Consider the following 53,652-nt stretch of genomic DNA (forward strand, 5'->3'; position numbering starts at 1 on the left):
GATGGCACCGAGCAGCAGGACGATGCTGACCATCGACCAGATCGCGGCCGAGTCGGTCATCTTGTTGCCCACAAGCGGCTCATGCGGCCAGTTGCTGGTGTAAGACAGGTTTTTCTCGTCCGGTCGGTCGGTGGTTGCGGCCCAGGATGTCCAGAAGAAAAAAGCGGTGAGCGCATGCCGATCTGCCGCGTCCGGCAGCAGGTTGCCCGTCATCGCGTACTGGTCACGCAGCTTGTCCAGCAGCACATCGCTGCCGAACAGGGCGTTGTAGTGACTCGCCACTTCGCGGATTGCCTGTGCACGATCGCGTGACACGGTGACAGTTTCGCTGGTGGGGTCATAGGTGTTGCGCCGAATTTCCTCCTTCAGCGCAGCATCGACCGCGCCGCGGTCGGACGCTGTCATGGCCGACGGGTCCTTGCGCAACGCCTGCGTATGGATGGTCTGGAGCGCCAGTGCTTCCCTGTGAAGCCAGTCAGCCGACCAGTCCGGCGCCAGATAGGCGCCGTGGCCCCAGACGCTGCCTTGCTGCTGGCCGCCGCTGGCCAGCCAGACCTGCTGGCCTTTCTGGACCTCCTCGCCGGTGAAAAGTACCTCGCCCGACGTGGTGACGACGGCCTTGGGGATGGGAGGGGCTGTCAGGTAGATTTGCACGCCGAGGTAACCCAGGGCCCCAAACGACAGGACAAAGATGAAGCCGAGCCAGCGCCACAGCATGTTGTTGTTTTTCACCGCGTATTCCTTCTGGTTTCTTTAAAGGGGATCAGGCACCGCCGCAGGAGCCGCAGCATTGGCCGTCGCTGTGAACGGACGCCAGCCGGGTGATGGCCACGCGCCAGGTCTCCGGCCCCTGTTCCAGGTAAGCCCAGCTGAACTTGCCAGGCCATTCGGCCTGGAACTGGTGATGCAGCGGCTGCGGGTCATGGTCGTTGATCAATTCCAGGGCCTGGCCGGCGCGGAGTTGGCTGAAGGTCGAGAAGACCAGGGGATCTCGCTCGCGGGGCGCAAAGGTACGGATATCAAGCGCGGTGGGGGCAGAGGTATGGCTCATGGAGACTCCAGTAACAAGAACAAGCAGGGATGATTTATAAGGTGCATATATAATACATCTATAAGAATGATCCATGGTCATTCCCCTATTGATTCAGGTCAATTGCACCGTTGATGGCCGCTCACCTCGTTTCCCCGCCATGCCTTGTCCCGGGATTCGGCGCTGCTTCCCTCCGGATGGTCGGGCGTTTGAGAACCCCACTTGCGCGATCGGCCTTCACAGCCTTGAGCCGATTTCTTGACGGGGATCAGAAAGTATCTGGAAGGATCGGCGTATGGTCGTGCGTTGTGACGGCTCCGTTCGGGGCCCGACGTCCCATCGCCACCGCATGACCACTTCCACACCTCTTGCCGAACCTGTCCTGTCCCACCCAGCCCCGCCGGAACTGGTCTGCCCGGCCGGCAGCCTGCCGGCCCTGAAAGCCGCAGTGGACAACGGCGCCAGCTGTGTCTACCTGGGCCTGCGCGATGCAACCAACGCACGCAACTTTGCCGGCCTCAATTTCGACGAGGCCGCCATTGCCGCGGGCATCCGGTATGCCCACGAGCGCGGCTGTAAGGTTTTCATGGCGCTCAATACCTATCCGCAGGCCGCCAACCCCGGTCCCTGGCGCGCGGCGCTGGACCAGGCTGTGAACCTGGGGGTGGATGCAGTGATCCTGGCGGATCCCGGGCTTATGCAATACGCCGCATCGCGTTATCCGGCGCTGCGCCTGCACCTGTCGGTGCAGGGTTCGGCCACCAATTACGAGGCGATCAACTTCTACCGCGAGCAGTTCGGCATCGTTCGCGCGGTGTTGCCCCGTGTCTTGTCGCTGGAACAGGTGCGGCAGGTCATTGACAAGACACCGGTGGAAATCGAGGTGTTTGGTTTTGGCAGCCTGTGTGTGATGGTGGAAGGGCGCTGCGCGCTGTCGTCCTATGTGACGGGCGAGTCGCCCAATACACACGGCGTGTGTTCGCCGGCCAAGTCCGTGCGCTGGCAGGAAACACCGCAGGGCCTGGAATCGCGGCTGGGCGGCGTGCTGATCGACCGGTATGCCAGCGGGGAAAACGCCGGCTACCCCACGTTGTGCAAGGGGCGCTTCGACGTGGGTGATGACCAGAGTTATTACGCCATCGAGGAGCCCGCCAGCCTGAACACGCTCGAGCTCCTGCCCCAGCTCATGAAGATGGGTGTGCGCGCCATCAAGATCGAAGGCCGCCAGCGCAGCCTCGCCTATGTAGCGCAGGTGACGCGGGTCTGGCGTGAGGCCATCGACCATTGCGTCGCCAACCCGCATCGCTACGCACCGAAAACCAGCTGGATGGCCAGCCTCGACCAGGTGGCCGAAGGCCAGCAGCACACGCTGGGCGCTTACCACCGGCCCTGGAAATGATGGAAACCCGCCCTATGAAAATCGCCTTGGGCCCGCTGCTGTATTACTGGCAGCGGGAGACAGTCTTCAATTTCTACGACGCAGTCGCTGGGACACCGGTGGATGTGGTCTACCTCGGCGAGACCGTGTGTTCGCGGCGTCATGAGTTGCGCCTGGCCGACTGGCTGGACATCGCGGCACGCCTGTACGCTGCCGGCAAGGAAGTGGTGCTTTCTACCCAGGTGTTGCTCGAGTCGGGCAGCGACGTCGGCACCATGCACAGGATCACGGCCAATGGCAATTTCCGCGTCGAGGCCAACGACATGGGGGCCGTCCACCGCCTGGCCGGCAAGCTGCCGTTTGTGGCCGGCCCGCACCTCAACCTGTACAACCCGGCGTCGCTGCAATGGATGACCTCGCTGGGCGCCAGCCGCTGGGTGATGCCGCTGGAGATGAAGCAAAGTGATCTTGCGCTGTTGCAGCAGGACCGCCCGTCCGGTCTGGAGACCGAGGTGTTTGCCTACGGGCGCATGCCGCTGGCCTACTCGGCGCGCTGCTTTACCGCGCGGCAGCGCAACCTGCCCAAGGACGACTGCCGCTTCAGTTGCCTCGACCACCCGGACGGCCTGATGCTCAGGACCCGCGAGAGCGAGGAGTTCCTGGTGCTCAACGGCACGCAGACCCAGTCGGCCCGCGTCTACAACCTGGTCGATGCGCTGGAGGACATGCGTGCCGCGGGTGTGGATGTGGTCCGCCTGAGCCCGCAGGCGCAGCACATGGCAGAGGTGATCGCCCTGTTCGATGCGGCGCGCAAGCAGGTGCTGACGCCGCAGGAGGCGCTGGCACGCATGCAGCCCCTCATGCCGGAGAAGGGCTGCAATGGCTACTGGCACGGCCGCCCCGGCCTGGAGCAGGTGGAAGCCGCGGTCGCTGGCTGAGGGTTGACAACGATGTACCACGGTGAACGTTTCAACAGCATCAGCCACCTCGTCGGCGCCGGGCTGGCGGTGGCGGGTTCCGTCGCACTGATCGTGCCCGCCGGCTTCGTTGGTGACCCCTGGAAAATTGTGAGCTTCAGCATCTACGGTGCCATGCTGGTGGCGCTGTACGTCTTTTCCACGCTGTATCACAGCGTGCGCGGCCGCGCGAAAAACGTGCTGCGCAAGTTTGACCATTGTTCGATCTACCTGCTGATCGCCGGCAGCTACACGCCCTTCGCGCTGGTGTCGCTGCGCGGCGCCTGGGGCTGGTCCTTGATGGGCGTGGTGTGGAGCCTGGCGCTGCTGGGCATCGTGCAGGAAATCTGGCTGGCCAAGGGCGCGCGTGTGCTGTCACTGGTCATTTATGTGCTGATGGGCTGGCTGGCGCTGGTGGCGGTGTCGCCCTTGTGGACCGCCCTGACGCCCCCGGGCTTTGCCTGGCTGGCCGCGGGCGGTGCCTGCTACACCCTGGGCATTGGTTTTTACGCCACCGACCACAAGCTGCGCCACGGCCACGGCTGGTGGCACCTGTTTGTGCTGGGCGGCAGCATCTGCCACTTCATCACCGTGCTGCTTTATGTGGCCTGACTCTGCGGACCACCATGAAACCCCTTTCGTCCTTTCCTCCCTTTGCATTGCCGCCGGCCCTCGGGTCGCTGCTGGAGCGCCTCCCGGCTTATCCCGGCTCGGTGCTGCTGGTGAGCGCGCTTAACCTGGGCCTGGCGCACCAGTTGCCGGCCGACGTGGGCCACCTGTTGCTGCACAAGAAGCTGCGCATCCACGTGCGTGATGCGCGCCTGACCTTTGACTTTTCCTGGACGGGGCAGCGCTTCGCCGCCTGTCCCCGGCAGCAGGCCACCGACCTGGCCATCAGTGCCAGCGCCCACGATTTCATGCGCCTGGCGCAGCGCCAGGAAGATCCGGACACGCTTTTTTTCAGCCGCCGCCTCGCGATGGAGGGCGACACCGAACTGGGCCTGGTCGTCAAGAACGCGCTCGATGCCCTGGAGTTGCCGGTGCTGGACTTGCAGCAGTGGACGCCGCTCCAGATGCTGGCACGTCTGGGTCCACGGCAGCGGTCGGCCGGTGTCGGCCCGCGTCAGCATGCAGGTAAAAATCATGACTGAGGACCGCCGCAGTTTGCCGCTGGTTTATTCCTGTTCGGGATGCTCCAGCGCCGCACAGCTGGCCAATCAGGTGGCGCTGCAGCTGGACCGGCGCGGCGTCGCCGAAATGTCCTGCATTGCCGGGGTGGGCGGTGACGTGCCCCATCTGATGAAAATCGTGCGCTCCGGGCGGCCCGTCATCGCGCTCGATGGCTGTCCGCTGGCCTGCGTGAAAAGCGTGCTGGCGCGCCATGGCATCACGGCCGACCGGCACTACCCGCTCCAGCAATACGGTGTCAAAAAGCGCACGCATGAGGATTTCGATCCCGCGCAGGCGGCGCTGGTGCTCGAGCGTGTGGCGGCCGACCTGCTGGCGGTGCCGCTGCGTGTAGCCACTCCCGGTGGCGCGGCCGCCGCCAGAGGAGCGGACGCACATGCCCCCCGGTGACAACGGGCGCCCACCCCGACGCATCATTGTTGCGATCTCCGGGGCCAGCGGCGCGGTGTACGGCACACGCCTGTTGCAGGTGCTTCATGCCATGGCCGGGATCGAGACCCACCTGGTGGTGTCCGACGCGGGCTGGCGCAACCTCGACCAGGAGCAGGGCATGAGCCGCGCCGCCATCGAAGCCCTGGCCGACCAGGTGCACGACGCGCGCGATGTGGGCGCCTCCATTGCGAGCGGCTCCTTTTTATCCAGTGCCATGGTGGTGGCGCCCTGCTCGATGCGCACGCTGGCAGCCGTGGCGCACGGGCTGGCGGACAACCTCATCACGCGTGCCGCCGACGTGGTACTCAAGGAGCGCCGGCGACTGGTGCTGATGGTGCGCGAGTCGCCGCTGCACCTGGGTCACCTGCGCAACATGGTCAGCGTGACCGAAATGGGCGCCATCATCTGCCCGCCCATGCCGGCTTTCTACCAGCGCCCGCAGTCGGTGGCCGAGCTGGTGGACGGCAGCGTGGCGCGTGTGCTGGACCTGCTGGAACTGCCGCATGACCTGGCCCCGCGCTGGGACGGGCGGGTTCGGGCCACGGCCGGGTCCTGAGCCATGCGCTACCGCGACCTGCGCGATTTCATGGCCCAGCTCGAGCTGACCGGCGACCTGCGCCGCCTGGCCGAGCCCGTGTCGCCCCATCTGGAAATGACGGCACTGTGCGACCGCGTCCTGCGTGCCGGGGGCCCGGCCCTCTTGTTCGAACACCCCACCGGACACAACATGCCGGTGCTGGCCAACCTGTTCGGCACGCCGGCACGTGTGGCGCGCGCCATGGGTGTAACCGACTTGCGCGCGCTGCGTTCCTTTGGCGAGGTGCTCGCTGCCCTCAAGGAACCCGAAGCGCCCAAGGGCCTGAAAGACATGCTCGGTCTGGGTGGGCTGCTCAAAACCTTGTGGCACATGGCGCCGCGTGAATTGCGTTCGGCGCCCTGCCAGGAGGTGGTGTGGGAAGGTGCCGACGTCGATCTCACGCGCCTGCCGGTGCAGCACTGCTGGCCCGGCGACGTCGCGCCCCTGGTCACCTGGGGCCTGGTCATCACCCAGGGGCCGCACAAGCCGCGGCAAAACCTGGGCATTTACCGCCAGCAGGTGCTCTCACGCAACCAGCTCATCATGCGCTGGCTGGCGCACCGCGGCGGCGCGCTCGATTTTCGCGACCATGGTGCGGCGAATCCGGGCCAACCCTATCCCGTGGCGGTCGCGCTGGGGGCCGATCCGGCCACCATCCTCGGCGCGGTGACACCGGTGCCCGACAGCCTGTCCGAGTACCAGTTCGCCGGCCTGTTGCGCGGCGCACGTACCGATGTCGTGCGCGCGCTGGGCAGCGGTTTGCGCGTACCGGCCACCGCCGAGATCGTGCTCGAGGGCCACATCTATCCGGATGCCGGCCACCCCAGCGGCTACCAGCACGCGCTCGAAGGGCCGTTCGGCGACCACACGGGGTATTACAACGAGCAGGCCTCGTTTCCTGTGTTCACGGTGGACCGCATCACCATGCGGCGCGACCCGATTTACCACTCCACCTACACCGGCAAACCCCCGGACGAGCCTGCCGTGCTCGGCATGGCCCTGAACGAGCTGTTCATTCCCCTGCTGCAAAGGCAATTTCCCGAAATCACCGACTTTTACCTGCCGCCGGAAGGTTGCAGCTACCGCATGGCCCTGGTGCGCATCAAAAAGGCCTACCCCGGCCATGCAAGGCGCGTGATGATGGGTGTGTGGAGCCACCTGCGCCAGTTCATGTACACCAAGTTCGTGGTGGTGGTGGACGATGACGTGGACGTACGCGACTGGCGCGAGGTGATCTGGGCCCTGACCACCCGCATGGACCCGGCGCGCGACGTCATGTTGATTGAAAACACGCCTATCGATTACCTGGACTTCGCCTCGCCGGTGAGCGGCCTGGGCAGCAAGATGGGACTGGATGCGACGAACAAATGGCCCGGCGAAACGCAGCGCGAATGGGGCCGTCCCATCGTCATGGACCCGGCGGTGCAGGCACGTGTGGATGGCATTTTTCAGTCCCTGGGGCTGTGAAGGGCGGGGTGTCGCCTGCGTTCTGACAGCGCCTCGTTCGAATCGCACAATGCCTCATGGACTTCAATCACTCTCCCAGGGCACTGGCACTGCGCCGGCAACTCGAAGCCTTCATGCAGCAGTACCTGCTGCCCTACAACGCGGCCTGGCACCGTTCGGTGCAGGAGGGGATTTATCCGCCGCCTTTTCTCGAAGACCTCAAGGCACTGGCGCGTGAGGCGGGGCTGTGGAACCTGTTCCTGCCGGGCCTGCAGGAGGGCGAACCCGGTACCCGCCTGGGCCACCTTGATTACGCGCCTCTGGCCGAAACCATGGGCCGCCTGCCCTGGGCCGCGGAGGTGTTCAATTGCAGCGCCCCCGACACCGGCAACATGGAATTGCTGCACCGCTTTGCCACGCCCGAGCAGCGCGTGCAGTGGCTGATGCCCTTGCTGGAAGGCCGCATCCGGTCTGCCTTTGCGATGTCCGAGCCGGACGTGGCCTCGTCCGACCCGACCAACCTGCAGACCACCGTGCGGCGCGAGGGCGGGCAACTGGTGCTCAATGGCCGAAAGTGGTTCATCACGGGTGCGGCGCACCCGAACTGCCGGCTGCTGGTGGTGATGTGCCGCAACGACGAGGCGCAAGGCGAGGGTGACCCGGCCGGGGCGCACCACCGGCACAGCATGGTGCTGGTGCCCATGGACACGCCGGGGCTGCAGGTGTTGCGCAATATTGCCGTGGTGCATCACCATGCGCCCGAAGGGCATTGCGAAATCCTGCTGCGCGACGTGCGCGTGCCGGTGGACCACCTGCTGGGCGGTTGGGGCGAGGGTTTTGCCATGGCGCAGGCACGGCTCGGGCCGGGCCGGGTGCACCACTGCATGCGCACCATCGGCCAGTGCGAGCTGGCATTGGAGCTGGCCACGGAACGCACGCTGGAACGCCAGGCCTTCGGCAAATACCTTGCGGATTTTTCCAATGTGCAGGAATGGATCGCCGAGTCGCGCATCGAGATCGACCAGGCGCGTCTGCTGATTCTTCATGCAGCCTGGGCGCTTGACGAAGGCGCAGATGACGCGGCGCAACTGCGCGCGCGTGTGGCGGCCATCAAGGTGGTGGCTGCGCGGTTGCAGACGCGGGTGGTGGACCGCGCCATGCAGGCCTTTGGTGCCATGGGCCTGTCACCCGATACCCCGCTGGCTTACTTCTGGACCTGGGGCCGGGCCCTGCACCTGATGGATGGTCCCGACGAGGTGCATTTGCGCACCGTGGCGCGGCACGAACTGGCGCAGGCGAAGGCGCGTGCGGGCAGCACCGCCGTCTACTTCACCACGCCCGAGCAGCTGCAAGCGCCGCCGCGCATTCGGTAGCGTGTCGGCTTTGTCTTTACCTGCGGCAAGTTGCCTCAGTTGGCAAGTACGCGGTAGAGGTAGGTGGTGTCACACATCTCGCCGTTCGGGAAAAGCGCATAACCCGGAATCACACCGCAGCGTTGCCAGCCAAGCCGGGCATAAAGCCGCTCGGCATCGTCGCTGGCGGTGTCCAGCACCAGCAGCGTTTTGCCGCATTCGCGCGCGACCTGCTCGGCGGCCTGCATCAGCGCTTCACCCAGACCCTGGCGCCGCGCCCGGCGGTGCACCAGCATTTTGGCCACGTCGGCCCGGTGCGGCTGGTTGTCGGGCTGGTCCAGCACCACCTGCACGGTACCCACGATGCCTGCGGCATCTTCGGCCACCAGCAGCGCCCGTTCACCGCGGGCTGCGCTGTCCGCCACACCGCGCCAGAACGCCAGTGCCCTGGCGGGGGACAGGGGATGCATGAAACTCACGGAAGCGCCGCCTTCCACACAATCGATCAGCAGCCCGGCCAGCGACTGCAACCCGCCGTCGGTGACGGCCTCCAGGCGGCGAATGGAAGGGCTTGAGGATTCGGCGGGCATGGTTTCTCCCGAAAATGGATCTGGAACAAGTGATTACGCCACCAGCGGCGCTTCCTGCATGGCTTCCGTCTGTTCTTCCAGCATGTCGACCTGGCCTTTCCAGTAGTCGCTGGAGCCGAACCAGGGGAAGTTGATCGGAAAGATCGGATCATGCCAGCGCTGGGCCAGCCAGGCGCTGTAGTGCACCAGGCGCAGGGTGCGCAGCGGCTCGATCAGTGCCAACTCGCGGCGATCGAATTCGCGGAACTCTTCGTACCCATCCACCAGCGCGCCGAGCTGTTGCAGGCACTGTGCGCGTTCGCCGGACAGCAGCATCCAGAGGTCTTGCACAGCGGGGCCGCAGCGTGCGTCGTCGAGGTCGACAAAGTGCGGGCCGGCGCCTTCCAGCCCTTCGGGCGTCCACAGGATGTTGCCGGGGTGGCAATCACCGTGCAGGCGCAGTGTGCGGATGTCGCCCACACTTTCAAACACGGCTTGCGCCACAGTCATCGCTTCTTCGAAAGCCTTGAGCCAGCGCGACGCCATGTCCAGCGGCAGGTGGTTGCCGGCCAGCAGCAGGTCGCGGCTGGCAAAACCAAAGGTCTGCAGGGTCAGCGCGGGCCGGTGCTTGAAGGGCTTGGCGCTGCCGACCGTGTGGATGCGCGCGAGGAAGCGGCCAATCCATTCGAGCACGCTGAAATCCTCCAGCTCGGGCCGCCGGCCGCCGCGGCGCGGCGACACGCTGAAGCTGAAGCCCTCAAAATGGTGCAGGGTGCGGCCGTTGATGACCAACGCGCCGACCACCGGAATTTCCGCCGCCATCAGTTCGGTGGCAAATTCATGTTCTTCGAGAATCTGCACATCGCTCCAGCGGCCGGGCCGGTAGAACTTGACAACCACGATGTCACCCGCAGCAGAGCCCGCGCCCGCCGGCGCTTCCAGGTGGACCTGGTAGACGCGGTTTTCATAGCTGGACAGCGCCATCAGCCGGCCGTCGCCATACAAGCCCACGCTGGCCAGCGCGTCCAGCACCACGTCGGGCGTGAGTTTTTCGTAGGCATGCACGGCATCGGGCACGGGTGCCGCCAGGGGTTGTTCGGTCATGCCTCCATTGTCGTTGCAATCCGGATCTGCCCCGAATTTTCAAGCAAAAAGTGGCTCTAGCCCTTGATGGACAAGCGCAAGCAGCTATTAAAATGATAGCTATCCGTCGTCACCCCAGCCGCGTCACAACGTCAGGATATGCCCGATGTGCGGGTCGCCCTTGCCGGCCAGCACCTGCTGGTAGGCCGCGGCGACGGCGTCGGCACCCTGGTGGTGCTGCGTGAGCAGCCAGGGCGAGGGCGCATGTGTCGCGCGCTGGCTGAAGGTCTGCCAGGCCTGCACCAGGCGCTGGCCCAGGCCGGCCGCGCCCCAGTCGGCGCTGCGTTTCTTGATCTGCGCCGGTGCAAAAAACAGCGTGGCGCGCGGACCTGGCAGATCCCTGGCGCCGCCCAGCTCGGCCACATGGGTGCCGCCGATCGAGCAGCTGTACTTCAGGTTCGCAAAGCGGGTGTGGATGGCAAGGCGCAGCCCGGCGTTGCCGGCAAAGTCCACATAAATGCATGGCGTGTCGGCGTGAAGCTGGTCGAGCTGGTCATAGGTCAGCACCCGGCTGTAGCAACCCAGGCTTTCGCAAAAGGCCACATTCGCCGGCGAGGTCAGCCCGATGACTTCGATGCCGGGGCGCTGGGCCAGCTGGAAGGCCGTGCCATAGGCGGTCTTGCTGGATGCACTGGACAGCAGCAGGGTCCGGGCGCCGAAAAAATCGTTGTCCGCCAGGAAATCGTCGATCAGGAAGGAGGTGATGAACAGCGGCCGCAGCAGCGCCTGGATGTCCTCGGTGGCGGGTGCGTAAAACGGGTCGGCGCTGCAGCGCAGGTACTGGTTGTAGACCGCATGCAGTTCGCGCCGGTGGGGTGCGCCGTCGTGAAAGCCGGAGGTGTTCAGGCGCGCGGGCGTAAGCACGGTGGCCGAGGCCATGGGGTAGTAGCCGTACAGCCGCTCACCCACGGCCACACCCGGATGCAGCGACTGCACCACACTGCCAAAACCCCACACCGGGATGGTGCCCCAGCCTTCTTCGCCGGTGGGAAAGAACTGCCAGTAGGCCATGGCGTCGCCAAAGGCGGCGTAGGTGATGTTGTTGGAGGTCAGCGCAAAGGATTCGACAGACACGCGAACCTGGCCATCGGCCAGCGGGGCGTCTTCAGTCGTTTCCAGCCGCGTGCTGGCCAGATTGTTTTTGCGAACGAGAAGGGTGGTGGTGCTCATGCCGGCAAGTTAAGCGAAAAAGCCCGCCGGTTCAATACCGGCGGGCCGCTTTGGCGACAGCTTGGGGGTCTCGATTCAGACTAACCACTGCCATGGAACGATCGGAAGTGAAGGGAACTTCCGCGAGCCCTCTCCAACCAAGCAGGGGCCGCGGATCTGGCTTTGCCAGTCCGCAGGCGCAGCGGCCCCCCCGGGGGGCAGGGAGCTACACGCAGTGAGCGACCGTGGGGGCTCTACTTCAACGTGATGGTCACGTCGATGTTGCCGCGGGTGGCGTTCGAGTAAGGGCACACCTGGTGGGCGGTGTCGACCAGCGCCTGGGCAGCGGTACGGTCCATGCCGGGCAGGCTGATGTCCAGACGGACGGCGATGCCGTAACCGGCGGGGATCTTGCCCAGGTCCACGCTGGCGTCAATGCTGACGTCGTTCGGCAGCGCGATCTTTTTCATGCCGGCCACGGCCTTCAGCGCCCCTATGAAACAGGCGGAGTAACCGGCCGCGAACAGCTGCTCGGGGTTGGTGCCGGTGCCGGCGGTGCCCGGCGAGCTCAGCGTGATGTCCAGGCGGCCGTCGTCGGTTCTGGACTTGCCATCACGGCCGCCGGTGGTGTGGGCGTGGGCAGTGTAGAGGATTTTTTCGAGCTCGGTGGTCATGGTGATTTCCTCGGAAAATGCTTCGGGCGTGAAGCGGGTTGAAAACGGGAAGGGCGGGACGGGTCTACGCGACCAGCCGCTGGCGCAGGGCCTGCACCTGCTGGGTCAGCGCCACCAGTTCAGGAATCGAACATTGGGTGGCGCTCAGGATGCAGCCCGGAATGCGGGCCGCCCGGCTCTTGAGCTTGCGGCCCGCGGCGGTCAGGCTGATGTGGACGCGGCGCTCGTCCTGCACATCGCGCAGGCGCGTCAGGAATCCGGAGGCTTCAAGCCGCTTGAGCAGCGGCGTCAGCGTGCCTGAATCGAGGAACAGGCGCTCGCCGAGTTCGCTCACCGTGAGGCCGTCCTTTTCCCAGAGCACCAGCATGGCCAGGTACTGCGGGTAGGTCAGCCCCAGCTCGTCGAGCAGCGGCTTGTACAGCTTGGTCATGGCCAGCGAGGTGGAATACAGCGCAAAACAGAGCTGGTTGTCCAGCAGCAGCATGGCGTCGGTAGGGGTGGTTTTTCCTGACATGGTTTGAATTGTATCGTGCAATTAAATTGTGTGCAAGTTAATTTGAAGAGGACCGGCTCCAGGGACTTTGCAGCGGTTCTGCCCGTGCCGCGCGCCGGCTACTAAACTGGGGGCCATGCAACATTCCCATTCCCCCAGCGCCGACAAGCCCGTCCGCCACGCGCCGCCGGCCAAAGCCGTCCAGGTCATTGAAGAGCTCCGGCCCGGCCAGTCCATCGAGCTGCTCAAGGAGTTGCACATCCTCACGCGCGAAGGCAAGCTCAACCAGGACACGCGGCGCAAACTCAAGCAGGTTTACCACCTGTACCAGTTCATCGCCCCGCTGCTGGAGGAGGTCTCGGCCAAGGGCCGGAATTTCACCCTGGCCGACCACGGCGCCGGCAAGTCCTACCTCGGCTTCATTCTTTATGACCTGTTTTTCAATGTGGCCCACCCTGGCGAGAAGACCGGTGGCCACATCTACGGCATTGAAACGCGTGCCGAGCTGGTGGACAAATCGCGCACCCTGGCGCAGAAGCTGGGCTTTACGCGCATGACGTTCCTCAATCTCCTGGTTGCGCAAGCCACAGTGTCGGACCAGTTGCCGGCGCAGGTGGACATCGTCACCGCCCTGCATGCCTGCGACACAGCCACTGACGATGCGATTGCCTTTGGCCTGCAAAAACAGGCCCGCCACATGGTGCTGGTGCCCTGCTGCCAGGCCGAGGTGGCCGGCGTGCTGCGCAAAAACAAGGCACTCAGTTTGTCGAAGACGCCACTCGCCGAACTCTGGCGGCACCCGCTGCACACGCGCGAATTCGGCAGCCAGATCACCAATGTGCTGCGCTGCCTGCAGCTCGAAGCCCATGGTTACGACGTCACAGTGACCGAATTGGTGGGCTGGGAGCATTCGATGAAAAACGAACTCATCATTGCGAGCCGGCCGTCCTCGCCAAACGCTGCCAAAACCCGTCAGGCGCAGGCGCGGCTGCAGGAAGTGTTGGCCGAGCTGAACCTCGGTGAACTCACGGCGCGTTTCGCGCTGCCGGCCGGCGGCAAGGCGTCAGCAAGTGCAAGCTGAAAGACTGGCAGTGCAAGAATTGCTATCAATTAGATAGCTGCTTGCGCCCGTCTGATAAGGGATGGAGGCCAAAAAGGCTCACATTCTCTGGTGGAATGCGGTATCTCAGGCCCTGAACCGTTTGCGCGTCAGCGCCAGCGCCACCCAGAAACCCGCTACGGTGTAGCCCACCAGCACCAGTCCGTGCCGCCAGGGCGAAGCCGGCCACTGGTCCATGAACATGGGGCGGATGATCTCCACCGCGTTGGTCAGCGGCAGCCAGTCGGAGATGATGCGCACCAGCGGCGGCAACTGCTCGCGCGGAAAGAAAATGCCGCTCAGGAACATCATGGGCGTCAGCACCAGCGTGAAGTAGTAGGTGAAAAAATCGTAACCCTTGGCCAGCGCGTTGAAGATCAGCGCAATGCACGAAAACATCATGCCGACCAGCAGCAGGATTGGCCAGGCCAGCAGCAGCTTGGGGCTGTGGCTGATGCCGAGGGCCAGCATCACGCCGAGGATCGCGGTGACGGTGAACAGCGCCTTGAACGCCGCCCACAACATTTCGGCCAGCAGCACGCTGTCCAGGCTGATCGGGGCATTCATGATGCCGTCCCAGGTTTTCTGCACATGCATGCGCGAAAACGCGGAATACAGCGCCTCGAAGCTGGCGGCGTTCATGGCGCTCATGCAGATCGAGCCGCTGGCCAGGAACAGGATGTAGGGGACTTTGGCCGCGCCGTCGCCGCCCACGCTGATTTCGCCGACCAGCGCGCCCATGCCGTAACCAAAAGCCACCAGCCACATCAGCGGCTCGGCAATGTTGCCGACCAGGCTGGGAATGGCCAGCTTGCGCCAGACCAGCAAGTTGCGCATGAAGACCGGCCACCAGCGCGCTGACAGGTCCGGCGCGCGCCATATGGAAGGAGGAGAGGAGGGAGAAGAGGTTTTCATGGGTGTCTGTTCCAGGGCCATCGCGGAACCGGCTTTGCCGGGCCGCAGGTGGCGCTCCCTTGAGGGGGAAGCGGCCGCCGGCCGCTGCGGGGGTGGTTCATCCGTCCTCCCTGATCTGGCGGCCGGTCAGTTTGAGAAACAGGTCTTCCAGGTTGGCGGGCCGGTGCAGGGTGCGCAAACTGCCGTGGGCCGCCAGGCGGTCCAGCAAGGGGCGGGCGTCCTGGGTGTAGAAAAACACCGTCTCGCCGCTGACCTCCACCCGCGCGGCCAGCGCCCGCAGCCCGGCGTGTTCGGGGGCGCGGGCCAGCTCCAGCGCGCCGACGCCATACACCTCCACCACGTCGGGCTCCAGATGTTGCGCGATCAGCTCGCGTGGTTTGCCTTCGGCGATTTTTTTGCCGTGGTCCAGCACCAGCAGGCGCGAGCACAGGCGCTCGGCTTCGTCCATGAAGTGGGTCGTCAGCAGAATCGACTTGCCCTGTTGCAGCAGCAGTTGCAGGCGTTCCCACATCAGATGCCGCGCCTGCGGGTCCAGCCCGGTCGTGGGTTCGTCGAGCAGCAGCAGGCGCGGGTCGTTGACGAGTGCGCGCGCCAGGCTCAGGCGCCGCTTCATGCCGCCCGACAGCTCGCCGGGTTTGCTGCCGGCCTTGTGCGACAGCGAGGCAAATTCCAGCAGCGCCGGCACGCGGGCACGCACCTGCGCCGCCTTCATGCCGAAATAGCGGCCATACACCTGCAGGTTTTCGGCGCAGCTGAAGTCCGGGTCCAAGGTGTCGAACTGGCTGACCACGCCCAGCCTGGCCTTGATGGCCAGCGCGTCGTCGGGCATGCGCAGACCGCGGTCTTCGCCGCCCGCAAAATAGGTGATGTCGCCGGTGTCGGGCGCCGTCAGGCCCAGGCACATGCGGATGGTGGTGGTTTTACCGGCGCCGTTGGGGCCGATCACGCCCAGGCATTCGCCAGGCGCAATCTCGAAGGACAGGTCGTCCACAACCACAGCGCTGCCGTAGTGTTTGGTCAGGCCCCGGATCTGGAGAAGGGGAGGGTTCATGCGGCTATTGTTGCCCAGCTGCGAGGGGTTGTTGCCGCGCAACGCGACAGCGGCTGACCAGACACCGGGTTTCAGGCCTCGTCGCCGTAGTCGTGGTCGGGGTGGTTGACCACGTCCAGTTTCCAGTAACCCCGGCCCACGATCTGGCTGCGGCTCACGCCCAGCCCGGTGATCAGCCAGTGACGGATGCGCCGCATCGCCGCTGCTTCGCAGGCCAGGTAAACACGGGTTTCGGGGCCAATCGGCGCAACAGCATGCAGCGCTTTTTCCAGGGCTTGTCCGGCCGCCCGGTGGTCGGTGCCGCGCGCCAGCCAGGCCACGTCAAGCTGCGCTGCGCTGTGCAGCGGCCGCTGCTCGGCATCGCTGATGACTTCCAGCAGCACCTGCGCGCGGGCGCCGGCGGGCAGGGCGGTCAGGATGGTTTCCACTGCCGGCAGCGCGCTGTCATCCGCGATCAGCAGGTGCTGCGTAGTGGCGGTGTCCAGGGCATACCCGGGGCCGGGCCCCATCAGGAACAGCACCTGGCCGATGGTGGCCTGCGCCGCCCAGGTCGAGGCCGGGCCTTCGCCATGCAGCACAAAATCGACATCCACTTCCAGCGCCTCGGGCCGCACCGCCAGCGGGGTGTAGGTGCGCATGGACACCGCGCGCGGGCCGTCCGGCAAAGGGCGGGTCGGCTCGGTTTGGCCAGGCTCCGGGAAGATCAGCTTGATATAGCTGGCCGGCCCGGCCGGGGCGAAGCCCTCAAGTTCGGCACCCTTGAGCGTGATGCGGCGCATGGCCGGGCTCAGGACGTCGATGCGGCTGACTTCCACGCGGCGCGGCGGACGGCGTTTGCGTGCGGGCGCCGGGCTGGACCCTTCCTGCGGGCGTGCGAGAGGCGCAATGGAGTTTGTCAAGAAAGGCTTTCTGAAGAAGGGGGACGTCAATAAGAACCATTTTCATCCAGAACCTGCGCGTCCGTGATTCGTAGGGCCATCTGCCGAAGGGGTCGTACCACGGGGACGGGCATTTTCCCGGGTGAAGTAAAGTGTTGGTCACGGCGCTTCGCTCCCCGGCTGGTTTGCATCGCGACCTGTCCTCCGACCCATCCACCTCCTGCACATCCCATGACCACCTTCGGCACTCCCCTGTCTCCTCACGCAACCAAAGTCATGCTGCTCGGCTCCGGCGAACTTGGCAAGGAGGTGCTGATCGCGCTGCAGCGCCTGGGCGTGGAAACCATCGCCACCGATCGCTACGACAACGCACCCGGCCAGCAGGTCGCCCACCATGCACGCACCATCATCATGAGCGACCCGGCCCAGCTCAAGGCGTTGATTGAAAAGGAAAGGCCGCACCTGGTAGTTCCCGAGATCGAGGCAATAGCCACTCCGATGCTGGAAGAACTCGAAGCCGCGGGCGTGGTGCGTGTGGTGCCGACGGCGCGCGCCGCCCGGTTGACCATGGACCGCGAAGGCATTCGCCGCCTGGCCGCCGAAACCCTGGGCCTGCCGACCAGCCCTTATGTATTTTGCGATTCGCTGGCAGAACTTCAGGCGGCGATCGACGCCAACATCGGCTACCCCTGCGTCGTGAAACCGGTGATGAGCTCTTCCGGCAAGGGCCAGAGCAAAATTTCCGGTCCCGCTGACGTCAAGACCGCCTGGGACCACGCCATGGCCGGCGGCCGTGTCAGCCACGGCCGCATCATCGTCGAAGGCTTCATCGACTTTGACTACGAGATCACCCAGCTCACGGTGCGCGCCATGGGCGCGAATGGGCAGATTGAAACCCATTTCTGCGAGCCCATCGGCCATGTGCAGGTCAGCGGGGACTATGTCGAGAGCTGGCAGCCGCAGCCCATGGCATCCAGAGCGCTGCAGAAAAGCCGCGACATCTGCAAGGCCGTGACCGACAACCTCGGTATCGGCCATGACGGCAAGCCGGGCGGCCTGGGCCTGTTTGGCGTGGAGCTGTTCGTCAAGGGCGACGAGGTCTGGTTCAGCGAGGTCAGCCCGCGGCCCCATGACACCGGCATGGTGACGATGTGTACGCAGTGGCAAAACGAGTTCGAGCTGCATGCGCGCGCCATTCTTGGCCTGCCGGTCAACACGGCGCTCAAAACCCCGGGTGCCAGCGCCGTGATCTACGGCGGCGTGGATGCGCAGGGCATTGTGTTTGACGGTGTGGCCGACGCACTGGGCGTACCCAACACCGACATCCGGCTGTTCGGCAAGCCGGAGAGTTTTGTCAAGCGCCGCATGGGCGTTGCGCTGGCCTTCGATGACGATGTGGAGACTGCGCGGGTTCATGCCAAGTTGGCAGCCTCGCGGGTCAAGCCCCAGGTGGCTTGACGGGACCGTCCATGAAATACCCGGAACTGATGGAAATGCTGGCATGGGCGGAAGATTCGTCCCTGCGGCTTCTGTTGGTTGCGGGTATTGCTGTGGTGTTGGCCCTGCTGGTGCATCGTGTGGGCTTGGCCCTGGCACTGCGGCTGACACGTTCCATGCCGGTCGCCGCGACGGTGGTCCGGCACTGCAGGGCGCCGGCCCAGCTGCTGCTGCCGCTGATTGCCCTGCAGGCCGTCTGGCAGGGCGCACCCAATGACCTTGCGCTGATAGGTGGCGTGCGCCACGCCAATGCCCTGCTGCTGTTCACGGCATTGACCTGGCTGGGGCTGCGCGCCGTTCGCGGTGTGGCGCACGGTGTCACCGACCTGCACCCGGTTGATGTCGAAGACAACCTGCACGCGCGCCGCATTCACACCCAGACCCGCCTGCTGGCCCGAACCGCGATGTTCACCATCGTGCTGACCGGGCTGGCCCTGATGCTGATGACCTTCCCGGGGGCGCGGCAGTTCGGTACCAGCCTGCTGGCGTCGGCCGGCGTGGTGGGCCTGGTGGTGGGGATTGCCGCACGGCCGATTTTCAGCAACCTGATCGCCGGGCTGCAGATTGCGCTGGCGCAACCCATCCGGCTTGACGACGTCCTGATCGTGGAGGGCGAGTGGGGCCGGGTGGAGGAAATCACCGGGACCTATGTGGTGCTCAAGATCTGGGACGAGCGCCGGCTCATCATTCCCCTGCAGTGGTTTATTGAGCACCCTTTCCAGAACTGGACCCGCAAAAGCGCCGGCATCATCGGCACGGTTTTCCTGTGGGTGGACTACCGCATGCCGATGGCGCCCCTGCGCGCCGAGGCGCAGCGTCTGTGCGAAGCGTCACCCGACTGGGACCGGCGCCTGTGCAAGCTGCAGGTCACGGAAGCGGGCGAAGGCGCCATGCAGCTGCGCCTGCTCGTGACCTCGGCCAGCTCCGGCCACAACTGGGACCTGCGCTGCCATGTTCGCGAGGGGCTGGTCGATTTCATGCAGCGCGAATATCCGCAGCACCTGCCGTTGATGCGCGCCGAATTGGCGGATACCCGGCAGGGGAACACGGCGGCCAGCGCCAAAGGCCTGCAACCGGGTTGAAGCATGCTCCGCCAGACCCGGCGGGTTCACGCCTGCCAGGTCGGCACTCTCCGCCAGCCTTCGGCAGGTTCACTTCAGGTAGCCACGCGCCTTCATGTTGTCGCAGCCGAACCCGCCCGCCCGCATGGCCGGGAGGGTTGTGCCTTTTTCCCTGGCGCGTGCTTCCATCTGCTTGTGGTTTTCTTCCTGGTAGGCCTTGCACTCTTCGTAGCTCTTGAAGCTGCGCATCCTGGCTTGGTGCTCGGTCCGCTCTTGCGGGGTCATGAGCTGGTAACCCCAGGTGTTCCCCGGGCTGGCGGCCCATGGACCTTTGGCCAGCACGGTTCCTGCAAGCGAAGCGGTAAGCAGCAGTACCGCCATTGAGCATGAAAGTGGTTTCATGGAGATCTCCATATGGTAAAAAAATGCCGCAACCCCTGCGGCAGGGATGCCGTGGATGCACTCGGCCGATAGCTTTTTTTCTTCCTTGCACCTGCGGCGCCGGGTTCTGCCAAGGCTGGTGGTGGAACCCAACAGACCGGCTGAAGCCTGGCTCTCATTCAGCACCTTTCCGGGCGAACTGCACTTGACCCTTGTCAAGACCAATACGTCATTGCCTGGGATTTCAGGCTTCCGGGTCCCCGCAGAAAGCTGTCCGGAAGGCAGGACGGTTCCTGTTACGGCAAGGAACAGGTCTGGCCGTTACACGTCCGTTTCAACTCAGGCTCCATGGTGTGATGCCACCATGGCCCGGCTGGGTTCTTTTGGGTTCTTATTCGTGCCGCAACGCGTCGATCGGGTCCATGCGTGCCGCACGCCGGGCCGGAAAATAGCCGAACAGCACCCCGATGCCGGCCGAGAACAGGAAGGACAGAAGGTTCACGGCCGGGTTGAAGAGGTAGGGCACATCCATCACGGCCGCCAGCGCCACCGAGGCGCCGGTGGCCAGCACGATGCCGATCAGGCCGCCCAGCGCCGCCAGCACCACCGCCTCTATCAAAAACTGCAGCAACACTTCGCGCTCCAGCGCGCCTATCGCCAGCCTCAGGCCAATCTCGCGCGTCCGTTCGGTCACGCTCACCAGCATGATGTTCATGATGCCTATGCCGCCCACCAGCAGGCTCACTGCTGCCACCGCGCCCAGCAGCATGGTCATGACCTTGGTCGTGCCCGACAGTGTGTCGGCCAGCTGCTTGGTGTCGAGCACGTTGAAGTTGTCTTCATCGCTGCTGGCCAGCTTGCGGCGCTCGCGCAGCAACTGGGTCAGGCTGGCCTTGACACGGTCGGGATCGCTGCCCTCCAGCATGGACACCAGCAGGGTGTTGACGCGGGTATTGCCGGTGATGCGGCGCTGCAGCGTCTTGATCGGCACCAGCACCAGGTCGTCCTGGTCGTTGCCGAAAGCGCCCTGGCCCTTGGAGGCGAGCACGCCCACCACCTCGCACGAAATCTGCTTGACGCGCAGCTGCTCGCCGACGGCGCTGCGCGCGCCGTAGAGCTCGCGCCGCACGGTTTCGCCGATCAGGCAGACCGCCGCGCCGGCACGCAGCTCGTCGTCGGAAAACATGCGCCCGTCACCGAGCTTCCAGTTGCCGGTCTCCAGCCAGACATTGGTGCTGCCGATGATGCTACTGGTCCAGTTGCGGCCGCTCGCCACCACCGTGCTGCTGGTGCGTGCCTCGGGCGCCACGGCCACAATGCCGCCTATCTGCGACGCAATCGCCTCGGCATCGACCTCCTTGAAAGCGGGCGCGGTGGCGCCGCCGCTGCCCGGGCCCATGCGCTGGCCGGGGCGCACCTGCAGCAGGTTGGTGCCCAGGCTGGAGATCTGGTTCTGCACCGCCAGGGTGGCGCCGTTGCCCAGCGTCACCATGGTGATCACGGCGCTCACGCCGATCACGATGCCCAGGATGGTCAGAAAGGAGCGCAGCAGGTTGCGCCGTATCGAGCGCAGTGAAAGCAGCAGGGTGTTGAGCCACATCAGTGCGTCTCCGAGGCGACGGCCTGCGCGTGCAGTCCGGCCGGATGCGGGTTGAGCGTGTCGCTGGCCACCACGCCATCGACAAAACGCACGATGCGCCTGGCGTAGGCGGCCATGTCGGCTTCGTGCGTGACCATCAGCACCGTAATGCCCCGGTCCGCATTGAGATGCCACAGCAGCTCCATGATCTCGCGGCTTCGCTGGGTGTCCAGGTTGCCGGTGGGCTCGTCGGCCAGCAGCACGGCCGGCTCGGTCACGATGGCGCGCGCAATCGCCACGCGCTGCTGCTGCCCGCCCGAGAGCTCGGCCGGCGTGTGGTGTTCCCAGCCCGCCAGCCCGACCGATGCCAGCGCTTTGGCCGCCGCGGCATGGCGCGCTGCCGCAGGCTCGCCGCGGTACAGCAGCGGCAGCTCCACGTTTTCCTGCGCCGAGGTGCGCGCCAGCAGGTTGAAGCCCTGGAACACAAAGCCGAAATAGCGCCGGCGCAGGCGTGCGCGCTGATCACGCGTGAGCGACTCCACATGCACACCCTGGAACAGGTAGGCTCCGGCGGTCGGTGTGTCCAGGCAGCCCATGGTGTTCATGGCGGTGGACTTGCCCGAGCCGCTGGGGCCCATGATGGCGACGAAATCGCCGGCCGTTATGTCGAGGTTCACGCCCTTGAGCGCGGCCAGGGCCGTGGCGCCTTCGCCATAAACCTTGGTCACGCCGTGTAGGCGGATCAGCGGCGCGTCGCCGCCAGTGAGCGTCGCGCCTGGCTTGCTCATGGGGCTGCTGCGCTGGCGCGCTGGTCGGTGATCACTGCCATGCCTTCCTGCAAGCCGTCGCCGCTGACCTCGGTCATGCGGCCATCGCTGACGCCGGTCTTGAGTGTCACCGCCACGGCCTGGCCGTCCCTGAGTACCCAGACCTGCCGTATCCCGGCCGTGGCGCCATCGGCGCCCCGGCGCGCGGCCGTGCGCGGCATGCGCGGCATGAGTTTGGAGACGAAACTGCTGCTGGACGCAGCCGCCGCGGGGCTGTCGGCGGTGGGCGCGGGCGTGAAGCGCAGCGCGGTGTTGGGCACCAGCAGCACGTTCTTGCGTTCGGTTGCCACGATGGTCGCCGCCGCCGTCATGCCCGGACGCAGGCTCAGGTCGCTGTTGTCCACATTGAGCCAGGTCGTGTAGGTGATCACGTTGTCGGTCTTGGTCGAGCCATAGGCCACGCGCGTGATCGTCGCCGGGTAGCGGCGCGCGGGATAGGCGCTGACGGTGAAGCTGGCCTTCTGGCCGACCTGCACGGAACCCACATCGGCTTCGTCCACGCTCACTTCGAGCCGCAGCTTTTGCAGGTCCTCGGCCACGGAAAACAGCGTCACCGCCTGCAGCGATGCTGCCACTGCATTGCCGGGCTCGACCGTGCGCGTCAGCACCACGCCGTCGATCGAGGAGCGGATCGCGGCCTTGGACAGGTTGGTTTCATCGGTGGACAGCGCGGCCCGGGCTTCGGCTACATTGGCGTGCGCGCTGGCCTCGGCTGCCACGGCGCGGTCCACACCGGCACGCGCGCTGTCGAGCTCGGCGGCCGAGGGCACCTTGCCGCCCGACAGGCGCGCCACCTCCTCGAAGCGGGCCAGGCTGGCCCGCGACTCCTTGAGCGTGGCCGTGCCCTGCGCGAGCTGGGCCTGTGCGGCCGCCAGCGCGGCGCGCGAGCGCAGCACCTGGTCGGACAGCTTGGCGTTGTCCAGCTCCACCAGCACCTGGCCTTTCTTCACGCGGTCGTTCACGTCCACCAGCACGCGCTTGACCGTTCCCGACAGTTCGCTGCCGATGTTCACCGAGCGCGTGGGCTGCAGGGTGCCGTTGGCCAGGACGTTGAGTGTGAGGTCGCCGCGGCGCACCACCTCGGTCACGTAGCTCGGGGCGGTACTGCTCTTTTTCTGCGCCAGCCAGTAAGCCAGGCCTGCCGCCAGCAGGAGGACGATGACGGCGACGACCCACAGGGCAGGCCGCTGCCACCAGGCGCGCTGGTGCGCAGCGCCCAGCAGGGTTTGCAGGTCAGCGGCCGAGGGACTGGGACTGGTGGCGGCGCCGGAGGGTGCAGTGGCGTTCGGAGTGTTCATGGACATCTCTGGAAAATTGTGGGGTGCCGGTCTGCGGTTCAGGGAGTGGCGGCTTCAGGCCCGGGGGTCCAGCCGCCGCCCAGCGCCTTGTACAGGCGCACATGGTCGGCGCTCAGGATGGCGCGCGTGCTTTCCACGCTGTCCTGGGTGGACAGCAGGGTGCGCTGCGTCTCCAGAACCGTGCGAAAGTCGATCAGGCCACTGGCATAACGCTGGCGCGCCAGCAGCTCGGCATTGCCTGCTGCGTCGGCTGCGATTTGCAGCCTGGCCAGCCGCTCGCGGTCGCCCTGCAGGGCAACCAGTGCATCTTCCACATCCTTCAGGGCGGTCAGCACGGTGGCCTCATAGGCCACGCGGGACTGCTCCAGCGCCGCTTCCTGCGCCCGCACCTGCGCCCTGGCCGCGCCACCGTCCAGCAGGGGAACCGAGATGCTGGCCAGCAAGGCGCTCGCCACCGTGCCGCCGGACGCGAGCGAACCCAGACTCAGGGCGTTCAGGCCGAGTGAGCCGCTGATCTGGAAGCCCGGATAACGTGCGGCCTCCGCCTGCGAGACACGCGCCAAAGCGGCGCTGATACGTTGCTCGGCGGCGCGCAGATCCGGGCGCTGGCGCAGGGTGTCGGCAGGAAGTCTGAGCGTCAGCGCGCCGGGCGCCTGCGGCACGGGGCCGGCGGCAGTCAACAGAGCCTGCAGCGCGCCAGGCGCCTGGCCGGTCAGCACGGCCAGGCTGTGCTGCGCCTGCGCGGCACTGGCTTCCAGCGTCGGAGTTTGCGCACTGGTCTGCGCGCTGGCGGCGCGGGCCTGCTCCAGGTCGAGCGAGGACGCCAGGCCCGCCTGGACCCGCCAGTCAGTGATCTGCTGCGTCTCGCTCTGGCTGGCCAGGTTGTTGCGGGCGATCGCCAGGCGTGCCTGCAATCCCCGCAGTTCGATGTAGGTGACGGCCACCTCGGCGGCCATCGAGACCTGCGTCTCGGCCAGGCTGGCCTGCGCGGCCTGGGCATCGGCCTCGGTGGCGTTCAGGGCGCTGCGCCTGGCGCCAAACACATCGGGCTCCCAGCTGGCATCAAAACCCGCCTTGAACAGATTGCCGGCTTCGTTGCCGCCCGACTTGCTGCGCTGGGCCGACCCTGCGGCGTTCACGATGGGCGCCAGCCTGGCCGAGCTGACATCGCGCAGTGCTCTGGCCTGCTGCAGCGCGGCTTGCGCCGAGCGCACCGTGGTGTTGGCCTGCAGGGCCTGGGTGACCAGCCGGGCGAGCAGGGGGTCGTTGAAGCGTTGCCACCACTGCGCCAGCGAGGTCGCGGCGGCTGGCGTGGTGGTGTTGCCGGACCAGGCCGCAGGAACCGGCGTCTGCGGCAGCGCACCGCCCTGTGGCGCCAGCGAGGCACAGCCGGACAGCAGCACGGCCAGCGCCAGGGCCGGAACCCGGGTGGGGTGCATCGGGGCAAGCCCGGGTGGGAAGGAATTCATGGGACGACCACACCAGACTTCTGCATAAAGTGCATTATTGGTACCTCGCAGCGGATCGGCCTTGCCCCTTGTCAACTCAGGCCATGTAAAGCTGGCTGCCTGAGGGGCCGTGGGGGCGTCGGAGCATGGGCACCCCCACGGCACTGAAGTGGTGCGTTTGGGCTACTGGAAGGCCACTTCAGAAAAACTGCGCAGCTTGCGGCTGTGCAGCTGGCTGCTGCCCTGTTCGCGCAGCAGTTCGATGGCCCGCATGCCGATGCGCAAGTGCTGGTCGACCCGCTCGCGGTAGAAATGGTTCGCCATGCCGGGCAGTTTGATCTCGCCGTGCAGCGGCTTGTCGCTGACACACAGCAGCGTGCCGTAGGGCACGCGGAAGCGAAAGCCGTTGGCGGCGATGGTGGCGCTTTCCATGTCCAGTGCAACGGCCCGGCTCTGGCTGAATCGGCGCTGCGGCTGGTTGCCGGGCAGCAGTTCCCAGTTGCGGTTGTCTGTGGAAGCCACGGTGCCGGTGCGCATGATGCGCTTGAGATCCGGGCCCTCCAGATGGGTCACGTCTTTTACAGCGCGTTCCAGTGCCACCTGGATTTCCGCCAGCGCAGGAATCGGAACCCACAGCGGCAGCTCTTCGTCCAGCACGTGGTCTTCGCGCACATACCCGTGCGCCAGCACATAGTCGCCGAGCTGCTGGCTGTTGCGCAGCCCTGCGCAGTGGCCCAGCATGATCCAGGCGTGCGGGCGCAGCACGGCGATGTGGTCGGTGATGTTTTTGGCGTTGGCCGGCCCGACGCCGATGTTGACCATGGTGATGCCGCTGCGGTCGGCGCGCATCAGGTGGTAGGCCGGCATCTGCGGCAGGCGCGGCGGCGCCATGCCCAGTTCGTCGCCGGTGATGGCCGGCAGGCCCGCGCGGCGCGTGACCACGTTGCCGGGCTCCACAAAGGCGATGTAGTCGCTGTCCGGGCGCGCCATTTCTTCATGGCCCAGCCGCACAAATTCGTCGATGTAGAACTGATAGTTGGTGAACAGCACAAAGTTCTGGAACCAGTCGGGCGAGGTCCCGGTGTAGTGGCGCAGGCGCTGCAGGGAGTAGTCCACCCGGGCGGCGGTGAACAGCGACAGCGGCTGCGGCTCGCCCGGCCGGGCCTCATAGGTGCCGTTGGCGATGCCGTCGTCCATGGCCGCCAGGTCGGGCAGGTCGAACACGTCACGCATCAGCATGCGCCGGTCTGCGCTCAGGTTGCCTTCGATGTGGTCGTGCTCGGCAAACGAGAAGTGCACCGGAATGGGCTGGGTGCTGGTGCCTACTTCCAGCTCGACCGAATGGTTTTGCATCAGCAGGCGGAATTGCTCCAGGTAGTAGTTGCCATAGAGGTCGGGCCGCGTCAACGTGGTTTCAAAACGGCCCGGCCCGGCCACAAACCCGTAACTGAGCTGGGAAATGTCGGGCGTTTCCAGGATCGCGCGTGCCACAGTTTCGGTGTGAACACGCACAAAAGGGTAACAGGCGCGCACATGGCCGGGCAGGGTTTCGCCGGCCACGTAGCGGTGCATGGCATCGCGCAGGTGGGCAATCTGCTGGTCATAAATCAGGCGGACCTGGGCCAGCGCGGCGGCCGGGTCGGCGTAGCGGGTGGGGGCGATAAAGGCGGGCAGGTAAGGCATGGGCTTATTGTGCTCCGCTCCCCGAAACGCGGCTTTTTTGGCCGCAACTGACATCAAAACGACACATTGCGACCCTAGATTCAACGGCAACACCACCTGGAGAGACCATGGACGCTGCCATTCGAATCAATACGCTGAGCAAAACCTTTGGCAACGGCCGCAAGGCCCTGCAACAGATCGACCTGAGCATTGCGCCCGGCGAAATGGTCGCGCTGATCGGGGCTTCCGGCTCCGGCAAGTCCACCTTGCTGCGGCACATGGCGGGGCTGATGGCCGGCGATGCGTCGGAGCAGGGGTCCATCGTGATCCACGGCAGGACCGTGCAGCGCAACGGGAAAATCGCGTCCAACATCCGTTCGGTGCGTTCGGGCATCGGCTTTGTTTTCCAGCAGTTCAATCTGGTGGGCCGGCTGCCGGTGATCGTCAATGTGCTGGCCGGCACCCTGCACAAGGTACCGATGTGGCGCAGCCTGATCCGCTGGTTCACGCCCGAGGAAAAGGCCAGAGGCATCGAGGCGCTGCGCCGGGTGGGCATCGCCGAATGTTGTGCACAGCGGGCATCGACGCTGTCGGGCGGCCAGCAGCAGCGCGCCGCGATTGCACGGGCCATGGTGCAGGGCGCCAGGGTGGTGCTGGCCGACGAGCCGATTGCCTCGCTGGACCCGGAGTCCTCGCGCAAGGTCATGGACATCCTGGCCCGCGTGAACCGCGAAGATCAATGCACGGTCGTGGTGTCGCTGCACCAGGTCAACGTCGCCATGAAGTATTGCGCCCGCACCATCGCCCTGCACCAGGGCAAGGTGGTGTACGACGGCCCTTCGGTCGGACTGACGCCCGCCGTGCTGCGCGATCTGTATGGCGCCGAGGCCGACGACATCCTGTCCCTGGGCGATGCCATTTCCAGCCTCGAAGACAAGGCCAAACCCGTTCCTCACCTCGCCTGGCCGACGCCGATGGCGCAGGCCGCTTGAGTCACCACTGTTTCTTTCAACACTTCAAGGAAATCACCATGATCAGAAAACTATTGACCGGACTGGCTGCTGCGGCGCTGGTCACCCTGGCGCCAGTGCATGCGCAGGATCTGAAGGAAATCAATTTCGGCATCATTTCGACCGAGTCCTCGCAGAACCTGAAGTCGGACTGGCAGCCGCTGCTGGAAGACATGGCGAAAAAGACCGGCTACAAGGTCAACGCCTTCTTCGCGCCTGACTATGCCGGCATCATCGAAGGCATGCGTTTCGGCAAGGTGCATCTCGCCTGGTACGGCAACAAGTCGGCCATGGAGGCGGTGGATCGCGCCGGCGGCGAAGTGTTCGCCCAGATGGTCAACGCCGACGGCACCCAGGGTTATTACTCGCATTTTGTGGTGCACAAGGACAGCCCGCTCAAGACACTGGACGATGTGCTCAAGAACGCCAAAACCCTGTCCTTCGGCAACGGCGATCCCAACTCGACCTCCGGCTTCCTGGTGCCCAGCTACTACGTTTTTGCGCAGAACAAGCTCGACGCGCGGACTGCCTTCAAGGTGTCACGCAGTGCCAACCACGAAACCAATGCCCTGGCCGTGGTCAACAAGCAGGTCGACGTGGCCGTGACCAATAGCGAAACGCTGGACAAGATCAAGGATCGCATGCCCGGGAAGTTCAAGGACATCCGCGTGGTCTGGACCTCACCGCTGATCCCGCTGGATCCGCTGGTCATGCGCAAGGACCTGCCTGATGCGACCAAGCAGAAACTCAAGGACTTTTTCTTTGCTTATGGAAAAGGGGGCCAGCAGGAAAAGGAGGTTCTGATGAAAATCTCCAAGCTGTCGGCCTTCAAGCCCTCGACCAATGCCCAACTGATCCCCATCCGCCAGCTGGAGCTGTTCAAGGAGCGCAACAAGTTCGAGGCCGACGCAACCCTGCCCGCTGCCGACAAGCAGGCGAAGGTCGCCGAGATTGACCGCAAGCTCGCCGAGCTGAGCCGCAACTGAGGCTGCCCGTGAACACCCCTGTCCATCTTTCAGTGCAGGCGCCTCCTGCGCCGCTGCAAGTGCCGCGCGCCAGCCTGCTGGGCCTGATGGCTTGGGGCGTACTGCTGGCCTTGCTGGCCCTGTCCTGGAAGGGCGCCGACATGCGCCCGCTGGACCTGCTGCGCGACTCCGGCAACATGGCGGAGTACGCGGCCAGCTTCTTCCCGCCCGACTTCAAGGAATGGCGCAACTACCTGCATGAAATGGTGATCACGGTGCAGATCGCCTTGTGGGGAACGGCCCTGGCCGTGGTCTGCGCTGTGCCGCTGGCCCTGCTGTCCTCGGCCAATATTGCGCCGGTCTGGGTTCGTCAGCCGATTCGCCGCCTGATGGATGCGGCACGCGCCATCAACGAGATGGTGTTTGCCATGCTGTTCATCGTGGCCGTGGGTCTGGGCCCGTTTGCCGGCGTGCTGGCGCTGTGGATTCACACCACCGGCATCCTGGCCAAGCTGTTTTCCGAAGCGGTGGAGTCAATCGACCCGCAACCCGTGGAGGGCATACGTGCCACCGGTGCCCACGCGCTGGAGGAAATTTTCTACGGCGTGATTCCGCAGGTGCTGCCGCTCTGGATTTCCTACACGCTGTACCGCTTTGAGTCCAACGTGCGTTCCGCTTCGGTGGTGGGCATGGTGGGCGCCGGCGGCATTGGCGTCGTGTTGTGGGAGATCATCCGCGGCTTTCAATATGCCGAGACCTGCGCCGTGATGATTATCATCGTGGTCACCGTCAGTGTGATCGACCTGATTTCGGCCCGTATTCGCCAAGCGCTGGTCTAGGAACTGCCATGGCATTGGAAATTGAAGAGATCACCGCACTGTTCCAAACGCGCGGGGCCGCGCAGTACGGCGGTGAGGCCATCAACCAGCTGCAGCACGCACTGCAGTGCGCCCACCTGGCCGAGCGTTCGTGCGCGTCTGCTGAACTGGTTGCGGCTGCGCTGCTGCACGACCTCGGCCATTTGCTCGTCCAGCGGGAACCGGCGAAGGAAGCAGGCGTTGACGACCTGCACCAGTTCCTGGCGCTGCCATTTTTACGCGGCGCATTTCCGGACGCCGTGCTCGAACCCATCCGCATGCATGTGGATGCCAAGCGCTATCTCTGCCAGGTGGACAGCCATTACCAGGCCAGTCTGTCACCGGCGTCGCAGCGCAGCCTGGCGTTGCAGGGTGGCCCGTTTTCCGGGGAGGAAGCCGCCGCTTTCATGGCGCAGGCTTTTGCCGCCGATGCGGTGGCGCTGCGGCGCTGGGACGACCATGCCAAGGACCCTGCGGCGACACCGCCCGATTGGGCCCACTACATCGGTGTTCTGAAGCAGGCCGCCTCTGCCGGCCTGGCTGAACCGGTCAGGTAGACCACCAGGCGCTGGCCGGCGACGGCCAGTGCTTCATTGTTGACGATCACGCAATCGGCTGGCATGCCGGAAAAAGTGGCGTTGCGGGCCAGCCTCTCGGCAACGGCCGTGTCGCTATCGCGTCCCCGCTGCGCCAGGCGGATGGCCAGGCGTTCCGGATCGGTGCTGATCTGCACCACCCGCAGACCGGATGAAGGCGGCAGGCTGTTGACATGCGCGCGTGAGCCGTTGACGACCACGAGGCATCCGGCCTTGACGGCGTCGGCGTAATGGCTGGCGATGCCGTAACTAAATCCGTGCGCCTGCCAGTGCCAGCTAAGGCCGCCCGACAGCAGCAGCCCGGCAAAGACCGGCAACGTGACCGGATCGTGGTCGGAGCCCGGTTGCACGGGGCGTGTCACCATGCGGCGTGCAAACACGATGTCGGAGCGCCCGACCAGCGCCTGTCGCGCAGCGTCGATCACGCTGTCCTTGCCGGAACCGGACGGTCCGCAGACAAACACCCAGAGGCCGCTCATGCCCCCAGCCTGACATCCATGACGCGCTGAAACGGCGCGCCCGGGCTGCGTTCGACGAACAGGCAGAGCCGGTCCAGGACCAGGGGGGCCTGGGTGTTGAGGCGGTCCACGTCCGCGGCGACCGCCTGGCTGACCTGCCGGGCAAGGGTCGCATCGACGGGGCCGGTCAGTGTCAGATGCAGGCGAAACTTTTCCATCACGTAGGGGTAGCCATACAGGTCCAGCAGCTCGGTTTCGCGGGCGTCCAGAGGGGCCGCGCGGCGGCGGGCAAGTTCTGCTGCCTCCGCAGGAGCGCGCAAGTCGTCGAGCCCGGCCACACAGGCCGCCGCCAGTGCCTGCAGGCTTTCGGGGGCGGTCTCGGGAACCAGTGCCACGAAGTTGCCCAGCGCGGCGGCACGCAGCGGTCCCAGCGCCACCGGTGCCAGCGTCTGAGCCAGCCTGCCCAGGCGTGCCACCAGATCGGATTCGTCGTGCGCGGCTGACAGCCTGAAGGGCGCTTTCAAGGTGGCGTGGAAGCCGTAACGCCGCGGCTCTGCGGTGATGCCGGCAAACTCTGCCGGTGGCAAACCTTCCAGCAAGGGCTGGGGCAGCGCCGTGTTGTCGTGTTCATTGCGGCCCAGCCAGTGCGCGCCAAACGCCCACCACGGCGAGTGCCGGTCCGGCGCAAAATAAATGGCGTAACGCGCGCTCATGCGACCGCTCCCGTTTCATTTCCTGCATTGATCACCAGCTGGACCCGGTCGCCGGAAAACACGGTTTCCCCGTACTTGATCGGCAGGCCGGCCATGTCGACGTCCAGGCACTCGACACACAGCACCGGCCGCGTCAGCGGCTGCTTCAGCAGCCGTGCGGTTTCAGCGGACGGCATCTGGGTGGTGACGCGGCTTTCGGCGCGCACGTAGTCCTCGACACCAAAGTGCCGCAGGATGTCGGTGGTGCAGGTGCCGCGGCCAAGCATGTCGAGCAGGCCGGCGAATCGCCCGGCGGGGTAGTAGGCCGTGGCCAGTGCGATCGGCTGCTCGTTGGCCTCGTCGAGCATTTCCACCATCAGCACCTTGTCCCCCTTGCCCAGCCGGAGTTCATGCGCCGCACGTTCGGGTGCCGGCATCTCCCGGGCGGTGAGCAGCTGTTTGCTGGGCAACAGCCCCTGGCGCTGGAGGTTTTCGCTGAAGCGCGTACGGCGCGACAACACGTAGTCGAGCAGTTCGTGCTGGACGAAGGTACCGCGGCCCGGTTCGATCCGCACCAGACCATCACCCTGCAGGGCAGCGACCGCCTGGCGCAGCGTGTGGCGGTTCACGCCAAAACGTGTGGAGAGCTCGTTTTCACTGGGCAGACGCCCGGTGGCCGTGAAGGCGCGGTCACGGATTTCGGTGCCCAGCGTGTCGGCAATCTGCTTCCACACTGCCACACCGCTGCGCCGGCCGGGCGCGCTGGAAAGAGGGCGTTCGCTTGTCATCATTTGGTCATGTTGTCCGGTTGAACTAGGGTGTTCCTGCAGCCATTGTGGCTGTCGGTTGTTTGCAGTGACCAACCCAACTCTAGTGACTGATTTAGACATCTGTATGACAAACCAGACCATGACCGAAAACAACGAGGCCCGCAGGCGCTGGCTGGCCGTGCTGGCACGCGCCACCCGGCCCGAACTTGAAAAGGCGTGGGCTCTCCTGGGTGCCCTGCCGCCGCTGGAGCATGTCCGGCCTGCCGAATCGGGCATGGTCATGCTGCGCGGCCGGGTCGGGGGGACCGGCGACGCCTTCAACCTCGGGGAGGCCAGTGTGACGCGTTGTGCCCTGCGCGTCGGCACGGGTGCGCTGGGCGTGGGTTACGCCCTGGGACGTGATCGCCGCAAGGCCGAACTGATTGCCGTGCTTGATGCGCTGCTGCAGGACCCCACGCGCCACGCAGACCTCATGCATGCGGTGGTCGAGCCGCTGGCCAGGCAACAGGCCGCGCAGCGGGATGCGACCAGCCGCGCGGCGGCCGCTTCGAAAGTTGAATTTTTCACGTTTGTGCGGGGCCAGGCATGAATCAGAACCAGCCACTGAGTGCCGGCTTCGCCGATCCGGTGCATGACGCACAGACTGCCTTTCGCCGTGTGCTCGATGCGCTGTCACGGCCGGGCCGGCGCTTTGTTCTAGGCGCTGCGGTCCCGGGTCTGACCCTGGGCCCGGCGATGGCGCATCTGCTGCTCGCATTGACCGACGACGATACCCCGGTATGGTGGCAGCGCGATGAGGGCGCCGCCCCGGACTGGCTGCGTTTTCACACCGGTGCGGGCCGGGCGGCCGCGCCGCAAGAGGCGGCGTTTGCCGTGCTCGTTGATGCAGGGGCCATGCCGCCGCTGGACAGTTTTGCGCCAGGCTCGGCGCAGGCGCCCGAACGTTCGGCCACCCTGCTGGTGGAAGTCCCCTCGCTGGATGACGGCCCGGCCGTCGAGTGGCGTGGTCCCGGCATCCAGGACATGCAGACGGTGCGTATTGCCGGCCTGCCCGACCATTTCTGGACGCAGTGGCAAGCCAACCACGCCGCGTTTCCGCAAGGGGTGGACATTGTTTTTACCTGCGCAGACCTGGCGCTGGGGCTGCCGCGCACGACCCGCGTGCGGCGTCTGGAAGAAGTCCTATGAGCCCCCACGCTCTCATTCGTTCGCTGCCCCCCGAGGGGGCGCAGGCCGCCTTTGAGGCGGCTCGGCAGGAGGCCTGAAATGTATGTAGCCGTCAAGGGCGGCACCGCCGCCATCGAAAACTCATGGCACCTGCTCGCCGCGCAGCGCCGCGGTGATACCGCGCTGCCGGAACTGTCGGTGGACCAGATCCGCACGCAGCTGTCGCTGGCGGTGGATCGCGTCATGTCCGAGGGCTCCCTGTACGACCCCGAACTGGCCGCCCTGGCGATCAAGCAGGCCAGTGGCGACCTGATCGAGGCGATTTTCCTGCTGCGTGCCTACCGCACCACCTTGCCGCGTTTTGGCTACAGCCTGCCGCTGGACACCGCACAGATGAACCTGACACGCCGCGTCTCGGCCACGTTCAAGGATGTGCCCGGCGGCCAGGTGCTAGGCGCCACCTATGACTACACCCAGCGCCTGCTCGACTTCGCCTTGCTGGCCGAAGGTGGCGGTGACCAGGAGGCGCCAGCGCCCCAGGCTGCGGCGCCGGCCTTGCCGGCCAGCATGCCGCGTGTCAACGAATTGATGGCGCGTGAAGGCCTGATGGAGACACCGCGCCCCGTCGCAGACGGCGAGCCGGGCGACCTGACGCGTGAGCCCCTGATGTTTCCGGCCGACCGGCCGCTGCGCCTGCAGGCCCTGGCGCGCGGCGATGAAGGCTGGTTGTTGGGCCTGGGGTATTCCACCCAGCGCGGTTATGCCAATGCCCATCCGTTTGCCGGTGAAATCCGGCGCGGCACCGTGTCGGTGGAAATTCTGGCCGACGAGCTTGGCTTTGCGATTGATATCGGCGAGGTGGAAGTCACCGAGTGCCAGATGATCAACCAGTTTGCCGGCAACCGCGAGGTGCCGCCGCAGTTCACCCAGGGCTACGGCCTGGCGTTTGGCGGGGCCGAACGCAAGAGCATGGCGATGGCGCTGGTCGATCGCGCACTGCGTGCGCGCGAACTGGGCGAGCTGGCCGTGGCGCCGGCGCAGGACGAGGAGTTCGTGCTGTCCCATGCCGACAGCCTGGAGGCCTCCGGCTTTGTGCAGCACCTGAAGCTGCCGCATTACGTGGATTTCCAGTCCGAGCTGGAACTGGTGCGTCGGCTGCGTGCCGCCCATGCGCAGGAAGGGCAGGATGACAAACACGCAGACCAGGGCGGTGTGGCGCCTACCCCCCACGCCGAACCGGCGATACAGAAAGCAGCATGATGGACGAGCATTACAACTTCGGATTTCTGGACGAACGGACCAAAAAAATGATTCGCCGCGCCATGCTCAAGGCGGTCGCCATTCCGGGCTACCAAGTGCCTTTCGGCTCGCGGGAAATGCCGTTCGCCTACGGCTGGGGCACCGGCGGTGTGCAGGTCACGGCCAGCATCATTGGCCGCGATGATGTGCTCAAGGTGATTGACCAGGGTGCCGACGACACGACCAATGCGGTCAACATCCGCCGCTTTTTTGCGCGCACCACCGGTGTGCCAACGACGGAGAAAACCGCTGAGGCCACCATCATCCAGACGCGGCACCGCATTCCGGAAGCTGCCTTGAGCGAAGCGCAAACCATTGTTTACCAGGTGCCCATGCCGGAACCGCTGTTCCGGCTGGAGCCGCGCCGCCTCGAAACCATCACCATGCATGCGCTGGGGGAATACGGCCTGATGAACGTCAAGCTCTATGAGGACATCGCCCAGCTCGGCGCCATCTCCAAGACCTACGATTACCCGGTGCTGGTCAATGAGCGCTACCTGACCTCGCCTTCGCCGATACCGAAGTTCGACAACCCCAAGATGCACATGAACCCGGCCTTGCAGCTGTTCGGGGCAGGCCGGGAAAAACGCATTTACGCCATCCCGCCCTACACCGCTGTGCGCAGCCTGGATTTTGAGGACCACCCGTTTGAAGTGCAGCGCTGGGAGCATGCCTGCGCCCTGTGTGGCGCGGCGGAAAGTTTTCTCGACGAAATGATTGTGGATGACGAAGGCAGCCGCCTGTTTGTCTGTTCGGACAGTGACTTCTGCAGTGGGCGCCGCGAGGCCGGCCATGTGGGCACGCAGCAGGCCGTGCAGATGCCGGACGCGCTGGTGCGCCCGGCGGTGGAGGGCGCGCGATGAGCAGCGATCTTCTCCTGTCCGTACGCGACGCCGGCAAGCAGTTCATGCAGGGCCAACGCCTGCGCTGGGCCTGCCGCGGCGTGAGTTTTGACCTTTACCCCGGCGAGGTGCTGGCCGTTGTCGGTGAATCCGGCTCCGGCAAGTCCACGCTGCTGCGCCTGCTGGCGTCGCGTCTGGCGTGCGACGAAGGCTCGGTGCATTACGACCTGCGGGAGGAGGCCGGCAGCGGCGTCGCCGCAGCACGCGGCGCGTCCGGGCTGGTGGATCTGGCCGGGTTGTCCGAAGCGCGGCTGCGCTGGCTGGCCCGCACCGACTGGGGCTTTGTCGAACAGCATGCGCGCGACGGCCTGCGCATGAATGTGTCGGGCGGCGCCAATATCGGCGAACGCATGATGGCCCTGGGCGCGCGCCACTACGGCAAGCTGCGCGGCGAGGCCCTGAGCTGGATGGAACGTGTCGAACTCGACGTGGACCGCATCGACGACCTGCCCGGCACCTACTCGGGCGGCATGCAGCAGCGCCTGCAGATAGCCCGCAACCTGGTGACCCATCCGCGCCTGGTCTTCATGGACGAACCGACCACCGGGCTGGATGTCTCGGTACAGGCGCGGCTGCTCGATCTGCTGCGCGAGCTGGTCGACCAGCTGCATCTGGCGGCCGTGATTGTCACGCACGATCTCGCGGTGGCGCGCCTGCTGGCGCACCGCATGCTGGTCATGAAAGACGGCTGCGTGGTCGAGCAGGGCCTGACCGACCGCGTGCTCGACGACCCGCAGCATCCCTACACCCAGCTGCTGGTGTCTTCCGTTCTCACCCCCTGATTCGCCAAACTTGCATCACCATGACTTCTGTCCTTGAAACCAGCGACCTTTCCAAGACTTTCACCCTGCACGCGCGTGGTGGCCTGGCGCTGCCTGTTTTTTCCGGCATCAGCCTGAGCGTCAGCCCGGGCGAGTGCCTGGCCTTGACCGGTCATTCCGGCAGCGGAAAAAGTTCGCTGCTGCGCTGCCTGTACGGCAATTACAGCGCCAGCAGCGGAGAGGTGCGCATCCGCCACCAGGACCAGTGGATCAGCCTGTCCGCGGCAGCGCCACGCGAGGTGCTGGATGTACGGCGCCGCACGCTCGGTTATGTCTCGCAGTTCCTGCGCGTGATTCCCCGGGTCTCGACGCTGGACATCGTGGCCGAGCCACTGCGCCGTCTTGGGGTGGCCGCCGACGAGGCGCGCGATCAGGCCGCGCAATGGCTGGCGCGCCTGAACCTGCACGAGCGCCTCTGGCATTTGCCGCCCGCGACTTTTTCAGGTGGTGAGCAGCAGCGCGTGAACATCGCGCATGGCCTGATCGCCAACCATCCCGTGCTGTTGCTCGACGAACCAACCGCCTCGCTGGATGCCGACAACCGCCGCGTTGTGGTGGAGCTGATTCATGCAGCACGTGCGCGTGGGGCCGCTGTGGTCGGCATTTTTCACGACGACGAAGTTCGCGAAGCGGTGGCCAGCCGCTGCCTGGATGTCGAGCACTATCGAAAATCAAACTGAACCGGAAGATCCCCATGAAGCAGAAAATCATCAGGAACGCAAGAATTGTCACGGCCAGCGAAGAGTTCACCGGCTGTCTGGTGGTCGAGGGTGGCCTCATCCGCACCATTGAGCGCGGCGACACCTCGGTCACCGGTGCGCAAGACTGGGCCGGCGACTGGCTGCTGCCCGGCCTCGTCGAGCTGCACACCGACAACCTCGAAAAACACCTGGTGCCGCGGCCCGGCGTGTTGTGGAACGCCCATTCCGCCACGGTCATGCACGACGCGCTCTGCGCGGCTGCCGGCATCATCACGGTGCTCGATTCGGTTGTGATCGGGGACATGGACCAGGGCGGCACACGCAGCCAGACCCAGCATGTGTCGATCGAGGCCCTGCACGAGTGCCGCGCCGAAGGCCTGCTGCGGGTCGAGCACCTGCTGCACCTGCGTTGCGAGGTCTCGGCCCCCGACATCGTGGAGGTGTTCGAGCACTATGCCGACGACTCCCTGCTCGAACTGGTCAGCGTGATGGACCACACGCCGGGCCAGCGCCAGTGGCGCGATCTCGGCAAGTACCGGCGCTATGCCGAGCGTTACGGCAGCTTCAACGACGCGGAATATGACACCCTGGTCCAGGAGCGTCGGGTGCACCAGGAGCGTTTTGCCATTCCCAACCGCGCGGCCGTTATTGCCGGCAGCCGCGCCCGTGGCCTGCCGGTGGCGAGCCACGATGACACGGAAGTGGCGCATGTCGAGCAGGCGAGCCAGGAGGGCATTGCCATCTCGGAGTTTCCGACCACCGTGGCCGCCGCCCGGGCGGCCCGGGATGCCGGGATGGGCATCGTCATGGGCGGACCCAACCTGGTCAAGGGTGGCTCGCATTCGGGCAATGTGTCGGCGGCTGAACTGGCGCAGCTTGATCTGCTCGACATTTTTTCGTCGGACTACGTGCCCGCCAGCTTGCTGCAGTCGGCCTTTCTGCTGCGCGATACGGCCGGCTGGAGCCTGCCCAAGGCAGTCAATACCGTCACGCGCAACCCGGCCCGCGCCATTGGCCTGACGGACCGCGGTGAGCTGGCCCCCGGCCTGCGCGCCGACCTGATCCGGGTCCGGATGAGCGGCGGCATGCCCATCGTGCGGGCCGCCTGGCACCAGGGTGTGCGCGCATTCTGAGCGTGCCGGCCCCCCCCGGGGGGCGTGTCAGCCGGTCACCTACAAGCGATCGGGCTGTCGGCTGACTTTCCGGAATTTTTCTCGTCTTCTAAAGTGCAGCCATCCGTTTTATCGTTCATATGCCACCCATGTGTACAAGGAGCTGCTGCCATGCAAGTCGACGCCCCCAGCGCCAATCCTTTCATGTTGATGATGACGCCCCAAAAGGTGCTGGAGGCGATGAAGAAGTCTGATGGCCTGCGGCGCCTGCAACACCAGGTGTTTCACCCGCTGGACAGCCGCCCCGCTTTTCAGGAGGATGCGGAGCTTGCCGCTTTTGATGAGGCGATTGAACGCGCCAGCCTGGTCCTCCCCGAAGGGGAGAGCGCGCCACCGGCGTGACGACCAGACTGCTCAGGGCGCACGCGCCGGCTCTTTCATCGGCTCGCGCATCGTGACAAACTCCTCCGCCGCCGTCGGGTGGATGCCGATGGTGCTGTCGAAAATCGCCTTGGTCGCACCGGCCTTCATGGCTACCGCGAAACCCTGAACCACCTCGCCCGCGTCGGCCCCCACCATGTGCAGGCCGACCACGCGGTCCGAAGCGTCGTCCACCACCAGCTTCATCAGCGTGCGCTCGGTGCTGCCGCTCAGGGTGTGCTTGAGTGCCTTGAACTCGCTGCGGTAAATGCTGACCTTGCCGAATTCCTTGCGCGCATCGGCTTCCGAATAACCCACGGTGCCAATGTTCGGGTGGGTGAACACCGCGGTCGGGATGAAGTCGTAACTCATGCGGCGCGGCTTCTTGCCGGCCGCGGCGCCAAACAGGTGGTCGACCACCACCATGGCCTCGCCCAGCGCCACCGGCGTCAGCTGGATGCGTGCGGTCACGTCGCCCAGCGCGTAGATCGACGGCACCGAGGTCTGGTAGTGGGCATTGACCTCGATGGCCCCCTGGTGGTTGAGCGGGACACCCGCGTTTTCCAGGCCCAGGCCGGCCACGTTGGGCAGGCGGCCGGTCGCGTACAGCACGGCATCGACCGTGGTGCTGCTGCCGTCCTGCAGTTGCACGTGCAGCCCGTCCGCCGCCTGGCTGATGGCCGCCACATCGGCGTGCAGCCGCAAGTCCACGCCGGTCTTGAGCATTTCCGCGGCCACGAAGGTCCGCACTTCCGCGTCGAAGCCGCGCAACACCTGGGCGCCGCGGTAAAGCTGGGTGACCTTGGCACCCAGGCCGTTGAAGATGGAGGCAAATTCGCAGGCGATGTAGCCGCCGCCCACCACCAGAAGGCGCGCGGGGAAAGGCGTTATGTCGAAAATCTGGTCCGAGGTGATCACCAGCTCACGGCCCTTCACCTCGGGCAGGCTGGGCCGGCCGCCGGTGGCGACCAGGATGTGTTTGGCGGTGTAGCGGCTGCCTTCCACCTCGACCGTGTGGGCGTCGGCCAGGGTGGCCCAGCCCTCGATGATCTGCACGCCCGAGCCCTGGAGCAGCTGGATGTACACGCCGTTGAGGCGCGAAATTTCAAGCGCCCGGTTGGTCTTGAGTCGCTCCCAGTGGAACACCGGCGCCTCGCCGGTCCAGCCGAAGCCGCGCGACTCTTCAAAGGCTTCGGCATAGTGTGCCGCGTAGCTGTACAGTTTTTTGGGGATGCAGCCGACGTTGACGCAGGTGCCGCCCATGGCGGCCACCTCGGCCAGCGCCACGCGCGCGCCGCGCTGCGCGGCCATGCGCGCGGCGCGCACGCCGCCGCTGCCGCCGCCGATGACAAACAGGTCAAAGTCAAAATTTTTCATGGGTTGTGTTCTGTGTTCTTGCCGGAAAGGACTCAAGCATGCCTGCAGCGCCTTGAGCCTGCAAGGGACGGGGCTTTTGATATAAAAATGATAGCTGCCTTCGTACTACCCGCCTGGGCTTCGGGCTGATTGAATGCTTGAGCCCAGGAACCGTCACCGGCGCTCAGGTTTGAAACTCCCGGAGTTCGTGCCTGATCCTGGCCCGCATCGAGGCCTTGCCTGGTTTTGTGCCCATGGTCAAAACCCCCGTCGGACTGGCAGCATGAGCCGCCGGGCCGTTCCCAAGGCGAATACCGCAGCGCGTGGCGCGGAGGTCTACCAGTGAGCCGCCGGGCCGTTCCCAAGGCGGCTACCGCAGCGCGTGGCGCGGAGGTGAGTGCATGATCATTCCCACGTTTCACGAGGGTGAACGTGCGGTGCAGGCGCGTATGGGCGTGCAGGAGCGGCGCAATCGCATGAACGGCGTGCTGCGCCATGCGGGCGCTTCTGGGTTTTCGGTGGAACTCAGCCAGAGTTTCGACAACTGCCCCAAGTACATCCAGGCACGTGAACCGGTGTATCTCGAAGACCGCCCCGATGCCGCCCCCGGTGCCGCGCCGGTGGTGCACGAGTTGTTGCAACTCGACGACGCGGCGCGCCGCATCGTCACCAGTGCCGACGCGTTTTTTATCGCCACGGTCTACGCCGGTGACACCATGCAGGCGGGCCGCGCCGCGGGCGTGGACGTGTCGCACCGCGGCGGCAAGCCCGGATTTGTGCGCCGGCAACTACTTTTTCAACACGCTGGGCAATATCTCGGTGAATCCGCGCGCCGGCCTGCTGTTCATTGATTTCGACAAGGGCGACCTGCTTTACCTGGCCGTCATGGCCGGAATCCTCTGGGACGGCCCCGAGCTGCAATCCTTTGCCGGTGCGCAACGCCTGATGCGTTTCAGGGTGCAATCGATGCGCCTGGTGGAGTCCTCATGGCCCCTGCGCTGGGGCGGGGCGGAGCTGTCTCCCGCGCTGGAGGGTACCGGCGCCTGGACCCAAGCCCCATGCTGAATCGCCTCAGCCGATGGCTTCCAGCGCGAGTTCGCGCTCCAGCCAGGCGCGGAATTTTTGCACCGCCGGCCGTTCCGCGCTGTGGACCGACGTGACGATGTGGTAGCCCAGGCCCGCGACCGTCTGGCCGGGCAGGACCACGTTCAATTGACCGCTGCCCAGCAGCGGCAGCACCAGCGGCGTGCGCCCTATGGCGACCCCGGCGCCTTGCACTGCGGCCGTCAACACATGTTCGTACTGCGAAAAATACAGGCAAGGCTGCCGGGCCGAGGGCTTCAGACCCAGCCGTTCGTACCAGGCCGTCCAGGACATCCACGCAAAGCGCGTGGCCGGGTCGTGGTACACCAGCAGCGGCGTTTGCAGGATGTCGGTGGCCGAGTGGATGCGCGCCGCGACGGCCGGCGCCGCGACCAGCAGGGCTTGTTCCTGCAACAGGGGCGGCGGGCCTTCGCCGGCGGGCAACACAGGCCTCAGCCGCACGGCCAGGTCCATGCCTTCGCGTTCCAGGTTCACCCGGGCTTCCGAAGCGTCGACACGCACGTCAATGGCGGGCTCCTGCAGCTGGAATTTTGCGAGTTTGGGCGCCAGCCACAGCGCAGCGAAGGAGGGCGTGGTGGTGACAGCCACCGACGCCCGGTCGACCGCCAGCAGGCGGTCCACGGCCGAGGCCAGTTGCGCCAGCGCCGCGCGGGCCGCCTCATAAAGCTCGCGGCCCTGCGGCGTGAGGCTCAGCCCCTTGCCGCCGCGCAGGAACAGCGCTTTTCCCAGCGCGTCTTCCAGGATTTTGATCTGCTTGCTGACCGCCGACTGCGTGATGCACAGCTCCTCGGCCGCTGCCGTGAAGCTCAGGTGCCGCGCCGCCGATTCAAAGCCGCGTATCGCGTCCAGCGACATGGCGCGCAGCGCATGGGAAGAAGAAGGGCTCAGCATGGCATGAATGGCAGGAATGCCCCGGATGACAAACCATCCGGCCGCGCGGGCCGGGACGAGGGAAGAATCAAACCACACTTTCCAGGGAGACCACCATGTTTATTCTGCAAACCCCGCTGACGCTCGGGCCCATCCCCAAACCCCTGCGCCTGCGGCGCGGCCAGGTCCTGACCTGCACCGGGGGTTGCCTCTGGATCACCAGCGATGCGCTGGCCGGGCGCCGGGACAGCGACGTCGTGCTCGAGAGCGGCGAGTCCTTTGTCACGCCGCAAGCCGCGACCTACTTTGTGGGCGCCCCGCGCGGTTGGGGCGTCCTGTCATTTGTATCCCCGCCCACCCCTGCCCGAAACCCGCTGGAGACAACATGCTGATAGAAACCGGACGCCATGGCCAACAGGTGGTACTCACCCTCAGCCGCCCCGACAAACTCAATGCGCTGAGTTATGAACTGATAGACGAACTCATGGACAGACTCAACGCCCTGGAGCGCGACGACAGCGTGCGCTGCCTCGTGCTGACCGGGCAGGGCGGCAAGGCATTCAGTTCAGGCGCCGACATCGCGGGTTTCGCGCCCGATGTCGCCGCATCGCCCGAGGCGGCTTACCGCAACTTCGTTTTGCGCGGCCAGGCCCTGACGCGGCGCATCGAGAACTACCCCAAGCCCATCATCGCGGGCATCAACGGCATCGCCTTCGGCGGCGGCTGCGAAATCATGGAGGCCTGCAGCCTGGCGATCGCGGCGGAACATGCGCGCTTTGCCAAACCCGAAATCCGGCTTGGTTTTCCGCCACCCTTCGGCGGCACGCAGCGCCTGCCACGCCACATAGGCCGCAAGCACGCCAACGAGATGATCCTGACAGGCGACGCCATCAGCGCCGGGGAAGCCCTGTTGCTCGGCCTCGTCAACCACGTGGTGCCGGCCCATGAACTGCTGCCGGCCTGCCTGCAGATGGCAGACCGCATCGCCGAAAACTCCGCCGTGGCCGTGACGGCCTCGCTGCGCGCGGTGACGCGCGGGCTCAATGCGTCCATCGACGAGGGTCTGGCCATCGAGGCGGCGCAGGTCATGGTTGCGGTGGCTTCGCAGGATGCGCGGGAGGGCACGGCCGCCTTCGTTGAAAAGCGCCGGCCGGTGTTCTGCCACCACTGAAGCGCTGTTTCAGTCGCCAAGCCGGTGACCGGCGACGACTTCTCCCGGGCTTGCGCCTTACCTCGAGGCGGTGGCGCGGGTGCGGCCGTAGTGGCGCGTCAGTTCGATGCTGGCCACACACACGGCCAGCCAGGCCGTGCCGGAGGCAAACCCGGCGAGCACGTCGGTGGCGAAGTGCACTTGCAGAAAAACCCGGCTGCAGCCGACCGAAAACGCCAGGGTGGCAGCCAGCAGCACCAGCGGCAGACTGGCGCGGCGCGCCATGGCCGGCGGCAGGCTGTGGATCAGCACATAGGCCAGCATGCCGTAGACGACCACCGATCCGCTGCTGTGCCCGCTCGGGAAACTCCAGCCGTCCGCATGCACCAGGGCGCTGTCGTGCACGGGCCGGGTTCTTTCAAACAGCGCCTTGAGGGTGGTGTTGAGCAAGGCGTTGCCGCTGACGGCCAGCACCCAGCCCAGGGCCAGCCAGCGCCGGCCGCGCAGCAGCAACACCGTCGCCACTCCCACACCCCATGCCGCCAGGGTAGCGGTGTCGCCAAGCCGGGTGACCCACGCGAAAACCTGCAGGGCCCACCCGGCGGTGCTGGCGCGAAGCGCGTCTGAAAACAGCTGGTCGAGCTGGCCGGCGCGTGGGCCATCACCGAGGGCTTCGGCAATTTCCGCAAAAACGGCCGCTGCGCCCACCAGCACGGCAAACCCCGATGCCAGCCGGATCAGCAGGAAGGCACCGGCCGGCAGCGTGCTGGTCTTGCTTGGCACGGCGTAGCGCTGCGCCAGCCACCACAGCAGGGTGGCGGCGGGCAGCAGCAAGGCCAGCAGCGCAAAAAAGAGCGTCAGGCCCAAGTTGCCCAGGGCCTGGACCACGGCGGCGGAAGTATCAGCAAAAGGCATGGCGGGTGGGCGGGTGACAGCAGGTAAGGGGAAAAGGGCGTTCCGGCTAGCTTACGCTGTGCGGGCGTCTGCGGCCCCTGTTGGTGTCACCGGCGCTGGCCGACCCTGAAACGCTATTAATATAGTAGCTGAAGGCGCACGTCCCATAAGGGCTGGAACCTTTTTTATTCATATTTTGACCGCCTCGGGCGGCGGCGGCGCCTGCGCCTGCCAGGGGCTCTCCAGGTGCGCCAGGGGGCGGGAAAAGCCTCAGCGCCGATAATCAGGGGATGACTTCTTCCCCTTCGACTTCCGGCGCAGCCAGCACCGACTTCAGCACGCTGCCGCTGAACCCTGCGATGCAGGCCAATCTCAAAACCCTGGGTTACCTGGCCATGACGCCGATCCAGGCGGCCAGCCTGCCGCTGGCGCTGGCCGGCAAGGACCTGATCGCGCAGGCCAAAACCGGCAGCGGCAAGACCGCGGCGTTTGCGCTGGCCCTGCTGGCCAACCTCAATGCGCGGCGTTTTGCGGTGCAGGCCATGGTGCTCTGCCCGACACGTGAGCTGGCGGACCAGGTCGCCACGGAAATCCGCCGCCTGGCGCGGGCGGAAGAAAACGTGAAGGTGGTGGTGCTCTGCGGCGGCGTGCCGCTGCGCAACCAGACCGCCAGCCTGGAAAACGGCGCCCACATCGTGGTTGGCACGCCGGGCCGCATCATGGACCACCTGGCGCGCGGCAACCTGACGCTGGAGGCGATGAACACGCTGGTGCTCGACGAAGCCGACCGCATGCTGGACATGGGCTTTTTCGACGACATCGCCACCGTCGCCAAACAGTGCCCGAAAGAACGCCAGACCCTGCTGTTTTCTGCCACCTACCCGGAAGGCATTGCGAAAATCAGCCAGCAGTTCATGAAGACGCCGCAAACCATCACGGTGCAGGCGCAGCATGAAAAAACCAAAATCCAGCAGCGCTGGTACCAGGTGCCCGACAGCGACCACGACGAAGCCCGCCTGGGCGCCGTCGCGCAGGTGCTGCGGCACTTCCGCCCGGCAAGCACGCTGGCGTTTTGCAACACCAAGTCGCAGTGCCGCGCGCTCGTGGCTTATCTCAAAGACCAGGGCTTCAGCGCGCTGGCCTTGTTTGGCGAGCTCGAGCAGCGCGAGCGCGACCAGGTGCTGGTGCAGTTTTCCAACCGCAGCTGCTCGGTGCTGGTGGCCACCGACGTGGCGGCGCGCGGCCTGGACATAACGCAGCTCGAAATGGTCATCAACGTCGACGTGACGCCGGACGCCGAGGTGCACATCCACCGCATCGGGCGCACCGGCCGTGCCGACGAAGAGGGCTGGGCCATCAGCCTGGCCAGCATGGACGAGATGGGGCACGTCGGGAAAATCGAGGTGCTGCAGAAAGCCGAGTCCGAGTGGCACAAGCTCAGCGAACTGACGCCGGCCAGCAACGAGCCGCTGCTGCCGCCCATGGTGACCTTGCAGATCGTCGGTGGCCGCAAGGAAAAAATCCGCGCGGGCGACGTGCTGGGCGCGTTGACCGGTGAAGCCGGCAATGTGCCGCCTTTCACGCGCGAGCAGGTCGGCAAGATCAACGTCAATGAATTTTCCACCTATGTCGCGGTGGACCGCGCGATTGCCAGCCAGGCCCAGCAAAAGCTGGCTACCGGCGGCGTCAAGGGCAAAAGTATCAAGGTGCGCTTCATGGACGAGGCCTGAGCGGGCAACCCTGTGACAGCCGGCGCGCCGAGCACATCCGGGCTGGCCGTGGTGGTGGGCGCCGGCGGTGCGCTGGGAGCGGCCCTGCTGGCGCAACTGCAGCACGAGGGTCCATACGACCGCGTGCTGGGCCTGGGCCGTGCGGGCGAGATCCGCATCGACTATGCGGATGAGGCCAGCATCGCTGCGGCGGCGCAGGCCGTCGCCAACATGTGTGCCGAGTCCGGGCTGGCACTGCGCCTGTTGCTGGTCGCGACCGGCTTTCTCCATGGTGCGCAAGGCCAGCCCGAACGCAGCTGGCGCCACCTCGATGCCGGTTACCTGCAGCAGGTCTTCCTGGTCAACACCTTCGGTCCGGCGCTGCTGATCAAGCATTTCTTTCCGCTGCTGCCCCGGCAGGGGCGCTGCGTGGCCGGCTTTGTGTCGGCCAGGGTCGGCAGCATCAGCGACAACGCGCTGGGGGGCTGGTACGGCTACCGGGCATCGAAGGCGGCGCTCAACCAGCTGGTCAAAACCGCGGCCATCGAGCTGACGCGCAACAACAGCGAAAGCATTTGCGTGGCGCTGCACCCAGGCACGGTGAACACGCCGCTGAGCCAGCCCTTTGCCAAATCCGGGCTCACGGTGCGCCCGCCGCAGGAAGCCGCCGGCGATCTGCTGGCTGTGCTCGCTGGTCTGGCGCCGGCCGATACGGGGGCGCTGGTGGACTACCGGGGGCAGACGCTGCCTTTTTGAGGGTTCAACTCAAAAAACGACTCCAGCCCTTGACTGGATTACGCTGACAGCTATAAAAACAGGAGCGAATCGCGTCCCGCCCAAGCGTTTGCCGATATGCGCGGCGGGGCTCGCGTGTGTCTGTAGGCGGCCAGGCCCGGTGCACGTCAGACCTTGCCTCCGGCGCAGATACGCCTGCATCGCCAGCATCATGGCCGTTCGGCCCGTTGTGGCCCGCTGCCTGCTTTTGCGCGCCACAATTGATGCAGCGCGGCGATGCCAGCGGGCTTCGTTGTCACGCCACCCCGCCATTTCCCCGCGAACGCAGACTGCCTGAACCAGGTTTGGCTGCCGCATCACTCCAGGAAGACACCGTATGGTCAGGCTTAAATTTTCCATTGAACTGGGTTACCAGGTCGCCGATGCCGGCTGCGATTTCATCTTCGATATCCATGCGGCCCACACGCGCGAGCAGGCGGTGGTCAGCGAAACCCTGGGCATCAGCCAGGTCCTGCAGCCCGAGTTTTATACCGACGCGGTCAGCCGCAATCGCTACCTCAAGTTCAGGGCCATGCCCGGTCCGCTGACGGTCAGTTACGGGGCGACGGTGGACATTCGCCACCATGTGGCGCAACCCGACCAGGTGGCCGAGGTCGGCGTGTTGCAGCTGCCCGGCGCGGTGCTGCCTTATCTCTACCCCAGCCGTTATTGCCAGTCCGACCGGCTGCACCGGCTGGCCGTCAAGGAGTTTGGCCAGCTGCGCCAGGGTTACAGCCGGGTCCAGGCCATCCGCGACTGGGTCAACCAGCGTGTGACCTTTACTTCCAACAGCTCGACCGGCTACACCACCGCGGTGGATACGCTGATCGACGAGGCCGGTGTTTGCCGCGATTTTGCGCACCTGATGATTGCGCTGTGCCGTGCGGTCAACATTCCGGCGCGGTTTGTCAGCGGCATCGACTACGGCGCCGACCCGGCCTTGGGTCCGACCGATTTTCACGCCTATGTCGAGGTTTATGTGGGCCACCGCTGGTACATGTTCGACCCCTCGGGAACGGCGATTCCGATGGGGTTTGTGCGCCTGGCCACCGGCCGTGATGCGGCAGACGCCGCGTTTGCAACCATGTTCGGCGGTGTCAGCTCGTCGGCGCCGGTGATCAGCATCGAGGCCTTGCCCGATGATCAGGGCCAGCTGGTGATGCCCCAGCATGTGGCCGAGGCGCTGTCTACCGATGGAGCGGCAGACAACTAGGCGAGGGCTACCGGACTTTCCGGACCCGTCAGTTGCTTACGCGTCGGGCGCGGCCGCAGCGCGCCGGCGCCGCTCCATGTAAGCCTGCAACTCGCCGACCACACCCTTGCGGAAGGCCAGCACGCACAGCACAAAAATCACGCCGATGATCACGGTGACCCAGGAGCCCACCTTGTCGGCGAGCAGGTTTTGCAGCGAGATCACGATGCCAGCGCCGAACACCGGGCCGAAGAAGGTGCCGACACCGCCGAGCAGCGTCATCAGGATCACTTCGCCCGACATCGACCAGTGCGCGTCGGACAGGGTGGCAAAACCCATGACCAGGGTCTTGAGCGAACCGGCCAGGCCGGCCAGCGCGGCCGACAGCACAAAGGCCAGCAGCTTGTAGCGGTCCACCTGGTAGCCCAGCGAAATCGCGCGCGGTTCGTTCTCACGGATCATCTTGAGCACCTGGCCGAAAGGCGAACGCACGATGCGCGAGATGGCCAGAAAACAGCCGACAAACACCGCCACCACCAGGTAGTACATGGCGGTGTCCGACTCCAGCGAGAACAGGCCGAACAGCGCACCGCGCGGCACGCCCTGCAGGCCGTCTTCACCCCCGGTAAACGGTGCCTGCAGGCAGACGAAATACACCATCTGCGCAATCGCCAGCGTGATCATGGCGAAGTAGATGCCCTGGCGCCGGATGGCGACCATGCCGACCACCAGGCCGATCAGGCCCGAGGCCACCACGCCGGCCACGATGCCCAGCTCGGGCGTCCAGCCCTGCGACTTGACGATCCAGCCGGTGACGTAGGCGGCCGAGCCGAAAAACGCCGCGTGGCCGAAAGACAGCAGGCCGGTGAAACCCAGTAGCAGGTTGAAGGCGCAGGCAAAAATGGCGAAGCACAGCAGCTTCATGACAAACACCGGGTAGAGGCCGAGCATGGGCGCCACCAGCGCCAGGATCAGCAGCGCGATGTAGGTGATTCGAATGAGTTTGGCGGCTTGGGTCATCTGCTTGTTGTCATGGGGAGAAGTGATGGCAGGGCTCATGGCTCAGGCCTCCTTGCCGAACAGGCCGGCGGGCCGGAACATCAGCACGATGACCATGATGACAAACACCACAATGTTGGAGGCTTCGGGATAAAACACCCGTGTCAGCCCTTCGACGATGCCCAGGCCGAGGCCGGTCACGATGGAACCCATGATGGAGCCCATGCCGCCGATCACGACCACGGCAAACACCACGATGATCAGGTTGGAGCCCATCAGCGGGTTGACCTGGATGATGGGTGCGGCCAGCACACCGGCCAGCGCGGCCAGTGCGGCGCCGGCGCCGTAGGTCAGCATCACCATCATGGGCACGTTGATGCCGAAGGCCTGCACCAGCGCGGCGTTTTCGGTGCCGGCGCGCAGGTAGGCGCCGAGCCGGGTGCGCTCGATGAGGTACCAGGTGCCCAGGCAGACCACCAGCGACACCAGCACCACCCAGGCGCGGTAGTTCGGCAGGACCATGAAGCCCAGGTTGGTCGCGCCCGAGAGCAGCTCAGGCACGTTGTAGGACTGGCCTGACGCGCCGTACAGCTCGCGGAACACACCCTCGAGAATCAGCGCCAGACCAAAGGTCAGCAGCAGGCCGTACAGCGGGTCGAGCTTGTACAGGTGTTTGAGGAAAAGACGCTCGATGACCACGCCGAGCGTGCCCACCAGCAGCGGTGCCAGGATCAGCGCCGCCCAGTAATTGATGCCGAACTTGTCGAGCATGATCCAGGCGGCAAAGGCGCCCAGCATGTACAGTGCGCCGTGCGCAAAATTGACCACGCCCAGCAGGCCGAAGATCACCGCCAGCCCGAGGCTGAGCATGGCGTAAAACGCGCCATTGACCAGGCCCAGCAGCAGCTGGCCCAGAAAGGCTTGATGGGGAATACCGAAAATTTCCATGGAGACCCGTCAGTTCACGCTGTGAGAGTACAAACAATAGCAAAGTAAAAAGTGGCCGGCCGCGCTGCGACCGGCCACTTCGGGGTCAGCTTACTTCTTGAGCAGGGCGCACTTGGACTCGGCGACCGTGGTGAAGGCCTGGTCACCAGGGATCTTGGCGACCATTTTGTAGTAGTCCCATGGGGTGGTGGACTCTTTGGCCGACTTGACCTGGTACAGGTACATGTCGTGGATCATGCGGCCGTCGGCGCGGATCTGGCCCTTGTTGTAGAAGTCGTCGATCTTCATGCCCTTGAGCGTGGCCATGACCTTGTCGCCGTCTGTTGTGCCGGCGGCCTGTACGGCCTTCAGGTAGCTCGTCGCGGCCGAGTAGTCGGCGGCCTGCAGGCTCGAAGGCATGCGTTTGTACTTGTCGAAGAAGCGCTTGGCGAACGCACGGGATGCGTCGTCCTGGTTCCAGTACCAGCTGTCGGCGAGCTGCAGGCCTTCGGTGTTGGCCAGGCCCAGGCTGTGCACGTCGTTGATGAACACCAGCAGGCCGGCCACCTTCATGGTCTTGTTGATGCCGAATTCCTTGGCGGCTTTCATGGCGTTGGTGAAGTCGCCGCCCGCGTTGGCCAGTGCCAGCACCTGGGCCTTGGACGATTGCGCCTGCAGCAGGAAGGATGAAAAGTCGGAGGCATTGAGCGGGTGGCGCACGGCGCCGGCCACGGTGCCGCCGTTGGCCTTGACCACGGTCGTTGCATCACCTTCGAGCGAATAACCGAAAGCATAGTCGGCCGTCAGGAAGAACCAGTTCTTGGCACCGGACTTCACCAGGGCGCCGCCGGCCACCTTGGCCAGTGCCACGGTGTCGTAGGCGTAATGCACGGTGTAAGGCGAGCAGGCTTCATTGGTCAGGCGGGCCGAGCCGGGGCCGATGGCGATGAAGGGTTTCTTTCTTTCTTCGGCGATCTTGGCCATGGCCAGTGCCGTGCCCGAGTTGGTGCCGCCGATCAGCATGGACAGGCCATCCTTGTCCATCCACTCGCGTGCCTTGGAGCTGGCCACGTCGGCCTTGTTCTGGTGGTCGGCGGTCAGTACTTCGATCGGACGGTTCAGCACCTTGCCGCCGAAATCCTGGGCAGCCCACTTGACCATTTCACCACCGGCCGGGCCGTCGATGTCGGCGTACAGGCTGGACATGTCGGTGATGAAGCCGATCTTGACGGGGCCGGTGTTCTGCGCGGAGGCGGCGGCGGCGAAGCCGATGGCCAGTGCGGCGACGAGGGTTTTGAGTTTCATGGAGTCTCCTTGGGTTGTGGTCGAAAGCGGAAAAAGTGGAAAGGGCCTGGCCGGACGGCGGTCAGACACCGAGGTATTCCTGCAGCATGCCCATGTTCTGGGTCAGCTCGTTCTGCGCAAACTGTTTCACGATGGTGCCGTGTTCCATCACGTAAAAGCGGTCGGCCAGCGGCGCGGCGAAGCGGAAGTTCTGCTCGACCAGCACGATGGTGTAACCCTTGGCCTTGAGCGTCAGAATCATCTCGGCGAGCTTTTGCACGATGACGGGCGCCAGGCCCTCGGAGATTTCGTCGAGCAGCAGCAGGCGTGCGCCGGTGCGCAGGATGCGTGCCACCGCCAGCATCTGCTGCTCGCCGCCCGACAGGCGTGTGCCGGGGCTGGACGCGCGTTCTTTCAGGTTGGGAAACATGGCGTAGATTTCGTCGAGGCTCATGCCGCCCGGTGCCAGCGTGGGCGGCAGCATCAGGTTTTCCTCGGCGGTCAGGCTGGCGAAGATGCCACGCTCTTCAGGGCAGTAACCCACACCCAGGTGCGCCACCTTGTGCGGCGCCAGCTTGATGGTTTCTTCACCGTTGATGCGGATCGAACCCTTGCGCGAACCGGTCAGGCCGACGATGGCACGCATGGTGGTGGTGCGCCCGGCGCCGTTGCGGCCCAGCAGTGTGACCACCTCGCCCTCGTGCACCGTCAGGTTCACACCGTGCAGGATGTGCGACTCGCCATACCAGGCGTGCAGGTTCTCGATTTTCAGGAGTTCTTTGGTCATGCAGGCCTCCGGCGTGCCATAAAAGTCAGCCAACGCAGCGAAGAGGTGAGCGTGCGGACTGTGTCTTCACCAGCCGGGGCCGCGGAACCGGCTTTGCCGGGCCGCAGGCGCAGCGCCCCCCTGGGGGGCAGCGTGTTACACGAAGTGAAAAGCGTGGGGGCCAACATCAGTGCGCTCCCTGCAGTTCGGTGTTGGCCGTGCCCATGTAGGCTTCGATCACCAGCGGATTTTTCGACACTTCGGCGTACGGGCCGTCGGCAATGATGGCGCCGCGCTGCAGCACCGTGATGCGGTCGGCGATCGACGAGACCACGTTCATGTTGTGCTCCACCATCAGGATGGTGCGCCCGGCGGAGACCTTCTTGATCAGCTGTGTCACGCGGTCCACGTCTTCGTGGCCCATGCCCTGTGTGGGTTCGTCCAGCAGCATCAGCTCGGGCTCGAGCGCCAGCGTGGTGGCCAGCTCCAGCGCGCGTTTGCGGCCGTAGGGCAGGTTGACGGTCAGCTCGTCGGCGAAGTCCTGCAGGTCCACCTCGGCCAGCAACTGGCGGGCGCGGTCATGCAGGGGAAACAGCGTGCTTTCGGCTTTCCAGAAATGAAACGAGGTGCCCAGGTTGCGCTGCAGCGCGGCGCGCACGTTTTCCAGCACGGTCATGTGCGGAAACACTGCCGAGATCTGGAAGGAACGGACAATGCCGCGCCGAGCCGTCTGCGCCGGCTTTTCGGTCGTGATGTCCTTGCCGTTGAAAAGGATGGTGCCGGTGGTCGGAGGCAGAAATTTGGTCAGCAGGTTGAAGAAAGTGGTTTTGCCCGCGCCGTTGGGGCCGATCAACGCGTGGATATGGCCGCGCTGGACCTTCAGGTCCACCTGGTTGACGGCCACGAATCCCTTGAATTCCTTGGTCAACCCACGCGTTTCAAGAATGAACTCCGCTGACAAATTGCTCTCCGGCTACAGACATTGAAGGGGCGGGCGCACAGGCCCGTCACAGAGAATTTCATGCTAACGAGTCGCGTTGTCGAGCGTGAGCGGGTTAGGACTTAGGTAGTTTTACGTGCCGGGCTGGCGCAGGGAAAACCCGCAGGCAGGGCCGCCCTCTGTCAGGGGACAAGGATGCCCGCCGCGGCAGGGTTTTGCCAGAAGGAAAGCCGGTGGGCGCCGGCCTTTCAGCGCGCGTGGGTCACACCGCCGTCGACCACCAGCGTGGAGCCGACCACGTAGTCCCCGGCGCGCGAGGCCAGGTAGATGGCGGCGCCGGCCATGTCGGCATCCTGCCCCACGCGGCCGGCCGGGATGCGTGCGGCGACCGCCTCGCCGTGGTCGCGGGCGTCCTTGTTCATGTCCGAGGCAAAAGCGCCGGGCGCGATCGCGCTGACCACGATGTTGTCCTGGATCAGGCGCAAGGCCATGCGCCGGGTCAGCTGGATCAGGCCGGCCTTGCTCGCCGCATAGGAATAGGTCTCCATGGGGTTGACCGAAATGCCGTCGATGGAGGCAATGTTGATGACCTTGGCGGGGCGCTGCTCGCCGGACTTGCGCAGGGCGGTGATCAGCGCCTGCGTCAGGAAGAAAGGCGTCTTGAGGTTCAGGTCCATCACCTTGTCCCAGCCGCTTTCGGGAAACTCGTCAAACGGGGCGCCCCAGGCGGCGCCGGCGTTGTTGACCAGGATGTCGAGCTGCGGCTCGTGCGCACCGTACGCCGCGGCCAGGCCCCTGGCCCCTTCGAGCGTCGAGACATCGGCGGGCAGCGACACGCAGTGCCCCAGGCTGGCCAGTTCCCTGGCGGTCTGGTCGCAGGCTGCGGCCTTGCGCGCCGAGATATAGACCCGCGCACCCTGCGCCAGGAAACCGGCGGCAATCATGCGGCCAATGCCGCGCGAACCGCCGGTGATCAGCGCCGTGCGGCCCTGGAGGGAAAAAAGATCGTTCATCGCGGACTCCTGGCTGTGGGGGATGGGGGAGGGAAAGGCTTGCGTGGCAGCTTATCGCCAGTGCGGCGGCGAAGGCGTCACCTGCGTGTCTGCGCTGCACGGGGCCGGGACACCCGGCGTTTGTTATTTATGATAAAAAATGGCTCCAGCCCCTGATAGGCAAGCGCAACCAGCTATCAAAAAAGGAGCATCCGAGGCCTCCCCTCCGGGGCCTGGCATCCGTGCCGGACCGGCCCGGACAGCGGGAATCCGGGTAACAAGCAGGGACTTTCCTGCGGGCAGGCGCTTGCCAGGGGTAAGGTGGAGGGCTCAGCCACCTGCCAAGGAGACCTCATGCGTGTCGACATTTACCGCCGGGCCGAAGCCAATCGCCAGTTTTCCTACCTCGCTGTGCCTGAAGGGCGGCTGATTCCCGAGGAGGCCACGAATACCGATTGGGAGTCCGAAGCCCGCGCCGTGGAAATGGGTGCCAGCGCCGAGAAGATCAGCCAGTATGCGATTCCCCGCCCCGAGCAGCAAATTGCCGAAAAAGGCTACGCCATCACCAGCGTCAACCGCGCCGGCCACTGAGGGCGGTTTGGGGCCTGAAACCAGGCCTCAGGACACTCAGTCCCCGCGCGCTGCGGCGGCCCGGAGTTTGTCTTTCTTGCTGGGGCGTTTGCCCTTGATGCCGCCCGTCGAAGGCGGGCTGCCGACCTCGTCTGGCGACGGCTCGGCCGGCAGCGGTTCAAACCCTTCAATCTGCTCGAGCGGCAGGCTCACCTGCTGGCGTTTTTCGATCAGGCGCCAGTGGGCCAGCGTGTCCGCGCTGACAAAACTCA

At 65.5% G+C, this 53,652-nt stretch carries 60 protein-coding genes (2 of these 60 running past the window's edge); 31 read left to right on the forward strand and 29 right to left on the reverse strand.

Translation table 11 applies throughout. The features are described from left to right. Together PSV40_RS11635 and PSV40_RS11640 are read right to left on the reverse strand one after the other, a co-directional pair. On the reverse strand, nt 1–732 hold the beginning of the coding sequence (locus tag PSV40_RS11635) for a nitric-oxide reductase large subunit (protein WP_300537605.1). The gene continues 1,545 nt to the left of window position 1, outside the view; the window shows 732 of its 2,277 coding nt (coding positions 1–732); it begins with the start codon at nt 730–732; its stop codon lies off the left edge, out of view. A 31-nt stretch (nt 733–763) separates the two neighbouring features. After that, nucleotides 764–1,051: a DUF2249 domain-containing protein gene (locus tag PSV40_RS11640; RefSeq protein ID WP_300537607.1), complete on the reverse strand. Its 288-nt coding sequence runs from the start codon at nt 1,049–1,051 to the stop codon at nt 764–766. A gap of 328 nt (nt 1,052–1,379) precedes the next feature. On the opposite strand from PSV40_RS11640, the gene PSV40_RS11645 reads away from it, so the two are divergent. From PSV40_RS11645 to PSV40_RS11680, 8 genes are read left to right on the forward strand one after another with little or no spacing between them, the layout of a single operon-like run. Further along, the gene (locus PSV40_RS11645; RefSeq protein ID WP_300537609.1) at nt 1,380–2,429 is read left to right on the forward strand and encodes a peptidase U32 family protein; all 1,050 of its coding nucleotides are present in this window, start codon (nt 1,380–1,382) and stop codon (nt 2,427–2,429) included. Between the two features lie 14 nt (nt 2,430–2,443). Next, a complete protein-coding gene (locus PSV40_RS11650; RefSeq protein WP_300537611.1) occupies nt 2,444–3,346 on the forward strand; it encodes a U32 family peptidase in 903 nt (300 codons plus the stop codon). A gap of 12 nt (nt 3,347–3,358) precedes the next feature. Next, complete coding sequence (locus tag PSV40_RS11655) at nt 3,359–3,976, forward strand: hemolysin III family protein (protein ID WP_300537612.1); 618 nt, start codon at nt 3,359–3,361, stop codon at nt 3,974–3,976. Nucleotides 3,977–3,990: 14 nt separating this feature from the next. Then, nucleotides 3,991–4,515 carry an SCP2 sterol-binding domain-containing protein gene (locus PSV40_RS11660; protein ID WP_300537614.1) on the forward strand — a complete coding sequence of 175 codons (525 nt, stop codon included), beginning with the start codon at nt 3,991–3,993 and terminating at the stop codon, nt 4,513–4,515. Continuing rightward, entirely contained in the window at nt 4,508–4,942 is a 435-nt protein-coding gene (locus PSV40_RS11665) for a putative zinc-binding protein (RefSeq protein ID WP_300537615.1), read from the forward strand. The genes PSV40_RS11660 and PSV40_RS11665 overlap by 8 nt, the downstream gene beginning before the upstream one ends. After that, complete coding sequence (locus tag PSV40_RS11670; protein ID WP_300537617.1) at nt 4,929–5,540, forward strand: UbiX family flavin prenyltransferase; 612 nt, start codon at nt 4,929–4,931, stop codon at nt 5,538–5,540. The genes PSV40_RS11665 and PSV40_RS11670 overlap by 14 nt, the downstream gene beginning before the upstream one ends. 3 nt (nt 5,541–5,543) lie before the next feature. Continuing rightward, nucleotides 5,544–7,028, forward strand: coding sequence for a 4-hydroxy-3-polyprenylbenzoate decarboxylase (gene ubiD, locus PSV40_RS11675; RefSeq protein WP_300537619.1), 1,485 nt, complete (start codon nt 5,544–5,546; stop codon nt 7,026–7,028). Between the two features lie 56 nt (nt 7,029–7,084). Then, nucleotides 7,085–8,380, forward strand: coding sequence for an acyl-CoA dehydrogenase family protein (locus PSV40_RS11680; protein ID WP_300537620.1), 1,296 nt, complete (start codon nt 7,085–7,087; stop codon nt 8,378–8,380). Between the two features lie 35 nt (nt 8,381–8,415). Here the strand turns inward: PSV40_RS11680 and PSV40_RS11685 are convergent, their stop codons facing one another. The 5 genes from PSV40_RS11685 to PSV40_RS11705 form a co-directional block, all read right to left on the reverse strand. Next, nucleotides 8,416–8,949 carry a GNAT family N-acetyltransferase gene (locus PSV40_RS11685; RefSeq protein ID WP_300537622.1) on the reverse strand — a complete coding sequence of 178 codons (534 nt, stop codon included), beginning with the start codon at nt 8,947–8,949 and terminating at the stop codon, nt 8,416–8,418. Nucleotides 8,950–8,982: 33 nt separating this feature from the next. Then, complete coding sequence (locus tag PSV40_RS11690; RefSeq protein ID WP_300537624.1) at nt 8,983–10,032, reverse strand: serine/threonine protein kinase; 1,050 nt, start codon at nt 10,030–10,032, stop codon at nt 8,983–8,985. A 123-nt stretch (nt 10,033–10,155) separates the two neighbouring features. Next, complete coding sequence (locus PSV40_RS11695) at nt 10,156–11,241, reverse strand: DUF2855 family protein (protein WP_300537626.1); 1,086 nt, start codon at nt 11,239–11,241, stop codon at nt 10,156–10,158. Nucleotides 11,242–11,474: 233 nt separating this feature from the next. Next, complete coding sequence (locus PSV40_RS11700; RefSeq protein ID WP_300537627.1) at nt 11,475–11,894, reverse strand: organic hydroperoxide resistance protein; 420 nt, start codon at nt 11,892–11,894, stop codon at nt 11,475–11,477. A 64-nt stretch (nt 11,895–11,958) separates the two neighbouring features. After that, nucleotides 11,959–12,408, reverse strand: a complete 450-nt coding sequence (locus PSV40_RS11705) for a MarR family transcriptional regulator (protein WP_300537629.1) — start codon at nt 12,406–12,408, stop codon at nt 11,959–11,961. A gap of 115 nt (nt 12,409–12,523) precedes the next feature. On the opposite strand from PSV40_RS11705, the gene PSV40_RS11710 reads away from it, so the two are divergent. Beyond that, a complete protein-coding gene (locus tag PSV40_RS11710) occupies nt 12,524–13,468 on the forward strand; it encodes an SAM-dependent methyltransferase (protein WP_300537631.1) in 945 nt (314 codons plus the stop codon). A gap of 105 nt (nt 13,469–13,573) precedes the next feature. On the opposite strand, the gene PSV40_RS11715 is transcribed toward PSV40_RS11710, so the two are convergent. From PSV40_RS11715 to PSV40_RS11725, 3 genes are all read right to left on the reverse strand, one after another. Further along, entirely contained in the window at nt 13,574–14,401 is an 828-nt protein-coding gene (locus PSV40_RS11715) for an ABC transporter permease (RefSeq protein WP_300537633.1), read from the reverse strand. A gap of 97 nt (nt 14,402–14,498) precedes the next feature. Then, complete coding sequence (locus PSV40_RS11720; RefSeq protein ID WP_300537635.1) at nt 14,499–15,452, reverse strand: ATP-binding cassette domain-containing protein; 954 nt, start codon at nt 15,450–15,452, stop codon at nt 14,499–14,501. A gap of 71 nt (nt 15,453–15,523) precedes the next feature. After that, nucleotides 15,524–16,351, reverse strand: coding sequence for a siderophore-interacting protein (locus PSV40_RS11725; protein WP_300537637.1), 828 nt, complete (start codon nt 16,349–16,351; stop codon nt 15,524–15,526). A 210-nt stretch (nt 16,352–16,561) separates the two neighbouring features. On the opposite strand from PSV40_RS11725, the gene purT reads away from it, so the two are divergent. After that, nucleotides 16,562–17,788, forward strand: a complete 1,227-nt coding sequence (gene purT / locus PSV40_RS11730; protein WP_300537639.1) for a formate-dependent phosphoribosylglycinamide formyltransferase — start codon at nt 16,562–16,564, stop codon at nt 17,786–17,788. 29 nt (nt 17,789–17,817) lie between these two features. After that, nucleotides 17,818–18,909 (forward strand): mechanosensitive ion channel domain-containing protein, encoded by a 1,092-nt coding sequence (locus PSV40_RS11735; RefSeq protein WP_300537842.1) that lies wholly within the window; start codon nt 17,818–17,820, stop codon nt 18,907–18,909. Nucleotides 18,910–18,978: 69 nt separating this feature from the next. Here the strand turns inward: PSV40_RS11735 and PSV40_RS11740 are convergent, their stop codons facing one another. The 6 genes from PSV40_RS11740 to PSV40_RS11765 all read right to left on the reverse strand — a co-directional run bounded on the left by PSV40_RS11740 (nt 18,979) and on the right by PSV40_RS11765 (nt 26,104). Further along, the gene (locus PSV40_RS11740; protein ID WP_300537641.1) at nt 18,979–19,290 is read right to left on the reverse strand and encodes a hypothetical protein; all 312 of its coding nucleotides are present in this window, start codon (nt 19,288–19,290) and stop codon (nt 18,979–18,981) included. Nucleotides 19,291–19,660: 370 nt separating this feature from the next. After that, the gene (locus PSV40_RS11745) at nt 19,661–20,869 is read right to left on the reverse strand and encodes an ABC transporter permease (RefSeq protein ID WP_300537643.1); all 1,209 of its coding nucleotides are present in this window, start codon (nt 20,867–20,869) and stop codon (nt 19,661–19,663) included. Then, the gene (locus PSV40_RS11750; protein WP_300537644.1) at nt 20,869–21,636 is read right to left on the reverse strand and encodes an ABC transporter ATP-binding protein; all 768 of its coding nucleotides are present in this window, start codon (nt 21,634–21,636) and stop codon (nt 20,869–20,871) included. Before PSV40_RS11750 ends, PSV40_RS11745 begins: the two co-directional genes overlap by 1 nt. After that, the gene (locus PSV40_RS11755) at nt 21,633–22,973 is read right to left on the reverse strand and encodes an efflux RND transporter periplasmic adaptor subunit (RefSeq protein WP_300537646.1); all 1,341 of its coding nucleotides are present in this window, start codon (nt 22,971–22,973) and stop codon (nt 21,633–21,635) included. Before PSV40_RS11755 ends, PSV40_RS11750 begins: the two co-directional genes overlap by 4 nt. Before the next feature lie 38 nt (nt 22,974–23,011). Beyond that, nucleotides 23,012–24,442, reverse strand: a complete 1,431-nt coding sequence (locus tag PSV40_RS11760) for an efflux transporter outer membrane subunit (protein WP_300537648.1) — start codon at nt 24,440–24,442, stop codon at nt 23,012–23,014. Between the two features lie 162 nt (nt 24,443–24,604). Then, the gene (locus tag PSV40_RS11765; protein ID WP_300537650.1) at nt 24,605–26,104 is read right to left on the reverse strand and encodes an AMP nucleosidase; all 1,500 of its coding nucleotides are present in this window, start codon (nt 26,102–26,104) and stop codon (nt 24,605–24,607) included. A gap of 107 nt (nt 26,105–26,211) precedes the next feature. Between PSV40_RS11765 and phnC the strand changes: the two genes are divergently transcribed. From phnC to PSV40_RS11785, 4 genes are all read left to right on the forward strand, one after another. Next, entirely contained in the window at nt 26,212–27,075 is an 864-nt protein-coding gene (phnC, locus tag PSV40_RS11770) for a phosphonate ABC transporter ATP-binding protein (protein WP_300537652.1), read from the forward strand. A gap of 38 nt (nt 27,076–27,113) precedes the next feature. After that, nucleotides 27,114–28,079, forward strand: coding sequence for a phosphonate ABC transporter substrate-binding protein (gene phnD, locus PSV40_RS11775; protein WP_300537654.1), 966 nt, complete (start codon nt 27,114–27,116; stop codon nt 28,077–28,079). Between the two features lie 86 nt (nt 28,080–28,165). After that, nucleotides 28,166–28,897, forward strand: a complete 732-nt coding sequence (phnE, locus tag PSV40_RS11780) for a phosphonate ABC transporter, permease protein PhnE (protein ID WP_366915014.1) — start codon at nt 28,166–28,168, stop codon at nt 28,895–28,897. 8 nt (nt 28,898–28,905) lie between these two features. Then, the gene (locus PSV40_RS11785) at nt 28,906–29,472 is read left to right on the forward strand and encodes a phosphonate degradation HD-domain oxygenase (RefSeq protein ID WP_300537657.1); all 567 of its coding nucleotides are present in this window, start codon (nt 28,906–28,908) and stop codon (nt 29,470–29,472) included. Here the strand turns inward: PSV40_RS11785 and PSV40_RS11790 are convergent. Genes PSV40_RS11790 through phnF form a run of 3 tightly spaced genes read right to left on the reverse strand, consistent with a single transcriptional unit; the run spans nt 29,415 to nt 31,452 of the window. Continuing rightward, complete coding sequence (locus PSV40_RS11790) at nt 29,415–29,990, reverse strand: phosphonate metabolism protein/1,5-bisphosphokinase (PRPP-forming) PhnN (protein ID WP_300537659.1); 576 nt, start codon at nt 29,988–29,990, stop codon at nt 29,415–29,417. The genes PSV40_RS11785 and PSV40_RS11790 overlap by 58 nt on opposite strands. Then, nucleotides 29,987–30,682: a DUF1045 domain-containing protein gene (locus PSV40_RS11795; protein WP_300537661.1), complete on the reverse strand. Its 696-nt coding sequence runs from the start codon at nt 30,680–30,682 to the stop codon at nt 29,987–29,989. The genes PSV40_RS11790 and PSV40_RS11795 overlap by 4 nt, the downstream gene beginning before the upstream one ends. Then, the gene (gene phnF, locus PSV40_RS11800; RefSeq protein WP_300537663.1) at nt 30,679–31,452 is read right to left on the reverse strand and encodes a phosphonate metabolism transcriptional regulator PhnF; all 774 of its coding nucleotides are present in this window, start codon (nt 31,450–31,452) and stop codon (nt 30,679–30,681) included. Before phnF ends, PSV40_RS11795 begins: the two co-directional genes overlap by 4 nt. Nucleotides 31,453–31,555: 103 nt before the next feature. On the opposite strand from phnF, the gene phnG reads away from it, so the two are divergent. The 8 genes from phnG to PSV40_RS11840 all read left to right on the forward strand — a co-directional run bounded on the left by phnG (nt 31,556) and on the right by PSV40_RS11840 (nt 37,835). Continuing rightward, nucleotides 31,556–32,020, forward strand: a complete 465-nt coding sequence (gene phnG, locus PSV40_RS11805; protein WP_300537665.1) for a phosphonate C-P lyase system protein PhnG — start codon at nt 31,556–31,558, stop codon at nt 32,018–32,020. After that, the gene (gene phnH / locus PSV40_RS11810; RefSeq protein ID WP_300537666.1) at nt 32,017–32,619 is read left to right on the forward strand and encodes a phosphonate C-P lyase system protein PhnH; all 603 of its coding nucleotides are present in this window, start codon (nt 32,017–32,019) and stop codon (nt 32,617–32,619) included. The genes phnG and phnH overlap by 4 nt, the downstream gene beginning before the upstream one ends. A 78-nt stretch (nt 32,620–32,697) precedes the next feature. Continuing rightward, nucleotides 32,698–33,858, forward strand: a complete 1,161-nt coding sequence (locus PSV40_RS11815) for a carbon-phosphorus lyase complex subunit PhnI (RefSeq protein WP_300537668.1) — start codon at nt 32,698–32,700, stop codon at nt 33,856–33,858. Next, a complete protein-coding gene (locus PSV40_RS11820) occupies nt 33,855–34,760 on the forward strand; it encodes an alpha-D-ribose 1-methylphosphonate 5-phosphate C-P-lyase PhnJ (RefSeq protein ID WP_300537670.1) in 906 nt (301 codons plus the stop codon). The genes PSV40_RS11815 and PSV40_RS11820 overlap by 4 nt, the downstream gene beginning before the upstream one ends. Continuing rightward, nucleotides 34,757–35,581, forward strand: a complete 825-nt coding sequence (gene phnK / locus PSV40_RS11825) for a phosphonate C-P lyase system protein PhnK (protein WP_300537672.1) — start codon at nt 34,757–34,759, stop codon at nt 35,579–35,581. Before PSV40_RS11820 ends, phnK begins: the two co-directional genes overlap by 4 nt. A 20-nt stretch (nt 35,582–35,601) precedes the next feature. Further along, on the forward strand, nt 35,602–36,300 hold the full coding sequence (phnL, locus tag PSV40_RS11830; RefSeq protein ID WP_300537674.1) for a phosphonate C-P lyase system protein PhnL: 699 nt from the start codon (nt 35,602–35,604) through the stop codon (nt 36,298–36,300). A 14-nt stretch (nt 36,301–36,314) separates the two neighbouring features. Continuing rightward, the gene (locus tag PSV40_RS11835) at nt 36,315–37,454 is read left to right on the forward strand and encodes an alpha-D-ribose 1-methylphosphonate 5-triphosphate diphosphatase (protein WP_300537676.1); all 1,140 of its coding nucleotides are present in this window, start codon (nt 36,315–36,317) and stop codon (nt 37,452–37,454) included. A 150-nt stretch (nt 37,455–37,604) separates the two neighbouring features. After that, complete coding sequence (locus tag PSV40_RS11840; RefSeq protein WP_300537678.1) at nt 37,605–37,835, forward strand: hypothetical protein; 231 nt, start codon at nt 37,605–37,607, stop codon at nt 37,833–37,835. A gap of 12 nt (nt 37,836–37,847) precedes the next feature. Here the strand turns inward: PSV40_RS11840 and gorA are convergent, their stop codons facing one another. Continuing rightward, nucleotides 37,848–39,230: a glutathione-disulfide reductase gene (gene gorA, locus PSV40_RS11845; protein ID WP_300537680.1), complete on the reverse strand. Its 1,383-nt coding sequence runs from the start codon at nt 39,228–39,230 to the stop codon at nt 37,848–37,850. A gap of 380 nt (nt 39,231–39,610) precedes the next feature. Between gorA and PSV40_RS11850 the strand changes: the two genes are divergently transcribed. Both PSV40_RS11850 and PSV40_RS11855 read left to right on the forward strand, forming a co-directional pair. Then, nucleotides 39,611–40,060 (forward strand): hypothetical protein, encoded by a 450-nt coding sequence (locus PSV40_RS11850; RefSeq protein ID WP_300537682.1) that lies wholly within the window; start codon nt 39,611–39,613, stop codon nt 40,058–40,060. Beyond that, entirely contained in the window at nt 40,029–40,274 is a 246-nt protein-coding gene (locus PSV40_RS11855; RefSeq protein ID WP_300537684.1) for a hypothetical protein, read from the forward strand. The genes PSV40_RS11850 and PSV40_RS11855 overlap by 32 nt, the downstream gene beginning before the upstream one ends. A gap of 6 nt (nt 40,275–40,280) precedes the next feature. On the opposite strand, the gene PSV40_RS11860 is transcribed toward PSV40_RS11855, so the two are convergent. Beyond that, the gene (locus PSV40_RS11860; protein WP_300537686.1) at nt 40,281–41,204 is read right to left on the reverse strand and encodes a LysR substrate-binding domain-containing protein; all 924 of its coding nucleotides are present in this window, start codon (nt 41,202–41,204) and stop codon (nt 40,281–40,283) included. A gap of 95 nt (nt 41,205–41,299) precedes the next feature. Here PSV40_RS11860 and PSV40_RS11865 point away from each other — a divergent pair, with 95 nt between their 5' ends. Both PSV40_RS11865 and PSV40_RS11870 read left to right on the forward strand, forming a co-directional pair. Then, nucleotides 41,300–41,575, forward strand: coding sequence for a DUF2917 domain-containing protein (locus PSV40_RS11865; protein ID WP_300537688.1), 276 nt, complete (start codon nt 41,300–41,302; stop codon nt 41,573–41,575). Then, the gene (locus PSV40_RS11870) at nt 41,569–42,354 is read left to right on the forward strand and encodes a crotonase/enoyl-CoA hydratase family protein (protein WP_300537690.1); all 786 of its coding nucleotides are present in this window, start codon (nt 41,569–41,571) and stop codon (nt 42,352–42,354) included. Before PSV40_RS11865 ends, PSV40_RS11870 begins: the two co-directional genes overlap by 7 nt. A 57-nt stretch (nt 42,355–42,411) precedes the next feature. On the opposite strand, the gene PSV40_RS11875 is transcribed toward PSV40_RS11870, so the two are convergent. Beyond that, nucleotides 42,412–43,248 (reverse strand): phosphatase PAP2 family protein, encoded by an 837-nt coding sequence (locus PSV40_RS11875; protein ID WP_300537692.1) that lies wholly within the window; start codon nt 43,246–43,248, stop codon nt 42,412–42,414. 269 nt (nt 43,249–43,517) lie between these two features. Here PSV40_RS11875 and dbpA point away from each other — a divergent pair, with 269 nt between their 5' ends. The 3 genes from dbpA (at nt 43,518) to PSV40_RS11890 (ending at nt 46,923) form a co-directional block, all read left to right on the forward strand. Then, complete coding sequence (gene dbpA / locus PSV40_RS11880) at nt 43,518–44,957, forward strand: ATP-dependent RNA helicase DbpA (protein ID WP_300537694.1); 1,440 nt, start codon at nt 43,518–43,520, stop codon at nt 44,955–44,957. A 12-nt stretch (nt 44,958–44,969) separates the two neighbouring features. Beyond that, nucleotides 44,970–45,692, forward strand: a complete 723-nt coding sequence (locus PSV40_RS11885) for an SDR family NAD(P)-dependent oxidoreductase (RefSeq protein WP_300537696.1) — start codon at nt 44,970–44,972, stop codon at nt 45,690–45,692. Between the two features lie 355 nt (nt 45,693–46,047). Further along, entirely contained in the window at nt 46,048–46,923 is an 876-nt protein-coding gene (locus PSV40_RS11890) for a transglutaminase family protein (RefSeq protein ID WP_300537698.1), read from the forward strand. A 36-nt stretch (nt 46,924–46,959) separates the two neighbouring features. Here PSV40_RS11890 and PSV40_RS11895 read toward each other — a convergent pair whose 3' ends face one another. From PSV40_RS11895 to PSV40_RS11920, 6 genes are all read right to left on the reverse strand, one after another. After that, a complete protein-coding gene (locus PSV40_RS11895) occupies nt 46,960–47,922 on the reverse strand; it encodes a branched-chain amino acid ABC transporter permease (protein WP_300537844.1) in 963 nt (320 codons plus the stop codon). Nucleotides 47,923–47,964: 42 nt separating this feature from the next. Continuing rightward, nucleotides 47,965–48,849, reverse strand: a complete 885-nt coding sequence (locus PSV40_RS11900; RefSeq protein ID WP_300537699.1) for a branched-chain amino acid ABC transporter permease — start codon at nt 48,847–48,849, stop codon at nt 47,965–47,967. A gap of 90 nt (nt 48,850–48,939) precedes the next feature. Continuing rightward, nucleotides 48,940–50,133, reverse strand: coding sequence for an ABC transporter substrate-binding protein (locus PSV40_RS11905; RefSeq protein WP_300537701.1), 1,194 nt, complete (start codon nt 50,131–50,133; stop codon nt 48,940–48,942). A gap of 61 nt (nt 50,134–50,194) precedes the next feature. Further along, on the reverse strand, nt 50,195–50,899 hold the full coding sequence (locus PSV40_RS11910; protein ID WP_300537703.1) for an ABC transporter ATP-binding protein: 705 nt from the start codon (nt 50,897–50,899) through the stop codon (nt 50,195–50,197). Nucleotides 50,900–51,065: 166 nt separating this feature from the next. Next, nucleotides 51,066–51,839, reverse strand: coding sequence for an ABC transporter ATP-binding protein (locus PSV40_RS11915; protein ID WP_300537705.1), 774 nt, complete (start codon nt 51,837–51,839; stop codon nt 51,066–51,068). A 227-nt stretch (nt 51,840–52,066) separates the two neighbouring features. Continuing rightward, entirely contained in the window at nt 52,067–52,831 is a 765-nt protein-coding gene (locus PSV40_RS11920) for an SDR family oxidoreductase (protein WP_096699551.1), read from the reverse strand. A 333-nt stretch (nt 52,832–53,164) separates the two neighbouring features. Here PSV40_RS11920 and PSV40_RS11925 point away from each other — a divergent pair, with 333 nt between their 5' ends. Beyond that, the gene (locus PSV40_RS11925; protein WP_300537707.1) at nt 53,165–53,401 is read left to right on the forward strand and encodes a DUF6139 family protein; all 237 of its coding nucleotides are present in this window, start codon (nt 53,165–53,167) and stop codon (nt 53,399–53,401) included. Between the two features lie 36 nt (nt 53,402–53,437). Here PSV40_RS11925 and PSV40_RS11930 read toward each other — a convergent pair whose 3' ends face one another. Beyond that, nucleotides 53,438–53,652: the 3' end of a DEAD/DEAH box helicase gene (locus PSV40_RS11930; RefSeq protein WP_300537709.1), read on the reverse strand. 1,036 nt of this gene lie beyond the right edge of the window; the window shows 215 of its 1,251 coding nt (coding positions 1,037–1,251); its start codon lies off the right edge, out of view; it ends in the stop codon at nt 53,438–53,440.

The organism is Polaromonas sp. (genome assembly GCF_029945925.1).
Taxonomy (GTDB): Bacteria; Pseudomonadota; Gammaproteobacteria; order Burkholderiales; family Burkholderiaceae_C; genus Polaromonas.

Excerpts from the sequence above, each read along its gene's own strand:
- PSV40_RS11640 (WP_300537607.1), bottom strand. The coding sequence starts at position 1,051 with ATGAGCCATACCTCTGCCCCCACCGCGCTTGATATCCGTACCTTTGCG.
- PSV40_RS11645 (WP_300537609.1), top strand. The coding sequence starts at position 1,380 with ATGACCACTTCCACACCTCTTGCCGAACCTGTCCTGTCCCACCCAGCC.
- PSV40_RS11650 (WP_300537611.1), top strand. The coding sequence starts at position 2,444 with ATGAAAATCGCCTTGGGCCCGCTGCTGTATTACTGGCAGCGGGAGACA.
- PSV40_RS11655 (WP_300537612.1), top strand. The coding sequence starts at position 3,359 with ATGTACCACGGTGAACGTTTCAACAGCATCAGCCACCTCGTCGGCGCC.
- PSV40_RS11660 (WP_300537614.1), top strand. The coding sequence starts at position 3,991 with ATGAAACCCCTTTCGTCCTTTCCTCCCTTTGCATTGCCGCCGGCCCTC.
- PSV40_RS11665 (WP_300537615.1), top strand. The coding sequence starts at position 4,508 with ATGACTGAGGACCGCCGCAGTTTGCCGCTGGTTTATTCCTGTTCGGGA.
- PSV40_RS11670 (WP_300537617.1), top strand. The coding sequence starts at position 4,929 with ATGCCCCCCGGTGACAACGGGCGCCCACCCCGACGCATCATTGTTGCG.
- ubiD (WP_300537619.1), top strand. The coding sequence starts at position 5,544 with ATGCGCTACCGCGACCTGCGCGATTTCATGGCCCAGCTCGAGCTGACC.
- PSV40_RS11680 (WP_300537620.1), top strand. The coding sequence starts at position 7,085 with ATGGACTTCAATCACTCTCCCAGGGCACTGGCACTGCGCCGGCAACTC.
- PSV40_RS11685 (WP_300537622.1), bottom strand. The coding sequence starts at position 8,949 with ATGCCCGCCGAATCCTCAAGCCCTTCCATTCGCCGCCTGGAGGCCGTC.
- PSV40_RS11690 (WP_300537624.1), bottom strand. The coding sequence starts at position 10,032 with ATGACCGAACAACCCCTGGCGGCACCCGTGCCCGATGCCGTGCATGCC.
- PSV40_RS11695 (WP_300537626.1), bottom strand. The coding sequence starts at position 11,241 with ATGAGCACCACCACCCTTCTCGTTCGCAAAAACAATCTGGCCAGCACG.
- PSV40_RS11700 (WP_300537627.1), bottom strand. The coding sequence starts at position 11,894 with ATGACCACCGAGCTCGAAAAAATCCTCTACACTGCCCACGCCCACACC.
- PSV40_RS11705 (WP_300537629.1), bottom strand. The coding sequence starts at position 12,408 with ATGTCAGGAAAAACCACCCCTACCGACGCCATGCTGCTGCTGGACAAC.
- PSV40_RS11710 (WP_300537631.1), top strand. The coding sequence starts at position 12,524 with ATGCAACATTCCCATTCCCCCAGCGCCGACAAGCCCGTCCGCCACGCG.
- PSV40_RS11715 (WP_300537633.1), bottom strand. The coding sequence starts at position 14,401 with ATGAAAACCTCTTCTCCCTCCTCTCCTCCTTCCATATGGCGCGCGCCG.
- PSV40_RS11720 (WP_300537635.1), bottom strand. The coding sequence starts at position 15,452 with ATGAACCCTCCCCTTCTCCAGATCCGGGGCCTGACCAAACACTACGGC.
- purT (WP_300537639.1), top strand. The coding sequence starts at position 16,562 with ATGACCACCTTCGGCACTCCCCTGTCTCCTCACGCAACCAAAGTCATG.
- PSV40_RS11735 (WP_300537842.1), top strand. The coding sequence starts at position 17,818 with ATGGAAATGCTGGCATGGGCGGAAGATTCGTCCCTGCGGCTTCTGTTG.
- PSV40_RS11740 (WP_300537641.1), bottom strand. The coding sequence starts at position 19,290 with ATGAAACCACTTTCATGCTCAATGGCGGTACTGCTGCTTACCGCTTCG.
- PSV40_RS11745 (WP_300537643.1), bottom strand. The coding sequence starts at position 20,869 with ATGTGGCTCAACACCCTGCTGCTTTCACTGCGCTCGATACGGCGCAAC.
- PSV40_RS11750 (WP_300537644.1), bottom strand. The coding sequence starts at position 21,636 with ATGAGCAAGCCAGGCGCGACGCTCACTGGCGGCGACGCGCCGCTGATC.
- PSV40_RS11755 (WP_300537646.1), bottom strand. The coding sequence starts at position 22,973 with ATGAACACTCCGAACGCCACTGCACCCTCCGGCGCCGCCACCAGTCCC.
- PSV40_RS11760 (WP_300537648.1), bottom strand. The coding sequence starts at position 24,442 with ATGAATTCCTTCCCACCCGGGCTTGCCCCGATGCACCCCACCCGGGTT.
- PSV40_RS11765 (WP_300537650.1), bottom strand. The coding sequence starts at position 26,104 with ATGCCTTACCTGCCCGCCTTTATCGCCCCCACCCGCTACGCCGACCCG.
- phnC (WP_300537652.1), top strand. The coding sequence starts at position 26,212 with ATGGACGCTGCCATTCGAATCAATACGCTGAGCAAAACCTTTGGCAAC.
- phnD (WP_300537654.1), top strand. The coding sequence starts at position 27,114 with ATGATCAGAAAACTATTGACCGGACTGGCTGCTGCGGCGCTGGTCACC.
- phnE (WP_366915014.1), top strand. The coding sequence starts at position 28,166 with ATGGCTTGGGGCGTACTGCTGGCCTTGCTGGCCCTGTCCTGGAAGGGC.
- PSV40_RS11785 (WP_300537657.1), top strand. The coding sequence starts at position 28,906 with ATGGCATTGGAAATTGAAGAGATCACCGCACTGTTCCAAACGCGCGGG.
- PSV40_RS11790 (WP_300537659.1), bottom strand. The coding sequence starts at position 29,990 with ATGAGCGGCCTCTGGGTGTTTGTCTGCGGACCGTCCGGTTCCGGCAAG.
- PSV40_RS11795 (WP_300537661.1), bottom strand. The coding sequence starts at position 30,682 with ATGAGCGCGCGTTACGCCATTTATTTTGCGCCGGACCGGCACTCGCCG.
- phnF (WP_300537663.1), bottom strand. The coding sequence starts at position 31,452 with ATGATGACAAGCGAACGCCCTCTTTCCAGCGCGCCCGGCCGGCGCAGC.
- phnG (WP_300537665.1), top strand. The coding sequence starts at position 31,556 with ATGACAAACCAGACCATGACCGAAAACAACGAGGCCCGCAGGCGCTGG.
- phnH (WP_300537666.1), top strand. The coding sequence starts at position 32,017 with ATGAATCAGAACCAGCCACTGAGTGCCGGCTTCGCCGATCCGGTGCAT.
- PSV40_RS11815 (WP_300537668.1), top strand. The coding sequence starts at position 32,698 with ATGTATGTAGCCGTCAAGGGCGGCACCGCCGCCATCGAAAACTCATGG.
- PSV40_RS11820 (WP_300537670.1), top strand. The coding sequence starts at position 33,855 with ATGATGGACGAGCATTACAACTTCGGATTTCTGGACGAACGGACCAAA.
- phnK (WP_300537672.1), top strand. The coding sequence starts at position 34,757 with ATGAGCAGCGATCTTCTCCTGTCCGTACGCGACGCCGGCAAGCAGTTC.
- phnL (WP_300537674.1), top strand. The coding sequence starts at position 35,602 with ATGACTTCTGTCCTTGAAACCAGCGACCTTTCCAAGACTTTCACCCTG.
- PSV40_RS11835 (WP_300537676.1), top strand. The coding sequence starts at position 36,315 with ATGAAGCAGAAAATCATCAGGAACGCAAGAATTGTCACGGCCAGCGAA.
- PSV40_RS11840 (WP_300537678.1), top strand. The coding sequence starts at position 37,605 with ATGCAAGTCGACGCCCCCAGCGCCAATCCTTTCATGTTGATGATGACG.
- gorA (WP_300537680.1), bottom strand. The coding sequence starts at position 39,230 with ATGAAAAATTTTGACTTTGACCTGTTTGTCATCGGCGGCGGCAGCGGC.
- PSV40_RS11850 (WP_300537682.1), top strand. The coding sequence starts at position 39,611 with ATGATCATTCCCACGTTTCACGAGGGTGAACGTGCGGTGCAGGCGCGT.
- PSV40_RS11860 (WP_300537686.1), bottom strand. The coding sequence starts at position 41,204 with ATGCTGAGCCCTTCTTCTTCCCATGCGCTGCGCGCCATGTCGCTGGAC.
- PSV40_RS11865 (WP_300537688.1), top strand. The coding sequence starts at position 41,300 with ATGTTTATTCTGCAAACCCCGCTGACGCTCGGGCCCATCCCCAAACCC.
- PSV40_RS11870 (WP_300537690.1), top strand. The coding sequence starts at position 41,569 with ATGCTGATAGAAACCGGACGCCATGGCCAACAGGTGGTACTCACCCTC.
- PSV40_RS11875 (WP_300537692.1), bottom strand. The coding sequence starts at position 43,248 with ATGCCTTTTGCTGATACTTCCGCCGCCGTGGTCCAGGCCCTGGGCAAC.
- dbpA (WP_300537694.1), top strand. The coding sequence starts at position 43,518 with ATGACTTCTTCCCCTTCGACTTCCGGCGCAGCCAGCACCGACTTCAGC.
- PSV40_RS11890 (WP_300537698.1), top strand. The coding sequence starts at position 46,048 with ATGGTCAGGCTTAAATTTTCCATTGAACTGGGTTACCAGGTCGCCGAT.
- PSV40_RS11895 (WP_300537844.1), bottom strand. The coding sequence starts at position 47,922 with ATGACCCAAGCCGCCAAACTCATTCGAATCACCTACATCGCGCTGCTG.
- PSV40_RS11900 (WP_300537699.1), bottom strand. The coding sequence starts at position 48,849 with ATGGAAATTTTCGGTATTCCCCATCAAGCCTTTCTGGGCCAGCTGCTG.
- PSV40_RS11905 (WP_300537701.1), bottom strand. The coding sequence starts at position 50,133 with ATGAAACTCAAAACCCTCGTCGCCGCACTGGCCATCGGCTTCGCCGCC.
- PSV40_RS11910 (WP_300537703.1), bottom strand. The coding sequence starts at position 50,899 with ATGACCAAAGAACTCCTGAAAATCGAGAACCTGCACGCCTGGTATGGC.
- PSV40_RS11920 (WP_096699551.1), bottom strand. The coding sequence starts at position 52,831 with ATGAACGATCTTTTTTCCCTCCAGGGCCGCACGGCGCTGATCACCGGC.
- PSV40_RS11925 (WP_300537707.1), top strand. The coding sequence starts at position 53,165 with ATGCGTGTCGACATTTACCGCCGGGCCGAAGCCAATCGCCAGTTTTCC.